This is a genomic window from Pseudomonas sp. FSL R10-0399 (assembly GCF_009600165.1).
GTDB lineage: Bacteria > Pseudomonadota > Gammaproteobacteria > Pseudomonadales > Pseudomonadaceae > Aquipseudomonas > Aquipseudomonas helleri.
The window spans coordinates 1-40806 of record NZ_WIWK01000048.1 but is presented as its reverse complement, the minus strand read 5'-3'; the positions used below and the strand labels follow the sequence as shown (position 1 = coordinate 40806).

Genomic DNA, 40806 nt, shown 5'->3' with positions numbered 1-40806 from the left:
GCCGTGACCAGGCCATCGCGCTCGGCCAGCCACAGCGCACGGTTTTGCAGGCGTGTGCTCAGATCACCGGCGCTGCTGCGGGCGCGGCGGTTGGCTTCCAGATCGTCCAGCGGGCCAGCGTGCTTTTCGCGCAGGCGCACGGTTTCGGTCAGCCAAAGACGTTGCAACGGGGAAAGTTCAGTCACGCGGCATTCCATTCAAGTGAATCATGAGCATAACCGCTGTATGCCGGTTAGTCAGGCGGGGTACTGACAGCGCGGGCGGCTCTGGTATCCTCTGCGGCATGAAAAAATCACTTCCCCTCAGCCTGATCGCGGCCCTCGGTGAAAACCGCGTGATCGGCGTCGACAACAGCATGCCGTGGCATTTGCCGGCGGATTTCAAATATTTCAAGGCCACCACCTTGGGCAAGCCGATCATCATGGGTCGCAAGACCTGGGATTCGCTGGGCCGCCCGCTGCCGGGGCGCTTGAACCTGGTGGTAAGTCGTCAGACCGGCTTGCAGCTCGAAGGTGCCGAAGTGTTTGCTTCGCTTGAGGCCGCCGTCGAGCGCGCCGAAGCCTGGGCCATTGAGCACGAAGTGAACGAGCTGATGCTGATTGGCGGCGCGCAGTTGTACACCCAAGGGCTGGCGGATGCCGACCGGCTGTACCTGACGCGTGTGGATCTGAGCCCGCAAGGGGATGCGTGGTTTCCTGAGTTCGATCAGGCGCAGTGGACGTTGGTGTCAGAAGACAAGCATGACGCCGCAGAGGGCAAACCGGCGTTCAGCTTTGAGGTGTGGGAGCGGCTGTAAGGCTGACACATCCCCTGTAGGAGCGAGCTTGCCTCGCGATCTTTTGATCTTCTAAAAGATCGCGAGGCAAGCTCGCTCCTACAAGGGATTGAGGGTTAGGCGTGCGCCAGATCACCATGATCGTCTTCGGCCAGAATGGCCTTGTCGGTCTGGTGCAACGCCTGGCTGGTGACTGTACCGGCGACCATTGAGCCGCTGACGTTCAGCGCCGTGCGGCCCATGTCGATCAACGGCTCGACCGAGATCAGCAACGCCACCAATGACACCGGCAAGCCCATGGCCGGGAGCACGATCAGGGCCGCGAAGGTTGCACCGCCGCCCACGCCCGCAACGCCCACCGAACTGATGGTCACAATGGCCACCAACGAAGCGATCCACACCGGGTCCAGCGGGTTGATGCCGACCGTTGGGGCAACCATCACCGCCAACATGGCCGGGTACAGACCGGCACAGCCGTTTTGCCCGATGGTCGCGCCAAACGAGGCAGCAAAGCTGGCAATCGAAGCCGGAATGCCCAAGCGGCGGGTTTGCGCTTCGATGCTCAGCGGGATGCTCGCCGCGCTCGAACGGCTGGTGAAGGCGAAGGTCAGCACCGGCCAGACTTTGCGGAAGAAGCGCAGCGGGTTAACCCCCGACATCGACAAAATCACCCCGTGAATCACGAACATCAGCGCCAGGCCGATGTACGACACCACCACAAAGCTGCCCAGCTTGAGGATGTCTTGCAGGTTGGAGGTGGCGACCACTTTGGTCATCAGCGCCAACACGCCGTACGGGGTCAGTTTCATCACCAGACGCACCAGACGCATCACCCAGGCTTGCAGGGTGTCGATGGCGTTGAGCACTTTGCTGCCTTTTTCCGGCTCGTCCTTGAACAGTTGCAGGGCGGCAATGCCAAGGAAGGCGGCGAAGATCACCACGCTGATGATCGACGTCGGCTTGGCGCGGGCCAGGTCAGCGAACGGGTTCTGCGGGATAAACGACAGCAGCAACTGCGGCACGTTAAGGTCTGAGACCTTGCCGGCGTAGTCGCTCTGGATCACGTGCAGGCGGCTGATTTCGGCAGCGCCCGCGACCAGGCCATCGGCGGTGAGGCCGAACAGGTTGGTCAGGCCGATGCCCACCAGCGCCGCGATCATGGTGGTAAACAGCAACGTGCCGATGGTCAGGAAACTGATCTTGCCCAGCGACGAGGCGTTATGCAGGCGCGCCACGGCGCTCAGGATCGAGGCAAAGACCAGCGGGATGACGATCATCTGCAGCAGTTGCACGTAGCCACTGCCGACCAGTTCGAACCAGCCGATGGAGGTTTTAAGGGTTTGGCTGTCCGTGCCGTAGACCAGGTGCAAGCCCAAGCCAAAGAGCACGCCGATAACCAGCGCCAGCAGGACTTTTTTTGCCAGGCTCCACGCGGTGTGGCGGGTCAGCGACAAGCCGAACAGCAACGCGAGGAACACCAGCAGATTGAGAATCAGCGGGACATTCATGAGGGCTCCGGGGGAGAGGGGGACGACGCAGGTGACGTCTTCAAGCGATAAAATTTTCGAACCGGAAATGCTAACAGGTTGATATAGCTCGAAATATATCGTTCTGGAATGACTACCTTCACTTTTGGAATAAGCGCATGGCGTTATCAAGACGGTCGAGGTCGCATCCACGCTAAAACTGTCACAGAGGTTTGCTAGCGTCGTCGCCTTTCTTAAGGAGCATAGTCGATGAGGCTGACGGCGAAGTTGATAGCTGCAACCCTGTGTTTGGGCTTGGCCGGGCAGGTGTTGGCAACCGAATTGGAACACTGGCCGGCCGATCAGGCGAAGCAACTGAACGCCATGATTGCGGCCAACGCGAACAAAGGAAACTTCGCGGTCTTTGACATGGACAACACCAGCTACCGCAACGACCTTGAAGAAGCGTTGCTGCCGTACATGGAAAACCTCGGCCTGATCACCCGTGACAGCCTGGACCCGTCGCTCAAGCTGATCCCGTTCAAAGACACGGCTGAGCACCAGGAAAGCCTGTTCAGCTACTACTACCGTTTGTGCGAAATCGACGACATGGTCTGCTACCCGTGGGTGGCGCAGGTGTTTTCGGGCTTCACCCTGCAACAGCTCAAAGGCTATGTGGATGAGTTAATGGCGTCCGGCCAGCCGATCCCGGTGTCTTACTACGAGGGCGACACGGTCAAGACCGCTGAAATCCAGCCGCCCAAGGTGTTTGCCGGTCAGGTTGAACTGTTCAACAAGCTGATGGAAAACGGCATCGACGTTTACGTCATGACCGCCGCCTCGGAAGAGCTGGTGCGCATGGTCGCGGCCGATCCCAAGTACGGCTACAACGTCAAACCGCAGAACGTCATCGGTGTCAGCACCCTGCTGAAAAACCGCGACACCGGCGAGCTGACCACGGCGCGTAAACAGATCAGCGCGGGTACGTACAACGAAGAGGCCAACATGGGCCTGGAACTCACGCCTTACCTCTGGACCCCGGCCACCTGGATGGCAGGCAAACAGGCGGCGATCCTGACCTACATCGACCAATGGAAAAAACCGGTGCTGGTGGGCGGCGATACGCCATCGAGTGACGGCTACATGTTGTTCCACAGCGTTGACGTGGACAAAGGCGGGATCCACCTGTGGATAAACCGCAAAGACAAATACATGGCGCAGCTGCAAGGCATGATTGCCAAAAACGCCGCGGCCCAGGCCAAAGCCGGCTTGGCGGTGACGGCGGACAAAAACTGGGTGATCGTCAAACCAGACGAAATCCAGTAACTCTCTGTTGTAGGAGCGAGCTTGCCTCGCGATCTTTTGATCTTTTAAAAGCTCGCGAGCAAGCTCGCTCCTACAGGGGCGGTGTGGCACAAAAAATCCCGGCACATGGCCGGGATTTTTGTATAACGCGTTGGCTTATGGCACCAATTTGTCCAGCAGCGCCTTATCACGCACCGCGCCCTTGTCGGCGCTGGTGGCCAGCAAGGCGTAGGCCTTGAGGGCGGTGGTGACTTTGCGTGGGCGGACTTCAACCGGCTTCCAGCCCTTTTTATCCTGCGCAACACGGCGTGCCGCCAGTTCTTCGTCGCTGACCAACAGGTTGATCGAGCGGTTCGGAATGTCGATCAGCACTTTGTCGCCATCTTGCACCAGACCAATCGCACCACCGGCAGCGGCTTCTGGCGAAGCGTGGCCGATGGACAGGCCCGAGGTGCCGCCCGAGAAACGGCCGTCGGTCAGCAAGGCGCAGGCTTTGCCCAGACCTTTGGATTTCAGGTACGACGTCGGGTACAGCATCTCTTGCATGCCCGGGCCGCCTTTAGGGCCTTCGTAACGGATGATCACGATGTCACCGGCCTTCACTTCGTCAGCCAGAATGCCGCGCACGGCGCTGTCCTGGCTTTCAAAGATCTTGGCGTTGCCTTCAAACACGTGGATCGACTCGTCAACTCCGGCGGTTTTCACCACGCAACCGTCCAGCGCGATGTTGCCGTACAGCACGGCCAGGCCGCCTTCTTGCGAGTAGGCGTGCTCGACACTGCGGATGCAGCCGTTTTCACGGTCGTCGTCCAGGGTGTCCCAGCGGGTCGACTGGCTGAACGCGGTTTGCGTCGGGATACCGGCAGGGCCTGCACGGAAGAACGTGTGCACGGCTTCGTCGTCGGTCTGGGTGATGTCCCACTTGGCGATCGCATCTGCCATGGTCGCGCTGTGCACGGTCGGTAAGTCGGTGTGCAGCAAGCCGCCACGGGCCAGCGAACCGAGGATGGAGAAAATGCCGCCAGCGCGGTGCACGTCTTCCATGTGGTACTTCTGGATGTTCGGCGCCACTTTGCACAGCTGCGGCACATGGCGCGACAGGCGGTCGATGTCTTTGAGGTCGAAGTCGATCTCGGCCTCTTGGGCAGCGGCCAGCAAGTGCAGGATGGTGTTGGTCGAGCCGCCCATGGCGATGTCCAGCGTCATGGCGTTTTCGAACGCCTTGAAGTTGGCAATGTTGCGCGGCAATACCGATTCGTCGTTTTCGACGTAGTACTGGCGGCACAGGTCGACGATGGTGCGGCCTGCCTGCAGGAACAGTTGCTCGCGGTCGCTGTGGGTCGCCAGGGTCGAACCGTTGCCCGGCAAGGCCAGGCCCAGGGCTTCGGTCAGGCAGTTCATGGAGTTGGCGGTGAACATGCCGGAGCACGAACCGCACGTTGGGCAGGCGCTACGCTCGTACTCGGCAACCTTCTCGTCAGAAGCGCTGGAGTCGGCGGCGATGACCATGGCATCGACCAGGTCGAGGCCGTGGCTGGCGAGCTTGGTTTTGCCCGCTTCCATCGGCCCGCCCGACACGAAAATCACCGGGATGTTGAGGCGCAGTGCGGCCATCAGCATGCCAGGGGTGATTTTGTCGCAGTTGGAAATACACACAATGGCGTCGGCGCAGTGGGCGTTGACCATGTACTCGACGGCGTCGGCAATGATCTCGCGGCTCGGCAGCGAATACAGCATGCCGTCGTGGCCCATGGCGATGCCGTCGTCTACGGCAATGGTGTTGAATTCTTTGGCAACGCCGCCAGCCCGTTCGATCTCGCGGGCCACCAGTTGGCCCATGTCCTTGAGGTGGACGTGGCCGGGTACGAACTGGGTAAAGGAGTTGGCAATGGCGATGATCGGCTTTTTGAAGTCGGCATCTTTCATCCCCGTGGCGCGCCACAATGCGCGGGCGCCGGCCATATTGCGGCCGTGGGTGGAGGTCTTGGAACGATAGTCAGGCATGGAACAGCTCCGGGCGGCTAATCAGGTAACAAACAGGGAAGTGAGCTTCTAATCGCTAGGGGATCACACAGAAAATGACCACGTATCCACTAGTTGCCGTGAACGCTGCGGGATCGCCGCACGCTTGGGCTTGAGCTCATAAACCCGCCGGGGATGATTGGCGATGAATGCGTCGATTCTACACGGCTGGCGGTGGGAGGGAATGGTCCAAACCGTGAAGATAGCGGCTACGGGACGAGCGCCCGCTCGCGGATCAGCCCATTCAAACCGAGCGCGATGGCGCTCAGGATCAAAAAGCACACGGCCAGGGTGCTGGTCAGGTGATCGTCGGCCAGGTTGATCACCAGGCTGATCAGGCCGCCGCACATGAAAATCAGCAGGCATCCAGCGGAGGTCGATGTGCCCGCGAGTTGCGGGTAGAGGCTCATGGCTTTGGAGTTGGCGATGGGCCTGCAAATGGTGGTGCCTGCTGTGCAGATGAGCATGGGGATCAGCACCGTGATGGCAGACACGCCAAATTGCCAGGTAAGCCCCAGCATCACCAGCCCGGAAGCGGCGATGAGGCACAGGCCAGCAGTGATTTGTGTCTCGCTGGCGAGCTTGCGGTGCAGCACGCTGGCCATCACGCCGCCGACCACATACGCAGCGCCATACAGCAGCAAGGCCCAGGCGAACTGGTAGGCCGAAAGCTGCAGGTGCTCCATGAAAATCAGCGGCGACAGGACGATAAACGAGAAGTGGCATGCAAAGGCCAGGGCCGAAATCAGCCAGTAACCGACGAAGCGGATATCAGAAAACAGCCGCCAATACCCGGCGAAAAACTGCCGTGCTGACGGCCTGTGGCGGCTGCGGGACTCGGGCAGCAGGTGCAGTGACCAGCACCAGACCACCACCGCCAGGGCGATGAACACATAAAAGCTGCCTTGCCAGCCCAGGTACAGTTGCAGCCAGGTGCCGACCAAGGGGGAGCAGGAAATGAAGATCCCGCCGCCGGTGGCCATCCAGATCCGGATGCGCTCCAGTTCGCGCCCTGTGAACACGTCCTGGATCAGCGCTTGTGACAGGGCAAATCCACCGCAGCCGACGGCCTGGACCACGCGGAAAAACATGAACCAGGCGAAATCCATGGCAAACAGGCAGCCCGTTGCGCCGATGGTCGCGAGGGCAATGCCGGTCAGCAGCAACTTTTTGCGCCCAAACATATCGGACAAAGGCCCGATCAGCAGCAGCGACACGGCCAGGCCGATGGCGAAAATACTCACCGACTGCGCGACGTCGGACGGTGTAGTGCGAAAGTGGCTGGACAGGGCCGGGAAGGAGGGCAGTACCACGTCCAGCGGGAAGACGGCGAGCAGGGTCATTGTCATCAGCAAGGCAATGGTTGCGCGGGGCTTTGCAGGGGTGTCCGTGGGCGGCTGCACTGATGTGTCCGGTGTTAATCAGGGCGGGCAGTGTTCTGCGCCGGTGCTGGTTTTACAACGATGTCCTGAGTAGGCCGGTACTTGTATTTCTGTAAGAAAAAACTTTTCTCTGCGTCGCCGCGCTCTAGGCCGGCCATGCCGGGTTTTACCCCCGTCTCTGGGCGTGACTACACTCAGGGGCTACAGTGGCGAACGCTTTCTAAGAATAAGGATGTTGAATGCTGACCCTTAATCGATCCGTTTATGGGTGTCTGGCCATTGGCCTGGTGCAAGGGCTTTTACTGTGGCTGGCCAGTGACATTGCCGAGCCGGGCATCAAATACGCGCTGGTGACCGCCGTGCTGGTGGGCGGGATCAACCTGTTGCTGCTGGGCGACAACGTGCGTCAGCGAGGCGCCGTCTGGCTGGTGCTGGGCCTTACCTGCGTGATGACGGCGATCAGCGCCTGGGTGTTCTGGAAGTACAGCGAAACCTGGCTTTACAGTCACTGGTTGAGCGGTAGCTGGACCTGCTTTGCCGTGGTCATCGCCTACATATGTACGGCGTTTATCTTGAGTTGGCCGACCCGTGAAGGGCGCATGCCGCGCTATGAAGATTTGTTCAGGCATGCCTGGGACACGGTGTTTATCGTGCTGCTGGGCTTGCTGCTGAATGCGGTGTTTTGGGCGTTGCTGCTGTTGTGGGGCAGCCTGTTCAAAATGCTCGGCATCGTGGCGCTGAACAAACTGTTTTTTACCGATGGTTTTGTCTGTGTCAGCTCGGCGGTGGTGTTTGCCCTGGGGCTGCAAATGGGCCGTGATAACGACCGGGTGATTGGTCTGTTGCGTGGCATTTTGCTCACGCTGTGCCGCTTTTTGCTGCCGCTCAGTTCAATGATCGCCATTGTGTTCACGTTTACCTTGCCGTTCAGCGGTCTGGCGCCCATTTGGGACACCGGTTATTCGACGCCGATCATGGTGTGCCTGGTGGCGGCCAACTTGTTCTTGCTCAACGGCGTGTTCCAGGACGGACATCAAAGCAGCGGCTACCCGCTGTGGCTCGTGCGCATGGTGGATCTGTGCCTGCTGTGTTTGCCGGTGCTGGTGGTGCTGGCCGGGTATTCGAGCTGGTTACGCATTGAACAATATGGCCTGACCCCAAGCCGTGTGCTGGCGATGTTGCTGGTGCTGGTGGTGTTTGCCCATTGTGTGGCGGCGGTGTGGGCCGTGTTTGCCTCGAAGTCGGGTTGGCTGGGCAGTTTGCGGGTCAGCAACCCGTGGATCGCGCTGGCGTGCGTGGTGCTGTTGCTGGGCATTCACACGCCGTGGTTCAGCCCGTTGAAGATCAGTGCGCAGAACCAGGTGCAGCGCCTGCTCAACGGTAAAACCCCGGTTGAGACCTTTGATGCCGACACCTTGCGCTATCGCTTGGGCGCGCCGGGCGTGCAGGCGTATGAAGGGTTATTGGCGCAAGTCGAGCGCGGCGAGGTACTCACCGAGCCTGCGCGGGCGGTGCTGCTTAAGCGGCTCAAGGACGTCGAAATCGGCCGCAGCGGGGCTGCGCAGAACGACCGGTTGCTGGAGTGGATCGGCCCTAGCGTGGAAGGCAGCGAGCAGTTCGATGCGCTGGGCATGGCTGGCCATCTGTGCCGGTATCCGGGGTGTGCGATGTGGGCTGTGGATCTGGATCAGGACGGGCAGCTTGAAGTGCTGCAGTTGCCCAAGCAGGAGTGGCCGGGCCCGCTGTACTTTTTCAAGCGCAATGCCCAAGGCAAGTGGCTACGCGCCGGGATGTATGAAATGGACGACAACCCGCTTGAATTGATCAAGAAGATTCGCGAAGGGGAAGTCCAACTGGTGAAACCGCGTTATCAGTCGTTGCAGATCGGCGGTTCGGTGCTGAGCCCGCGGGTGGATAAGCCCTGATGCTAAACCTGTGGGAGCGGGCTTGCTCGCGATGCAGGCGATGCGGTTTTCAGTAAAACCGTGTCGTGCCAATCGCGAGCAAGCCCGCTCCCACAAGGGGGTTTAGGTGTTAGGCAGCAAACGGCAGGTGATGCTCTTGATGTAGCGGGTTTCGACAATCGCCGGGTGCACCGGGTGATCCGGGCCCTGGCCACCGCGTTCGAGCATCTGGATGTTGCGGTCCAGATGGCGGGCGCTGGTCAGCAGGATGTTTTGCAGATCGTCTTCAGGCAAGTGCATCGAGCACGACGCGCTGACCAGAATCCCGTCTTTGTTGAGCAAACGCATGGATTGCTCGTTGAGACGGCGGTAAGCCGCTTCGCCGTTTTTCAGGTCTTTTTTGCGTTTGATGAAGGCCGGCGGGTCCGCCACGATCACGTCAAAGCGCTCTTCGTTGGCTTTGAGCTCGCGCAGGGCTTCGAACACGTCGCCTTCCATGCTGGTGACTTTGTCGGCCACGCCGTTCAGCGCGGCATTGCGATCAACGCCGTCCAGGGCGAACCCCGAGGCATCAACACAGATCACTTCGCTGGCGCCGAACGCCGCTGCCTGCACGCCCCAGCCACCGATGTAGCTGAACAGGTCGAGGACTTTCTTGCCTTTGACGTACGGAGCCAAGCGAGCGCGGTTCATGCGGTGGTCGTAGAACCAGCCGGTTTTCTGGCCTTCCATGACCGGTGCTTCGAACTTGACGCCGTTTTCTTCCAGGGCCACCCACTCCGGTACCAGACCGAAGACGGTTTCGACGTAACGCTCAAGGCCTTCTGCATCGCGGGCTGCCGAGTCGTTCTTGAACAGGATGCCGCGTGGCTTGAGCACTTGAACCAGCGCTGCAACCACGTCGTCTTTGTGGCGTTCCATGGTGGCAGAGGCCAACTGCACCACCAGAATGTCACCGAAACGGTCAACCACCAGGCCTGGCAGCATGTCGGAATCGCCGTACACCAGACGGTAGTAAGGCTTGTCGAACAGACGGTCACGCAGGGACAGGGCCATGTTGAGGCGGTGAACCAGCAGCGACTTGTCCAAGGGCAGCTTGATGTCACGCGACAGCACGCGCGCGCAGATCAGGTTGTTCGGGCTCATGGCCACGATGCCCAGCGGCTTGCCACCTGCGGTTTCGAGCAGCGCTTGGTCACCGGCTTTAAAGCCGTTAAGCGGGGTGGTGGCTACATCAATTTCGTTGCTGTAGACCCACAAGTGGCCGGCGCGCAGGCGTCGATCGGCATTGGCTTTAAGGCGCAGGCTTGGCAGGGACATGAAGTCGCTCCGGGTATTGAAAAGGGCGCGATTATAGCCTTAGACGCCACCTGCAAGCTTGGCTGATTCGCGGTATTGCGTCGGATCGCGCGCCCATTCGCGCAGAAAATTCCGCTAGAATCGCCGCCTATTCCAGAGTGTGCAGACATGCCCCCAGAGCTTTCATCGCAACAGATCAGTCAGGCTTTGCAAGGCATCAGCGTGCCGCCTCAACCGCAAATCATGGTGGATTTGCAGATGGAGCAGTACATGCCGGACCCGGATCTTGAGGTGATTGCGCGCTTGATCGCTCAGGACCCTGGCTTGTCGGGCGCGCTGCTTAAAATCGTCAACTCGCCGTACTACGGTCTGACCAACAAAATCGCTTCGATTCGTCGCGCAGTGACGCTGCTGGGCAGCCGCACGGTGATCAACCTGATCAATGCCCAGTCGATCAAGGGCGAGATGGGTGACGACACCATCGTCACCCTCAATCGTTTCTGGGACACCGCCCAAGACGTTGCCATGACCAGCCTGAGCCTGGCCAAGCGCACCGGCATGTCGGCGCCCGATGAAGCCTATGCGCTGGGCTTGTTTCACGATTGCGGCGTCCCGCTGATGCTCAAGCGCTTCCCGGATTACATGCACGTGCTGGAACAGGGCTACGCCAATGCGGGACCTGGCCGTCGCGTGGTGGACACGGAAAACCGCCACTTCAACACCAACCATGCGGTGGTCGGCTACTACACGGCCAAATCATGGCGCTTGCCGGGGCACCTGACCGAGGCGATTGCCAACCACCACAATGCGCTGGCGATTTTCAGCGACGAGTCCTCGCGCAACGGCCCGCTGAAAAACCTGCTGGCGGTGCTGAAAATGGCCGAGCATATCTGTGCGTCGTCCAAAGTCCTTGGCAACCAGCGCGAAGACCATGAATGGAACAGCATCAGCCATCTGGTGCTGGACTACATTGGTTTGTCCGAGTATGACTTTGAGAACGTGAAAGAAAGTATCCGCGAGTTAGGGGCTGACTAGATGCCTGAATTACCAGAAGTCGAAACCACCCGCCGGGGCATTGCCCCGCACCTTGAAGGGCAGCGGGTCAGCCGGGTCATCGTGCGTGACCGGCGATTGCGCTGGCCGATCCCCGAAGACCTGGATGTGCGTTTGTCCGGGCAGAAAATCGTGCAGGTTGAGCGCCGCGCCAAGTATTTGCTGATCAACGCCGAAGTCGGGACGTTGATCAGCCACTTGGGTATGTCGGGCAATTTGCGTCTGGTCGAGGCGGGCCTGCCGGCGCTCAAGCATGAGCACGTCGACATCGAGCTGGAGTCGGGGCTGGCCTTGCGCTACACCGACCCGCGGCGCTTTGGCGCCATGCTCTGGAGCCTTGACCCGCTGAACCACGAACTGCTGATCAAGCTGGGGCCGGAGCCGTTGACCGACCTGTTTGATGGCGAGCGGTTGTTCCAGCTGTCGCGCAAGCGTTCGATGGCGGTCAAGCCCTTCATCATGGACAACGCGGTGGTGGTGGGCGTGGGCAATATCTATGCGACCGAAGCGCTGTTTGCCGCAGGCATTGACCCGCGCCGCGAGGCCGGGAGCATTTCGCGGGCGCGTTATTTAAAGCTGGCGATTGAGATCAAGCGGATTCTGGCGGCGGCGATAGAGCGGGGCGGTACCACGCTGCGTGACTTTATCGGCGGTGACGGCCAGCCGGGTTATTTCCAGCAGGAACTGTTCGTGTACGGCCGCGCTTACGAGGCGTGCAAGGTCTGCGGTACCGAACTGCGCGAGGTCAAACTGGGCCAGCGAGCCAGCGTGTTCTGCCCACGCTGCCAGAAGTAACCCCAAACCTGTAGGAGCGAGCTTGCCTCGCGATCTTTTGATCTTTAAAAGCGAAAGATCGCGAGGCAAGCTCGCTCCTACAGAGGTAACCCTTACGCCTTACCCGTGATCAGCCGGTATTTTTCCATCAGCTGTTCTTCGGTTTCCGGGTGGGCTTCATCCAGCGGGATGCAGTCAACCGGGCATACCTGCTGGCATTGCGGCTCGTCGTAGTGGCCTACGCACTGGGTGCACAGGTTCGGGTCGATCACGTAGATCTCTTCGCCCTGGGAAATAGCAGCGTTCGGACACTCGGGTTCGCAGACGTCGCAGTTAATGCAATCGTCGGTGATGATCAGGGACATGGGTACTCCGGCCGGGGCGGCTTGCCCGGGCAACTAAAATCGAATGCGGCAATTGTGCCGCATTGGCGCCCGCAGTGCACGCGGGCGCCGCTTCAGCGGTTACTTCTTGCGAAACCGCTCGGTCAGGGCGTCAGCCACAGCCGGGTGGACAAACTTGCTGATATCGCCGCCCAAAGCCGCGATTTCACGGACTAAGGTCGACGATATAAACGAATAGCGCTCGGACGGCGTCAGAAACAGGCTTTCGACGTCCGGTGCCAATTGGCGATTCATGTTCGCCAGCTGAAACTCGTACTCGAAGTCCGACACGGCACGCAGGCCACGCAGAAATACATTGGCGTTCTGTTCTTTGGCGAAGTGCGCAAGCAGCGTCGAGAAGCCGACTACCTCGACATTGGGCAGGTGCTTGGTGACCTCACGCGCCAGCTCAACGCGCTGTTCCAGAGGGAAGAGCGGGTTTTTTTTGGGGCTGGCCGCGACCGCAATGATCACGTGATCGAACAGGCGCGAGGCGCGCTCGACCAGATCGCCATGCCCCTTGGTAATGGGGTCAAATGTACCTGGGTACAACACTCGGTTCATCGCGTCGTCCTGGCGGGAATCCGTTGGGGAGTCGGATGGTATCGCAGCATTCCCGGTCGGCCAAGTCGCCAATTTAAGAAGAAAGCACTATAGACGCCGCCAGTTAACTCCTTTTTCACGGATTTTTAAGCCGTTGGGCCAGCTCTGTCGCGAGTTTTGCGGTGAGTGCATACACCGACAATTGTGGGTTGGCGCCGATGCTGGTGGGGAACAAAGAGCCATCATGGATCGACAGATTGCGTAACTGATGATGGCGCCCAAGGCTGTCGGTGACCGCCAGGTGCGGGTTTTCCCCCATGGCGCAGCCGCCCATCACATGGGCGCTGGCCAGGCGCGTTCGATACCGCTCAAGGCTCAAGTTGTTTATGTGTTCGCGGGTTTCGCCCAGGGTTTTCAGGTAGCGCGCATCGCTGTGCAATGGCATCACCGCGCTGGCCCCGGCGGCAAACTGGATCTCGGCCATGCTGTGGAACGCCCGCCTGAGCCCGTCCCAGCTATACGGCGTGACGCTGTAATCGAGTACGGGGCTGCCGTCTGCGCGTAGCTCGACGTTACCGCCGGGGCTGTCCGGGTGAAAACCGTCGCGCATCAGGGCCAGCATCATGTGGGTGTTGGGCAGTTGTGCCATGTGTTCGGCGTTGGTTTCGCCGTAACCGCCAAACAAGGTGGCGGCCAGCGCCGGGTGCAAGGGCGGGACTTCGAGTTTGTAGCCCATGGGGCCGGTTGCGCCGTCTTGCCACTGAAAATGGTCTGTATAAATCGACTGCGGGGCGCCGTAAAACGGATTGATCGCCGTCGCAAACTGCGCAGCCGAGAAGTTGACCAAGTGCAGAAACGTACGCTTGCCCACTCGCCTGTACGGGTCGGGCGCCTCTGAGCGCAACAGCAGGCCGGGGCTGTTGATGCCGCCGCCGGCCAGCACGTAATGCCGCGCCTTGACCGTAATGGTGCAGCCTGTGGGCGTCACGCTGCGCCTTGACCGTAATGGTGCAGCCTGTGGGCGTCACGCTGCGCCTGTCCATGGCTTGGCACTCCAGGCCGGTGACCTGATCACCTGCAATCAACAAACGCTGGGCGCGGGCCAGATACAGCAACTCGCCGCCGTTTTCGAGGGTCGCGGGGATCGTCGTCACCAGCATCGATTGCTTGGCATTGGTCGGGCAGCCCATACCGCAATAACCGAGGTTCCAGCAGCCGCGCACATTGCGCGGGATCACCTGCCAGCGGTAGCCGAGTTTTTCACAGCCGGTGCGGATCACCTCGTTGTTGGCGTTGGGCGGGATCAACCACGGGGCCACGCCGAGCCGTTGCTCCATCTGCGCAAACCAGGGCGCCATGGACTCTTCGCTGTGGCCGCTGACCGCATGCTCGCGGGCCCAGTGCTCCAGCGTCGGCGCCGGGGTGCGAAAGCTTGAGGTCCAGTTGACCAGGGTAGTCCCGCCCACCGCACGGCCTTGCAGGATGCTGATGGCGCCGTCTTTGCTCATGCGCCCGACGCCTTCCTGATACAGGCTGGTGTAGGCCTCGCCTTCGAGCAGCTTGAAATCGCTGCTGGTCTTGAGCGGTCCTTCTTCGATCAGCAGCACTTTGAAGCCCGCATTACTGAGGATTTCAGCCGTCGTGCCGCCCCCGGCGCCGCTGCCAATAATGGCAATGTCGGCTTCCAGCGTCAGGTCGTTGTCGAGGGTTGAGCCGTTATGGGTTTTCCATCCGCGTGCCAGGCCTTCGCGGAATAGATCGGGTACAGGCATAAGGACGTCTCATGAAAATTATTATTGTGTGAATCAAACCGTCGGCGGGCCGGGATACCCGCAATGGGGCCACAACTCGGGCTTTTCGTAGCCGCTCATCATCACCAGTTGCAGCAGCGAGGCATGGCCCATGCGCAACAGGCTCAAGCTGCTGTTTTGCCAGCGATGCAGGAAGTAGCGGATTTGATCGGGGGTGGTCTTATCCCAACTGCTCCAAAGCCCCGTGAGCGGGCCGCGAGTGACCGGCATGGCCAGCACGTCGAATAGCTGCAAGGTCAGCTTGAGCAGCTCTGGCGAGAGGTGAGCCAGGTTGTTGTCCAGCGTGTGCAAGGTGGCGTCTGTTGCTCCCGGCAGGGAGGTGTGCGAAATGCTGCCCGCCAGCATCACCGGCACCAGCGCCTGTAAAAACACCAGGTCTGTGCTGCGCAGCACCCTGAAACCCCGGGCGCTGAAAGTAGCCGAGCAGCCGCTGAGGCTGGCGCCCAGCCCGGCAGTGGCCAGAAAAGCTGAGGCGCAAAGGCCGACTTTTAAAACGCCACGGCGGGACAGTAGCGTCGGTTCTTCCAGAAATTCCGGCATGGCTTGGTCTCGCCGTTTGAGGCTATCGGATAAACAGCTTTTGAATCAGGCGTACCAGCGACCGGCCATACGGCGGGTAAATCGCCAGCGAACTGTTCCAGCGCTGTTTGCTCAACACCCCTTTGGCGTGGCTGAACGTCAGGAAACCTTCGTGCCCGTGGTAACGCCCCATCCCGCTCTGGCCGATGCCGCCAAACGGCAGGTCGTCGATGGCCACGTGCAGCAGCGTGTCGTTAATGCAGACGCCGCCCGAGTGGGTGTCTTCAATGACGCGCTGTTGTTCGGCCTTGTTGTACCCGAAGTAATAGAGCGCGAGTGGGCGAGGTCTTGAGTTGATGTAGGCAAGCGCTTCATCGAGCGTGCTGTACGAGACAACAGGCAGCAGCGGGCCGAAGATCTCGTCCTCCATGACCTGCATCTGGTCGTTCACATTCAGCAGCAACGCATGGGGCATGCGCCGCCCCTGGCCTTGGGCATAGAGCGGGATCAGCCGGGCGCCTTTTTCGCTGGCGTCTGTTTGCAGGTGTTCAAGCCGCGCCAATTGGCGCTCGCTGATGATGGCGGTGTAGTCCGGGTTGTCGGCCAGCGTTGGATAAAAATCGAGTACGGCCTGGCGGTAAGCCTCGATAAACCCGTCGACCCGCTCGTGCGGTACCAGCACATAGTCGGGCGCGATGCAGGTTTGCCCGGCGTTCAGGGTTTTGCCCCAGGCAATGCGCCGGGCGGCGTCATTGAGCGGCACCTCAGCCGAAACGATCGCAGGGGATTTGCCGCCCAGCTCCAGCGTCACCGGGGTCAGGTTATCGGCCGCGGCACGCATCACCTGCTTGCCGACATGGGTCGAACCCGTGAACAGCAGGTGGTCGAAGGGCAGGCTGGAAAACGCCACGGCAACCTCGGCGTCGCCCAATACCACAGCAACCATGTCCTCGGGGAAAATCCGCCCCATCAGGTCTTTGAGCAAACGGCCGGTGGCGGGCGTGTACTCACTGAGTTTGAGCATCACCCGATTGCCCGCCGCCAAAGCGCCGATCAAAGGCCCCATGGCCAAATACAGCGGGTAGTTCCACGGCACGATCACACCCACCACGCCCACGGGCTGATACACCACTTTGGCGCTGGCGGGCTGGAACATCACCCCCACGTGGCGCCGTGACGGCTTCATCCAGCGTTTGAGGTGTTTGAGGGTGTAGTCAATGCCCTGCAAGCTGGGCATCAGCTCGGCAAACAAGGTTTCGTCGGGGCTGCGGTGGCTGAAGTCCTGGCTGATGGCGTCAATCAACACTTCGCGCTCGCGGCTCAGCAATACTCGCAGGCTCTTCAACCATTGCTGGCGTTGTGCTATTGGTGGGAGCGGATGAGCTGTGTAGGCTTTTCGCTGCAGGGCGAAAAGGTTGTGGAGATCGTCCAAGGCGCTGGAGGAACTGTGGCGGTGGGCACTGTCGGTAGACATCGTTCGCTCCCTGCGGATGTTGGGGGTTCTCGTAAGAGCCAAGATGTTTTTAGAGCCTGCGCTCTATGTTGTCAATTGGGGGTCTGCCACTCGGGCTGTTTGAGCCACGGTGGTTAGGCTTTAAGATGTTTTTCGATATTCATCGAAGACCAATCCATGGCCGCACGATTAAAAACCAGCCAGCGCATCATCAATACCAGCCTGGAGTTGTTTAACCAGCTGGGTGAACGCAATGTCAGCACCAACCACATTGCGGCTCACATGGAGATTTCGCCGGGTAATCTGTATTACCACTTCCCCAACAAGCAGGCGATTATCTCGGTGCTGTTTAGCGAGTACGAGGTGCTGGTGCTGGACTTTCTGCGCCCGCCCGAAGGCCGCCTGCCTGACGTCAGCGACAAGCGCGACTACTTGAAGCACCTGCTCAATGCCATGTGGCGTTACCGCTTTTTGTACCGTGACATTGAACACCTGCTGCTCAGCGACTCTGAACTGGCCGTGCGTTATCGGTGCTTTTCCACGCAATGCCTGGCTCAGGGGCAAGCCATTTATTCGGGGTTTGTGAAGGCGGGCATTCTCGACATGACGCCCCAGCAAATCGAATCGCTGACGCTCAATGCCTGGATCATCCTGACGTCCTGGGTGGGTTTTTTGTGTACCACGCGTGAGAACGCCACCCACCTGTCCGAAGAGGCGCTGACCCGCGGAATCTACCAACTGCTGATACTGGAATCGGGCTATGTAACGCCGCCGTACCGTGCTGCGGTTGATGAGTTGCTCAAGGAATATTACGTTCCATTGCAAAAGACATTGGTCGTACAGTAGCGCTGTTCCCATCCCCCTCAGGAGTTCGCCATGCCCGTTGCGCAACTGATCAGCCCTCAAGCCCTGAACGAACGTCAGGCGCACCCCGGATTGGTCATTCTGGATTGCCGTTTTGCCCTGGAAGACCCGGAATACGGGCACAGCAGTTATGTTGAAGGCCATATTGCCGGTGCGCAATTTGCCGACCTTGAGCGTCACCTCAGCGGCCCGGTGATTAAAGGCGTCACGGGGCGCCATCCGTTGCCTGAACCGTCCGCCTTGCTTGAACAACTGCGGGCATGGGGCATCAATCAAGACAGCGATGTGGTGCTGTATGACGATGGTCCCGGTGCATTTGCGGCCCGTGCGTGGTGGTTGCTGGCGTGGCTGGGCAAGCGCGATGGCGTGTTTATTCTCGATGGCGGGTTAAAGGCTTGGCATGCGGCGGGTTTCAAACTGACCACGGACGAGCCCCATGTTGTGCCTGGCACCTTTGATGGTCAGCCGGATAGCCACTTGGTGCTGAGCGCTGAGCAATTGCAAGCGCGCTTGGGCCAGCCGGGGTTGACCCTGATCGACGCTCGCGCCAAGCCACGTTTTCGCGGCGAGGTTGAGCCGATTGACCCGATTGCCGGGCATATCCCTGGGGCGCAATGTGCGGCGTTCAATGAAAACCTCGACAGCAGCGGGCGCTTCTTGCCAGCCGAGCAACTTAAACAGCGATTTGCCGAACAACTGGCGGGCCGCTCGCCGGATGAACTGGTGGCGTATTGCGGCTCGGGCGTGACGGCGTGCCACAACCTGTTTGCATTGGGATTGGCGGGCTACCCGCTGGGCAAACTCTATGCGGGCTCATGGAGCGAATGGATCAACGACCCGGCACGAGGTGTCGCAACCGGGGACTGACCCCGTAGGAGCGAGCTTGCCTCGCGATCTTTTGATCTTTAAAAGCTCGCGAGGCAAGCTCGCTCCTACACGGTTTTGATGCAGCGATGCGGGCCGCCGACCGCCGCCAAACGTGCAGGCATAACTCCGTAGGAGCGAGCTTGCCTCGCGATCTTTTGATCTTTAAAAGCTCGCGAGACAAGCTCGCTCCTACACGGTTTTGTTGTAGCGATGCGGGCCGCAGACCGCCGCCAAACGTGCAGCCAACACTCCGTAGGAGCGAGCTTGCCTCGCGATCTTTTGATCTTTAAAAGAATCAAAAGCCCCCTCACCCTAGCCCTCTCCCGAAGGAGAGGGAACTGATTGGGGGATGCTGTCGATTGTCGGTGGCCTGTTTGCTACGCCAGCGCGGCGTAGAAGACGGGGCGACAGCTCCTGCACGGTTTTGCCTTCGCGTGAATTATTTTGGTTGCAAACGCCAGCCCAAAACATTGAGCAGATCGCAACCGTCACGCAGCAATATCATTGCGGTGGTGGCTAACTGTTTGAGATCAATGGCATCAGCGTCTTGAACTTCGCGACTGGAGAAGGTTTCCATCATTTGGGTCACAGCCAGTACGCGGGCGGTGGCATTGGCGTGCAATACGTCGAGAGGGGCGTTGCGATCGATGAGCAAGGCGGGGGTAAGGCAGTCGATGGCGGTAAGCGGGATGTATGTCAATTCGTTCATAAGTGCTTCTCCTAAACTCTTCATTCAGGCCACTCACTTTTCGTCGCCAAACAAAAAATGGGTGGCTACCGTGCGCGGGTTGGCGAACCGGGAGAATTTAGGAAACAACCGGCAGACCCGAAGATCTCCCACGCACAGTAGCCATAAAGCATTGCGAGCAAAATACACGCTTAGCCCAATACAACAACCATTAGGTTTCCAAAATTCCATCTCCAGGTCGCCAAACCCGGTCGCCCTTTTAGGCTAACGCTGACTATAGGCGCCACGGCGCAATGGCAGCAATTGGCAAAGCTGTGCGAATAATCCGGCAATTTTGTGGGCACCAAAAATCTGCAACACCGCCGTCTACAGGCTTTGGATGTGCTGTGCACTGGCCGCACGGTAGGCCGCCGGGCCGACGCCGTAGACTTTTTTGAACTGGCGGCTCAAATGGCTTTGGTCGGCAAAACCAAGTTGTGTAGCGACTTGCAGCGGTAAGCAGCCTTGTTGCAACAAGCCGCGGGCATGGGCGATGCGTTGTTGCATCAGCCAGGTGTGCGGCGGCATGCCCGTGGCGCGCTGGAACACGCGGGCAAAGTGGAACGGCGACAAGTTAACCGCCGCCGCCAGTTCTTCCAGCGAGGGCGGTTCGGCCAGTCGCGATTGCAGCAGCTCTTTGGCCTGGCGCACCGCCCGGTGTTCCACCCCCGGCTTGGCCGGCATCGGCAGGCGGGCATGGCGGTTGAGCAGGGCGAGCATCATTTGCCGCCAGAGCGTTTGCTGATGCAGCGCCGACTCCGGGCCTTCGAGCAAATGATGCAGTTGCTGCAACCCGTGAAACAGCTCCGGGTCGTGCAGCAGGGTGTCGTTGAAAGTGGGCAGGTGGGTGCCAGGCAGGTTCAGCTCTTCCAGCAGGCTTTGGATTTGCTCGTTGTCCGGGTAGAACGCACGGTAGCGCCACCCGGCATCGTGGCCTTTGTGGCCGTTATGCACTTCGTCCGGATTGATCAACACCAGTGTGCCGGTGCCAGCCAGGTGCTCTGCGCCGCGATAGCGATAACGCTGGGCGCCGTCCATGATCATGCCGATCACAAAACCATCATGCACATGGGGCACAAAGCGGTGTTCGATGTAGCGCGCGGTGAGCAATTCGACGCCGTTCAACGGCGCCGTTTGCCAAAAGTGGATGGACTCACCTTGCTCCACATTCATTACGCAGACTCAGGCTTGAGGCTGGCCAACCACTGTGGAATGCGCCGCTCCAGGTAGTACCTGGGCGTTCTCGGCGAGCCCTCAACGAAACCCACATGGCCGCCCTTGGAGTGCAGCTCAAGTTCGGTGCAGGCGGACAGTTCGCTGGCTTCGGGAATGCTGTGTTTGAACACAAACGGATCATCCTCGGACTGGATGATCAGTGTGGGCGTTTCAATGGCGCCCAGGAAGTAGCGGCTGGAGGCGCGGCGGTAATAGTCGTCGACGCTCTGATAACCGTTGAGCGGCGCGGTGACCCGGTCGTCGAACTCCCAAAAGGTGCGCAGTTTGCTCAGCGATTTGAGGGTGCCCAGCTTGGCCAGTGTGGCCAGCGCTTCGTGCTTGGCGTCCTGTTGGAACTGACGCTGTTTGATTTTGACGTAGGCCACCATTTCACGCATGAAGTGCGCCTGGTACACCTTGGAGAAGCCCATGCCGATACGGTCGGCGCACTGGTCGAGGCGAAACGGTACCGAGACCGCGACGCCACCTTGCAGGCCGCTGGCGCTGCCCGATTCGCCCAGGTATTTAAGCAGCACGTTGCCGCCCAGTGAGTAACCCACGGCATAGATCGGCGCCAGCGGGTAGCGCGCCCGCAAATGCGCAACGGTCGCGGCCAAGTCTTCACTGGCGCCGGAGTGGTAGCTGCGTGCCAGCAGGTTGGGCTCCCCCGAACACCCGCGCCAGTTCAGGGCTACGCTGGCCCAGCCCTGTTTTGCCAGGGCGCTCTGCTGGCCTGCAATGTAGTGCGAAGCCGAGGAGCCGGTCAGGCCATGCAGCACCAGCACCAGCGGTTCATGGGCTGACGGCGTGCCGTGCCAGTCGAGGTCGAGAAAGTCGCCATCTTCGAGCCACAGGCGCTCGCGTTGATGTTCAACAACAGGTTTGGTGCGCCACAGCGGCCCCCACAGCGTTTGCAAATGAGGGTTGCCGAGGCCAGAAGCTGGTGTGAACAGTTCCACGGATAACGCAGGGGAAGCGAGGGCGCGCACTTAAGTTCTCAGTCGGTGACAGGTATCGGAAAGTGCTTAAGTTGCCACAACGCGGCCTGCGGCCCAAGCAATGTGTGTTGTGCGGTGCTCATCCAATTGGTCGAATTGCACAGCGGCTGGCCGTTGTTTTCACTCATGCTGACCTCGGGCAGAGCTTGCTGGGCAACGCTGGGGCCGAGTGTGAGGGTGACCCAGGCATCGGCGTTCATGTGCCGGTTCATGGCGGCTTTTATCTGTCCGGCGGTCATTTTCTGGATCTCGGTTATTTTGTGAGTGAAGTCCAGGGTCTGGTCGAAACGGTTGATGTCCTCCAGTTCCTTGAGCAGGTTCCTGTTGGTCGCGAGCAGTTGTGGCAGCGCCTGACGCAGGTATTTCTTGATGCTGTCCAGCTGCTCTTGCGTGGGCCCATCCTTGAGGAACTGCTCAAACAACGTTTTGGCATGGGCCAAGGCCTGCTCACTGTAGTGGGGCGGCGTATTGAACTGGGTGATCCAGGCCGTGGCGCCTCGGGCGTGCTCGATATCGGACTGCACCCCGTAGGTGACGCTGTGTTTCTCGCGTAGTTGATTATTTAAAACGCCATTGAACATCACATTGGCTACCTGCAAGGCCAGTGCGTCCGGGTGCTGATTGGGCACAACATTGTGTGCCATGACCAGCAAGGTCTGGCTCGTGCTGTCTTCAATGTGCAGGGTTCTGCCAGCGTTGGCCTGTGTGACAAACCTTTGCGGCGCGGGCAGCGCCGGTCCTTGCGGCAGCGCGTCGGCCAAGGTTCGGCTGAGTAATTTGGCCTGCTCGGGCGTGAGGTCGCCGACGATCACCATCTGCGCGTTGGCTGCGGTATAGGCCCGCTGAAAAAAACTGCGAACCTGTGCGGCTTGCATGTGTTGAAGGCTGTCGTGGGTGCCGTTGACTGAGCGCGATAACGGCTGACCGGGGTACAGCTCTGCGCGAATGCTGGACAGCGCTCGCGCCTGGGCAAAAACTTGCTCAAGCTTGAGGTCTGCCTGCAAGGATTGCCTTATTCGCGACAGGTTCTCCTCGCTGAAAGAGCGCTGTGTCAGGGTTTCGGTAAACAGGCTCAGCACCGGGGCAAGCACCTCGGGTGCGCTCAGGCTTCTGAGGGTCAGGTAGCTTTGCTCGGCATTAATGCCGTGGGTTATTTGCGCGCCGTAACGGTTAAATCCGCGGGCGATCTCGTCGGCGGGTTTGCGCGCCGAATCGACGCTGAACAGGGCCTGGGTCATGGCCGCCAGCCCCGGTGTTTCGCCATCGTAGTAGCTGCCTGCGGCAAAGCTGATTTCCAGGTCGACCATGGGCAAATGATGATTTTCCACAAACAGCACGCGGCTGCCTTGCTTGAGTGTCCACGACTGGATTTGGGGCGTGTGGGGCACGCCTGCGGGTTCTGTGAGTTCGCGCAGAGATTGCAACGGCAATGTGGGGTCGGGGGTTTCTGCTGCACGCACGTAACAGCTCGCCGCTAAAAAAATGCCCGCCAGTGCGAACAGGCAGACGAGGGTACCGCGTGCGATGCGTCGGGCATTATTCATGAGCTGACTCCTCAGGCAGCGCGTAGCTGGTGATTAACCGGTCTGCGACCAGAAAGGTCTGCGCTGTGCGTTGAATGTCTTGCGGGGTGATGGCGTTCAAGGCATCGAGCCGTGCCTGTTCGGTGCGCCAGGACAGCCCGGCCATTTCCAGCATGCCAATCTGCAGGGCGCGGTTTTGCGGCTCATCCTGCTCGAACACGCGCCGTGCCGTGATCTGAGTCCGCGCGCGTTCGAGGTCTTCAAGGCTGGGCGGGGCGGTTTTCAATGAGTCGATAATGGCCAGAATCCGCGTCTGGAGCGCCTTGAGCGTTTCAAGCGAAGCGGCTGTTTCGAGGTTGGGCAGCGCGCTGATGTTGAACAGCTCATCGCCGAGGCTGACCGCCTGGTAATGAACGGTGGTGGTGTCTGCCAAGCCTTCCTTGCGCACCAATAACGACTCGAACAGCGAGCTGTTTGCGCCGCCCAGCATTTCGGAAATCAGCTCCAGTGCCGGTGCTGTTCGCGGGTCTGTTTGAGTGGCGAGGCTCGGCACATTGAAGGCCATGTACAGCACGGGTATTTGCTGGGGGATGTAGTGCGTGATGCTGCGCTCGCCGGGCATCGCCAGGTCGATGGGGGTTGAGCTGTACGGCAGCGCCCGGCGGGCAATAGGGCCGAAATACCGTTCGGCCAGTTGTTTGACCTGCTGGGGGGTGATGTCACCGACGACCACCAGCACCGCGTTGTTGGGGGCATACCAGCGTTGATACCAGCGCTTTACCTCTTCGGTTTGCAGGCGGTCCAGATCATGTCGCCAGCCAATGATCGGGTTGCCTGCGGCGCTGGCCGGCAGGGCCAGGCGCCGCGGGACTTCGATGGCGCGCTTGATGGGGTGGTGATCAGAGGCTTCGGTGCGCTCGTTTTTGATGATTTCACGTTCGCCGCTCCAAACCGTCGCAGACAGGTGAGCCGTGCTCATTTGGTCCGCCAGCATTTCAAAGCTGACACCCAGCGCATGCGGGGGCACGGTATGGAAAAACAGCGTGGCGTCATTCAGGGTCATAGCATTTTGGCTGCCGCCCAGATTCTGCAAAATATGGCCTGACTCGCCTGTGCAGAGCTTGCTGCTGCCATTGAACAGCATGTGTTCCACCGCATGGGACACGCCGGTTTGGCCCGGCTCTTCCTGATTTGACCCGATGCGATACCACAAGTGGGTCAGCACCAGGCTGGCGTTGTGGTCTTCGTAAACAATGATTTTGAGCCCGTTATCGAGTGTGAACTCATGAATGGGCGGTGGGCTGCTGGCCGATGCCAGCAGGGGATGGAGCATGACGCCGAGCAGCAGCCCGGCGATGAGTCTTTTCATGGTGGGTGTCCTGACGAGGGTTCGTCAGGACAGGTTGCGATAAACCCGGGCGGCAGGTGCGTTACATAAGTACGCAATACGCTCAGGGTTGAACGGCTGGCAAGGGGCGTTGTTCGACCGTTGGGCCGAGGCTTGCGACCTTCCATTTATCGGCCCTGGTATAACGATTCATGGCGTCTTTGATGTCTTGTCGCGACAGCTTTTGGGCGTGCATGACCAGCGCGTCGAAATTTCGGGGCAGGTCGTGGGCCCCCATAAGCAGCCATTGTTGAACCATTTGTGCATTGCTGGCGCTGGTCAGCGGCAAGTTGCCTGCCAACCGTCGTTTGACGGCGACCAGTTCCTCTTCGGTGGGACCGTCGCGCAGCCACTCGGCAAACAGCGTTTTGACCAGTGCGAGGGTGGCATCCTGCTGATCGGGGGCGGTTTGCAGGCTGATAGTCCAGGGCCCGCCCGCTTGCCAGAGCGGTATAAAGGCCGAGGCGGCGTAGCTCAGCCCGCGCTTGTGGCGCAGCTCATTGATCAGACGGCTGCTGTTGGAACCGCCGAATATCAGGCTGGCCACTTGTAACGCCACGTAATCCGGGTGGTTCGCCGGTACGCTCGGCTGCGCCAGCATGATCAAGGTCTGGCTGTAGGGGGCTTCGAGGTGTGTATGGCCGGGCGGTGATGTCAGGTCCATGGCCAGTTCAACAGGCGCCAGTGCGGGGCCTTGGGGCAGGGCCTGGCTGATCGCGATGCTCAGGTCTGTGGCTTCATCATTTGAAATGTCCCCCACGATGACCAGCAGCGCGTTGGCCGCGGTGTAGGCGTTTTGATGAAAGCCCCGGACTTTCTCGGCGTCTATCAAGGCCAGGCTCTGGGCGTTACCTTCGACGGGGCGGGCGTAAGGGTGATTGCCATACACCTGTGCATGCAGCGTCTGTTGCAGGCGCGCTGTCGGATTTTGCTGCACCAGTCCGATGGCATTGAGCGCCGACGCTTTGGCGCGCTCGACGGCTGCCGGGGCAAAAGCGGGCTGTGCGATCAGCCGCGTGAACAGGTCAATCGCCGCCTTGCGTGTCTCGCCGTCACTCAGTGTGCGCAGGGTTAACCGCGCTTCATCCTTGTCTACTGACGCCGTCAGTTGTGCGCCCAATTGATCAAACGCCTCGGCGATAGCCTTGGCGTCCATGCCTTCAACGCCCTGGTTCAAGAGCTTCAAGGTCAGGTTCGCCAGCCCTGGTAAATCGCCATCACGGCTGCTGCCCGCCGAGAAACGCACGCTGATATCGACGATGGGCAGCGCGTGGGTCTCAATAAAAAGCACGCGGGTGCGTTCGTGGGTCGCATAGGCACGAATGCTCAGCGGGCGAGCAGCAATTTGACTGTCATCCAGGGTTTGCAAACTCTGCAAGGCCGTTGTTGGGCCTTCTGTTGCCTGTGCCTGAGCGCTCAGGCACAGGTTCAGGAGCAGGGTGGTCATAAACGCTAATCGCGCCAAAGGGTGGCGCGTCGATGTGAAGGCATTAGTCATGTTTTTTCTCCGGCCTTGGCATGTAGGCGGCGCTGAAGCGGTTTTCGGTGAGGTAGGCCGTGGCCAGTTGCTGGATGTCAGCAGGCGTCAGGGTTTGCAGGGCTTGTTCCTGTGCGTCGAGGGTCGACCAGGGCAGCCCGATGCTTTCCAGTTCACCTATTTCGCTGGCCTGTTTCTCGACCTGATCGTGGGCGTACAGGCGTTTGGTGATGATCCTGCGCTTGGCGCGTTCCAGCGTTTGCGCACTGACCGGGGCGGCTTTGAGCGCTTTGAGCTGTGTCCAGATCAAGGCTTCAACCGCCTCCGGTGATTCGGTGCGTGACGGACTGATTTCGGCCCAGATCCTGAGCAGGCCATCGCCCCGGTTCAGCAGGTCGTAATGGGAGTACGTTCCGGCCAGCACGCCTTGTTGATGCATCAGGCTGGCTTTGATGAGCGAACTGTCGCTGCTGGCCAGCAGTTCGTTGAGCAGCAACAGGCCAAAGGCGGTTTGCGGGTCTTGTGCGGTGTTCAAACTGGGCACATTGAAGGCCATCACCAGCTTTGCGTTGGGGCTTGGCAAGCGAAGGTGCAGCCCGCGTCGGCCCAGATGGGTCAGTTCAATCGGGCGCTTGACCGTGGGCAAGGGGCGCGCAGCGATTGCGCCGAACTGCTGGGTCACCTGTGCTTTGGCCTGATCCAGCGTCACATCGCCGACGATGACCAGCACGGCATTGTTGGGCGCATACCAGTCTTGATACCACTGCATGAGCAGCGGGTTGTTCAGCCGGTTGATGTCATGCATCCAGCCCAGTACGGGGTTCTTGTAGGTACTGGCCACATGGCCAATGGTTTTGACCCGCTCATTGAGCAAGTTCCACAGGTTGCTGTCGACTGTCGAACGGCGTTCTCGCTGGATGATCAGCCGTTCGATGTTTAACTGGGCGTCACTCCAGCGTGCGCTGACCATTTGGTCTGCAAGGATTTCGAGTGACACCGCAAGGCGGTTGGTGGCCTGCAACTGTGTGTAAAGCGTTGCATCGGGGCGTGTGATTGCGTTGGCGCTGACGCCCAGCGATTCAAGCACTTTTAACGCTTCGCCCTGGGGCAGTTTGCTGCTGCCTTTGAACACCATGTGTTCCAGAGCATGGGACAAGCCGGTTTGCCCTTCCTGCTCATAACTGGCGCCGACTTTGTACCAAAGCTGCGAGGCCACCACGGGAGCGCGGTGGTCCTCGCGAACAATGACCTTAAGGCCGTTGTCGAGGGTAAACGTGTGGGTAACCGGTGCCGCGTGGGCGCAGGCGGTCGCTGGCAACCACAAGGTGATTAGCCAGCGAAACAAAAGAGAGGATTTCATCCGCAAGGATCCTTGAGTGTTCTGTGAATAAGGTCAGAACAGGTTGGATCAAGGCGGGTACTGCTAGGCGGTATATACGTAGCGCGCCTGGGTCATTCGGGTATCAGTCTTCGCGCGGCAGGCTGTGTGCGACGCTCAGGCGCTCCGGGCTGAAGTAGCTGTTGGCCACGCGCTGGATGTCATCTGCCGTGACGTTGTGGATCTGCCCGGCTTCGCTGTCGATCAGCGTCCATGGCAGGTCGATGGCGGCCAGGTTGCCCAGGATCGAGGCTTGTATTTCGAGGGTGTCTTGTTCTTCCAGGCTTTCAAGGGCCTGCTGTTGGCCGTACTTCAAGGTCTCGGCATCCAGTGCATGGGTTTTGAGTGATTCCAGCAGTTGTTTGATTTCCAGCTCTACCTGTTGCACCGACAGCGAGGTGTCTACGCCCAGGGTAGCCGCCAGCAGGAAGAGGTCATCGTTGCGGCGATAGGCCGGAAGACGGCTGATCACGCTGGACAGCGTGTGCTTGTCTTCAGACAAACGCAGTGGCAGCCATGCCTGCGGGCCTCTGGTCAGCAGGGCGCTGATGACTTGCAGGGCGCGGATGTCGCCGATGGCGCCCGGGGTTGCGAGGCTTGGCGTGTTAAAGGCCATTTGCAACCGTGGCAGTGGCGTATCGAGGTGTTGCACCAGCCTGCGTTCGTCGCCCGAAAACGAATGTGCGGGCTGCTCTGCCGGGGCAAAACCTTCGAAAGGTGCGAGGTCGGCAAACAGGTGCTGGATCAGCGGCTGGACGTCATCGAGCGCTATATCGCCTGCAATGACCAGAATCGAGTTGTTGGGTGCATAGCCTTCTTCATGCCAACTCAGCACGTCGGCCACCGTGATGCGTGCAAGATCGTCGACATTGCCGAATTTGTACACGGTGCGTGCCTGGGGAAAAATCAGCTCCTCGAATGTCGAGGTAATCCAGTAATCGGAGCTGAAGTACGGTTCGCTTTCTTCGAGCTTGCAGGCGTGTTTAATGCCTTTATCGAGGCGCTCCTGGGACAGTGTTTGAGGCTCCATTCGGGCAGCGAGCAATTGCAGCACGGTGGCAAGCTCGGCACTGGGTGCTTCGAGGCTGTAGGCGCTGAGGTGGTAATCGATCCAGCCATTGGCAGTGGCGCCGATTTTTCGCTCAAGGTCTTTGTCCTTGAAGGTCGCGCCACCGGCCAGGTACGCCAGCCCGCGCTGGTTCGTGCGTTCATGGTCGGTGCCCGCCTTGTGGAACAGCGAGGCGCAGATGCTTGGTGTACGGTGGTCCTGGCGAAGGATCACCTGCAGGCCGTTATCCAGTGTGTAGGTGTGAGTGGGTTTTTCAGCAGTAATGGTCATGTTTTACATTCCGTTGTTTTTGAACACGCCAGCCGATGTGCGGAGGCACACGGGGCGAATGATCAGTGAGAACGGACAGAATGCGATGGCGCAGGGCGCGGGGTGCGGTACATAGATAGAGCAAGGGTGTGTGCAATCGTTGCCGTAATGCGCGGCAACGATTGCACAGATCAGCGGTTGTTACTGCGCTGCCGGTGCCTGAACCGCATCGCGCTGCCACAGGGCGTAGTTCACGCCCCCGGCTTTTTGCTCGCGGTGCAGACGCCAGTTGCCGGGCAATCCCAACTCGGACGGGCGCAGCTCGCTTTCGGTGTAGATCCAGGCGTCATCTGTCAGCCAGCCACGCTGCTCCAGCAGGTCGCAGGCAGGCTTGAGCAGCTCTTTGTTAAACGGTGGATCGAGGAACACCACGTCAAAGGTATCGCTCGGGGTCGCGTCCAGGTAACGCAGGGCGTCCGTTTGCTGCACCTGGCCGGTGGTGCAGCGCAAGATGCCCATGTTTTCGCGGATGTTGGAGATGGCCTCACGGTTGCTGTCCAGGGCCAGGCCCTTGGCCGCACCGCGTGACAGGGCCTCCAGAAACAGTGCGCCGCTGCCGGCGAACACGTCCAGTACCCTGGCGCCCTGAATGTACGGCGCGAGCCAGTTGAACAGCGTTTCACGAACACGGTCTGGCGTTGGGCGCAGACCTTCTACATGGGGGAAGTCGAGTTTGCGACTGCGCCATTCCCCGGCAATGATGCGCAATTGACCTGCACCTGAGTGCGATGTGTTTTTTGGCTTTGCCATTAATGCTCCGGAACCCCAAGAGGTTGCTCTGAAGGTTTGTCGGTAGGAGGTGGCAGTGGTTTTTGCGGCACGGTTGGGCCAGCGGTCACTACGACCATTTTGTCGGCGCTCAAGTGCTTGCTCATGGCGTTCTTGACTTGCTCGGTGGTCAGATTCTGGGACTGCTCGCGGAGTTTTTCCAGGTAATCCAACGGCAGGTCATAGAAGCCTATCGCGCCCAGTTGGCCGACGATGGCGGCGTTGCTGGCGGTCGACAGCGGGAAGCTGCCGGCAAACTCACGCTTGGCATCGTCGAGTTCTTTTTGTGTCGGGCCGTTTTTCAGGTAGTCAGCCAGGATGTCTTCGACCAGTTTGAGCGTGCCCTCGCTCAATTCGGCACGGGTTTGCAGATTGATCTGGAACGGGCCACGGGCCTCCATCGGGCTGAAGTTGGAGTACACGCCGTAGGTCAGGCCGCGTTTTTCACGCACTTCGGTCATCAGGCGCGTCCCGAAGCCACCGCCACCCAGAACCTTGTTGCCCAGCACCAGCGCCGGGTAGTCAGGGTCATCGCGGCCAACGCCCAGTTGGGCCAGCAGCAAGTGGGTCTGCTTGGACGGGAACTCGATGTGGTTGACGCCTGCTTTGGGCTCAACCGGCTCGGCGATCTTGGCCACGGCCGGGCCTTTTGGCAGGGCTGCTGACACTTGCGACGCCATGGCCTCGGCCTCGGCACGGGACAGGTCGCCCACAATCGCAATCACCGCGTTACCCGCGGTGTAGGTCTTGTTGTGGAAGGCCTTGATCTGGTCGAGGGTAATGGCCGAGATGCTTTGCGCAGAGCCATCTGTCGGGTGGGCGTACGGGTGGTTGCCGTACAGGCGGCTGAACAGCTCATTGCTGGCCAGTTTGCCGGGGTTTTGCTTCTGGACTTCAAAACCGGCCAGCAGCTGGTTTTTGATCCGCGCCAACGAGTCGGCCGGGAACGTCGGTTTGCCCACCACTTCAGCAAACAGATTGAGCGCCGGGGTGCGTTTGTCTTTATCGCTCAGGCTGCGCAACGAGGTGATGGCCATGTCGCGGTAGGCGCCATTACCAAACGCTGCACCGAGGCCTTCAAAGCCTTGGGCAATGGCGCTGACGTCTTTGCCGGCCACGCCTTCGTTAAGCATGGCGTTGGTCAGCACGGCGATGCCAGGCGTGTTGCCATCCTGGCTGCTGCCCGCCGCGAAGGTCAGGCTCAGGTCGAACATCGGCAGTTCCCGGGCTTCGACGAACAGCACTTTGGAGCCTTCGGCGGTTTGCCAGGTCTGGATGTTCAGCTTGCGATTGGTCGGCGCCTTGCTGTCGAGTTCTGCCAGAGACTCAAGCTTGCGCTCGGTTTTGGCTGAATCCAGGGTTGGGCCGGCAACCGACTCGCTCGGGCTGATGAAGGAATAGCCCAGTGCACCCACCAGAACCGCCGTGGTCAGGGCCAGCAGGGCGAAGCGTGGACCTTTACGCTCACTCATGGGTTTTCTCCTCGGGCAGTACGTGCGCAACGCTCAGACGGTCGCGAGTGAAATAGGTGCGTGCGGCCTGCTGAATATCGGCCGGGGTGACTTTTTGCAGGTCAGCCAGTTCGCTGTCCATCAGCTTCCACGACAGACCAACGGTTTCCAGTTGGCCAATCGAGGTGGCCTGATAGGTAATGGAGTCGCGCTCGTACACCAGGTTGGCAATCACTTGAGCGCGCACACGCTCCAGTTCTTCGGCTGACGGCGGGGTCTTTTTCAGGTCGTCCAGCAGGCGCCATACACCGGCTTCCGTCTGGGCCAGGGTGACTTTTTTCTGGCTGTTGGGCATGGCTGTAATCAGGAACAGGCTGTCGCCACGGGTGAAGGCGTTGTAGTTGGACGAGGCGCCCGACACCAACTCCTCTTTGCGCTCAAGCTGCGAGGACATGCGCGCGCTGTAGCCGCCGTCCAGCAGCGCCGCGATCAGGCGCAGCGCGTTGGCGCTGAGCGGGTCTTTGGCGGTTGCGATACTCGGCACGTTGAAAGCCATCATCAGGCTAGGCAGTTGGATCTGCACGTTGATCTTGAGCAGGCGCTCACCGGGCGTGGCCAGTTCAAGCGGCACTTTGGCAATCGGGATGTCACGTTTTGGCACCGGGCCAAAGTAGCGCTGAGCCAGGGCTTTGACTTCATCCGGGGTTACGTCGCCGACCACCACCAGGGTGGCGTTGTTGGGGGCGTACCACTCTTCGTACCAGGCGCGCAGTTCGGCAACGTTCATGCGCTCCAGGTCAACCATCCAGCCGATGGTAGGTGTGTGGTAGCCGCTGGACGGATAAGCCATGGCGCTGAAAATTTCGTACGCCTTGCTCATCGGCTGGTCGTCGGTGCGCAGGCGACGTTCTTCTTTAATCACCTCGATTTCGCGCTTGAACTCTTCGGGCGGCAGGCGAAGGCTGGCCATACGGTCGGCTTCGAGCTCAAAGGCAACGCCCAGGCGGTCGCGGGCCAACACCTGGTAATACGCGGTGTAGTCATCGCTGGTGAAGGCGTTTTCCTGGGCGCCGAGGTCGCGCAGGATCAACGAGGCTTCACCGGGGCCGACTTTATTGCTGCCTTTGAACATCATGTGCTCAAGGGCGTGGGACAGGCCGGTCTTGCCGGGCGTCTCATAGCTGGAACCGACTTTATACCAGACCTGCGAGACCACCACGGGTGCGCGGTGGTCTTCGCGCACGATGACCTTAAGGCCATTGTCCAGACGGAACTCATGGGTGGGTTGCGCATCGGCGGCAAAGGCCGATAGCGGGAGCAAAACGGTGCTGAGCAACAGGCCAGCAGCGCAGCGGGCGAGATGATTCATTCGTTTTTAAACCTGTTGGGCTGCCCGCTTGGCCTTAGCGTCTGCGGGGGAGGAGGTGCTAGGATACTGATCCGTTTTACTGGCGGCCACGCCTATCAAGCCCGCCACGATCAGACAACCTGTGATCGGGCAGTATAGGAGCCGACTTGGAAGTGTGGAGGTATCCCGGTAAATTTCCTTTTTTTGCCGTATTTCCCGTTCCATGTCCGAGATAAGACGAAGTTATAGAGGTGTTTCTTTACACCCTGAATAAGCTGTGTGCGAACGAGCTGACAAAAAAACAGTCTTTTTCACACCGAATATTATTTGCCGGGGCGCCACAGTGGCGCGTCGCTACGATGAGATAGCCGTCCTCCATGTTTGGTTCCAACGACGACAAGAAGAACCCAGCTGCGGCTGGCGAGAAGAAAGGCCTGTTCGGATGGCTGCGCAGAAAACCGCAGGAAACCGTCGTTGAACAGCCAGCGCCTGCGCCTGAAGTCACCCCCGAGCCGTTGATCGAAGCCACACCGGTGGTGGTCGAGCCCGTGCCAGAAGTGGTCGCTGCCCCTGTGGTTGAAGCGGCCAAACCTGAGCCATGGCCGCCGTTGCCGGTGCCCGAGGAGCCGGTTGCCCTGGTCGAAGACGTGGAAGCGCCGCACATCGTGCCGCCGATTCCAGAGCCAGAGCCTGTGGTTGCGGTGGTTGAAGTCGTTGAGCCGGTGCTTGAGGTGGTTGAGACCCTGCCTGAGCCTGAGCCGGTTGCTCCAGCTCCAGCTCCAGCACCTGTTGCCGCTCCGGTTGCCGTGGTGGCTGCACCTGCGCCCGTGGTCCAGCCGCCTGCACCTGCTCCTGTGGCAGAAGCCAAAGTTGGTTTCTTTGCCCGCCTCAAACAAGGTTTGTCCAAAACCAGCGCCAGCATTGGCGAAGGCATGGCCAGCCTGTTCCTCGGCAAAAAAGTCATTGATGACGACCTGCTGGACGAAATCGAAACCCGTTTGCTGACGGCCGACGTGGGCGTTGAAGCGACCTCGGTGATCATCAAAAACCTGACGCAGAAGGTCGCGCGCAAGCAACTGACCGACGCCGACGCGCTGTACAAGTCGTTGCAGGACGAGCTGGCCGCCATGCTCAAGCCGGTTGAGCAGCCACTGAAAATCGAAGCCCGCAACAAGCCGTTTGTAATTTTGGTGGTCGGCGTCAACGGTGCGGGTAAAACCACCACCATTGGCAAGCTGGCGAAAAAACTGCAACTGGAAGGCAAAAAAGTCATGCTGGCGGCCGGTGATACCTTCCGTGCCGCAGCGGTCGAGCAGTTGCAGGTCTGGGGCGAGCGTAACCACATCCCGGTGATCGCCCAGCACACGGGCGCCGACTCGGCCTCGGTGATCTTTGACGCGGTGCAAGCTGCCAAGGCGCGGGGCATCGACGTGTTGATCGCCGACACCGCCGGTCGTCTGCACACCAAAGACAACCTGATGGAAGAACTGAAAAAAGTCCGCCGGGTGATCGGCAAGCTCGACGAAGAGGCGCCGCACGAAGTGCTGCTGGTGCTCGACGCCGGCACCGGGCAAAACGCTATCAACCAGGCCAAGCAGTTTAACCAGACCGTAGCCTTGACCGGCCTGGCGCTGACCAAGCTCGACGGCACGGCCAAAGGCGGGGTGATCTTCGCCCTGGCCAAGCAGTTCAATATCCCGATCCGCTTTATCGGCGTCGGTGAAGGCATCGATGATTTGCGTACCTTTGAGTCCGAACCTTTTGTTCAGGCTCTGTTTGCGGAGCGGGAGCGTCCATGATTCGTTTCGAGCAGGTCGGTAAACGCTATCCAAATGGACACGTGGGCCTGCACGAGCTGAGCTTCCGGGTCCGGCGCGGCGAGTTTCTGTTTGTCACCGGCCACTCCGGCGCGGGCAAAAGCACGCTGCTGCGGCTGTTGCTGGCGATGGAACGCCCTACCAGCGGCAAATTGCTGCTGGCGGGCCAGGACCTGAGCCAGATCAGCAACGCGCAGATTCCTTTTTTGCGTCGCCAGATCGGCGTGGTCTTCCAGAACCACCAGTTGCTGTTTGATCGCACGGTGTTCAACAACGTCGCGCTGCCGTTGCAGATTCTGGGCTTGTCCAAGCCGGAAATCGCCAAGCGCGTCGACTCCGCGCTGGACCGCGTGTCGCTGTCGGACAAAGCCGAGCTGTACCCCGGCGACTTGTCCACCGGCCAACAACAACGCGTCGGCATTGCCCGAGCCATCGTCCATCGTCCAGCCTTGCTGCTGGCAGATGAACCTACCGGCAACCTCGACCCGCGTTTGGCGGCGGAAATTATGGGCGTATTTGAAGACATCAACCGTTTGGGCACCAGCGTACTGATCGCCAGCCACGACCTGGCGCTGATCGCGCGCATGCGCCACCGTATGCTGACCTTGCAGCGTGGCCGATTGATTGGCGACGGGGAGGCCGGGCAATGAGTGCCACTCGCAGTTCCAAGGTGTCCGAGCGTGTGGCACCCAAGGCGGCCGATCCACAGCCGCCGAAAAAGAAAAAACACGACGAAGACGACGGCCCCAGCTTTGGGATGTTGTTCCACGCCTGGGTCGAGTCGCACCGCGCCAGTCTGCTGGACAGCTTGCGCCGCTTGGGCAAGCAGCCGATTGGCAGCTTTTTTACCTGTTTGGTGATGGCCGTCGCGCTGAGCTTGCCGATGGGCTTGTCGCTGTTGCTGAACAACGTCGAGCGCCTGGGCGGTTCATGGCAGCGCGCTGCGCAAATTTCGCTGTACCTGCAAATGGATGCCAGCAACTCGCAGGGCGAACAATTAAGCAATCAGATAAAAGGTATGCCGGGGGTCGCGGACGCTGAATTCATCAGCCGCGAAAAGGCTCTGGATGAGTTCCAGCAGCAGTCTGGCTTGGGCGAAGCGCTCAAAGAGCTGCCGGACAACCCGTTGCCGGGCGTGGTGCTGGTGACCCCCAATGAGGTCGATAAAGCCACCCTTGAAGCCCTGCGCGAACGACTTTCCGAGTTGCCGAAAGTGCAACAGGCGCAACTTGATCTAGTCTGGGTCGAACGCTTGGCGGCGATCCTCAAGCTGGGTGACCGTTTTGTGTTCGGTTTGACCGTTTTGCTGGTCTCGGCGTTGCTGCTGGTGATCGGTAACACCATTCGTCTGCACATCGAGAACCGTCGGATCGAAATTGAAGTGATCAAGCTGGTCGGTGGTACAGACAGCTACGTGCGTAGGCCGTTTCTGTACATGGGCGCGCTTTACGGGTTTGGCGCCGGGATTCTTTCCTGGGGGGTGTTGGCATTCGGTTTGAACTGGCTCAACGACGCGGTTGTCGGGCTGGCGGGATTGTATGGCAGCGATTTTGCGCTGGCCGGAGTGCCGGTAGCCGATGGTCTGTCGCTATTGCTTGGCGCGGTGCTGTTAGGGTATATCGGTGCATGGATTGCAGTCGCACGTCACTTACGTGAGCTTTCGCCTAAGTAATTGCTTTATACATGTTGACCTTTTCAGCTTTTTTCGGAACTTTTTTAACAGTTTCCGGTCAACTTTCGCAGTGCTGAACTGCACGAGTTATGTGAGACGGAGGTTTATTCGTATGACCACTTCTTTGCAACCTGCGTATGCGTTGGTCCCCGGTGCGAACCTGGAGGCCTATGTCAACACGGTGAACAGCATTCCACTGCTGACACCTGAGCAGGAGCGTGAACTGGCCGAGAGTCTCTACTATGAGCAGGATTTGGGGGCGGCTCGGCAGATGGTGCTCGCCCACCTGCGTTTTGTTGTACACATTGCCCGTAGTTACTCGGGTTATGGCCTGGCTCAGGCAGACCTGATCCAGGAAGGTAACGTCGGCCTGATGAAGGCGGTCAAACGCTTTAACCCCGAAATGGGTGTGCGTCTGGTGTCGTTCGCCGTGCACTGGATCAAGGCAGAGATCCACGAGTTCATTCTGCGTAACTGGCGGATCGTGAAAGTCGCGACCACCAAGGCCCAGCGCAAACTGTTCTTCAACCTGCGCAGCCAGAAAAAACGTCTGGCCTGGCTGAACAACGAAGAAGTCCATCGCGTGGCTGAAAGCCTGGGCGTAGAGCCTCGCGAAGTGCGCGAAATGGAAAGCCGCCTGACCGGTCAGGACATGGCTTTTGATCCGGCAGCAGAAGCTGACGACGACAGTGCATTCCAGTCGCCAGCCAACTACCTGGAAGACCACCGGTACGACCCGGCGCGTCAACTGGAAGATGCTGACTGGACCGACAACTCCAACACCAACCTGCACGAAGCGCTGGAAGTGTTGGACGACCGTAGCCGTGACATTCTGTATCAGCGCTGGTTGGCTGAAGAGAAAGCCACGCTGCACGACCTGGCGCAAAAGTACAACGTGTCTGCAGAGCGTATTCGTCAGCTGGAAAAAAGCGCGATGAACAAGCTCAAACTCTCGATCGCCGCTTAACGCGACTGTCAAAAAAACGCCCCGATCTGATCGGGGCGTTTTTGTTTGTGGGCAAATACCCTGTGGTGGTTACTCTGCTCGTAGGAGCTGCCGCAGGCTGCGATCTTTTGATCTTCAACGTCAAAAGATCGCAGCCGTCGTTCCTCGGCAGCTCCTACAGTTGGTTTACTCCGCCCAGGGCTTGTCGCTGCGGGAGGTGTTCAGGGTGGTGAGGTAATTATCGCCGCCCAATTGGCGCATTTGCTGGCGAATCCAGGCAGCGCGGCTGGCCACGTAGGGGGTTGGGTGGCTAGCACTCCAGTTGCGCGGGTTGGGCAATACGGCGGCCAACTGGCTGGCCTGCTGGCGCGAGAGGTTTTTGGCGTCGACGCCAAAGTGATGCTGCGCCGCGGCCTGTGCGCCAAACACCCCTTCATCCCATTCGGCGCTATTGAGGTACACCTCAAGGATTCGCTGTTTGGGCCACAACAGCTCAATCAACCCGGTAAACCAGGCTTCGAGACCTTTGCGCAGCCAACTGCGGCCCGACCACAAAAACAGGTTTTTCGACACCTGCTGGCTCAGCGTGCTGGCGCCGCGCACGGTGCCGCCCTTTTCGTTATGCACGAACGCCGCCCTGATGGCGCTGAAGTCAAAGCCCCAGTGCTCGGCGAATTTCTGATCTTCGCCCGCAATCACCGCGACTTTCAGCTCGTTGGAGATGTCATCCCAGGGCCGCCAGCTGCGTTGCAGGTCAATGGGCTGGCCGTCGAACCACGATTCAACCTTGCGCTCGACCATCAGCGCGGTGCCCGGCGGCGGCACCCAGCGGAAAATCAGCACCAGCAACGCACTGCCCGCTGCAAACCACAGCAGGGCTTTAAGGACGCGATGTAGAAGATTACGCAGCATAGATGGCTTGGCCGAACCCGTTGAGCGGGCCATTATACAGACCCTGCGCTATTCGATGACCCTGAAGGGAGTGAACCATGTTGCGTGTTTTCCTGATGTTGGCCGCCTTCTTTGGCTTTACCGGCGTTGCCCTCGGCGCATTCGCGGCCCATGGCCTGAAAGGCCGCCTGAGTGAGCAATACCTGGCTATTTTTCATACCGGTGTGACCTATCAACTGGTCCACGCCCTGGCCTTGATCGGCGTCGCGCTGTTGGCAACGCAACTGCAAAGCCGCCTGGTGACCTGGGCCGGTATCTGTTTTGCCCTGGGCATTGTGCTGTTCTCCGGCAGTTTGTACGTGCTGACAATGACCGGCATCAGCAAGCTGGGGATGATCACCCCCATCGGTGGCCTCGGCTTTTTGGCGGGCTGGTTATGCCTGGGTCTGGCCGCCTGGCGCGTTAGTTAAGTCTGTAGGACGAATGGCTTGGGTCGCCCTGACTGATCGGGCTAGAATGCTGACCCCTAAAAATGATGGCAGCGTCGCGCATGCACATTCAGTTGAACGGTGAATCCTTTGAACTGCCGGACGGCGAGACCGTCGCTGGCTTGTTGGCCCTCCAGGAACTGACAGGCCGTCGTGTCGCCGTCGAGCTTAACCTGGACATCGTGCCGCGCAGCCTGCACGGCGAAACGGTGCTCAAAGAAGGCGATCAGGTCGAAGTGGTTCATGCCATCGGTGGCGGCTAGTCACCTGGCCCCGCTTCACACCTGTCCACAGTGCACACAATCAGAAGAGGATTCCCGATGAGCAATGTTCGCAGCGACAAGCCTTTCGTGTTGGCCGGCCGTACGTACCAGTCGCGTTTGCTGGTAGGCACCGGCAAATACCGTGACCTGGAAGAAACCCGTCTGGCCATCGAAGCCTCGGGCGCTGAAATCGTCACCGTCGCTGTGCGCCGCACCAACATCGGGCAAAACCCCGGCGAGCCGAACCTGCTCGACGTGTTGCCGCCAGATCGCTACACCATCCTGCCGAACACCGCCGGGTGCTACGACGCGGTTGAAGCCGTGCGTACCTGCCGACTGGCCCGTGAGCTGCTCGACGGCCACAACCTGGTCAAACTCGAAGTGCTGGCAGACCAGAAAACCCTGTTCCCGAACGTGATCGAAACCCTCAAGGCCGCCGAAGTGCTGGTCAAGGACGGTTTTGACGTGATGGTGTACACCAGCGATGACCCGATCATCGCCCGCGAGCTTGAAGCCATGGGCTGCATCGCGGTCATGCCGCTGGCGGGCCTGATCGGCACGGGGTTGGGCATCTGCAACCCGTACAACCTGCGGATCATTCTGGAAGAAGCAAAAATCCCGGTGCTGGTGGACGCGGGCGTAGGCACTGCCTCCGACGCCACCATCGCCATGGAAATGGGCTGCGAAGCCGTGCTGATGAACTCAGCCATCGCCAACGCCCAGCATCCAATCATCATGGCCGAAGCCATGAAGCACGCCATTGTGGCGGGCCGTCTGGCGTATCTGGCCGGGCGCATGCCGAAAAAACTCTATGCCAGCGCCTCCTCGCCGCTGGATGGTCTGATCAAGTAAGAGCCACTGATGACTGAATCACTCGACACCCCAACCCTGGAAGAAGGCGACGACCGCCAGCACCGCCGCATCAAGAGTTTTGTGATGCGTGCCGGGCGCATGACCGAAGGCCAGCAACGCGGCCTGGATCAAGGCGCGCCGCTGTACGTGCTGCCGCTGGCCGATGCGCCGGTCGATTACGACCAGGTGTTTGGTCGTTCGGCCCCGCGCACCCTGGAAATCGGCTTCGGCATGGGTCACTCCCTGCTGGAAATGGCGGCGGCTTCGCCTGAGCAAGACTTCATCGGCGTCGAGGTTCACCGCCCGGGTGTGGGCGCGCTGCTCAACGGCGTGCTGACCCAAGGCCTGACCAACCTGCGGGTATACGACTGCGACGCGATCGAAGTCCTGACCCGCTGCGTGGCTGACAACAGCCTCGACCGCCTGCTGCTGTTCTTCCCGGACCCATGGCACAAGAGCCGTCACCACAAGCGCCGCATCGTCCAGGCATCGTTTGCCGAACTGGTGCGTTCCAAGCTGAAAGTGGGTGGCGTGCTGCACATGGCGACCGACTGGGAACCGTATGCCGAATACATGCTGGAAGTCATGAACGTCGCGCCGGGTTACCGCAACCTGGCCGAAGACGGCCAGTGCGTCCCACGCCCGGCCGAACGCCCGGTGACCAAGTTCGAACGTCGTGGCGAACGTCTTGGGCATGGCGTGTGGGATTTGAAGTTCGAGAAGTTGGCGTAAGTACTTATTAAAGTGCCGGTCTCCCCCTGCTTGGAGGCCGGTTTCTAAGCCAGACGTAACGTGATTGCCCCGATTGCAATCACGCAAACGGACACGCAACGTACGACCGTGATGTGTTCTTTCAGAATCAGCCATGAGATGACGGCTGAGAACAAAATTGATGCTTCACGCAGCGCGGCCACGACGGCTACGGGGGCCTGAGTCATTGCATATAAGGCCAGCCCATAAGAAACCAGAGTGCCAAGACCTCCGACAGCACCCAAGTGCCAATTGAGCCGCAGATAGTGACGCGTCTGCGACCATTGATTGAGTGTTGCCCAGCAGCCAATAGATGCGCCAGTAATCAGAAATATCCAGAGCGTGTAAGACGCTGGTGCTGCGGATAACCGTACGCCAATACCATCGACTAATGTGTAGCCGCTAATAACCAAGGCGTTTAATAGCGCGAGTAATAAACCTTCCCGACTCTTTTGCCCCCCGCTCCAGAGCATTATTAAAATACCCGAACAGATAATACAAACACCCAGCCAAGCAGGGTTGGACAAGGTTTCGTCGAGGAAAAGGGTACCGGCGAGAGCAACAATAAGCGGTGCCGCACCGCGCATTATTGGATAAGTTTGGCTCATGTCTGCAATGCGATAGATCCTTGCGACCAGTGCAAAATAGACGATTTGCAGTGCTGCAGACAGCGCAATATAGGGCCAGCTTTCTGGGCTTGGGGAAGGAAGGACAGGCAGTAAAACAATAGCCCAAAGCGCCGCTGAAGCGGTCACCAGCACCATGGTTAATACCGTGTTTTTGCCAGCTTTAACAATGGCGTTCCATGACGCGTGTAGAACGGCGGCTACGAGGACTATTTCAAATACCGTTAGTGACATAACTAAAGCCCGTGACTGCGTAAATTACGGAAGTTTGTCTGTTTCAGTAGTGCTCTTTAACTTTGGCCATGGCGTGTGGGATTTGAAGTTCGAGAAGTTGGCGTAAAAAACGCAATCCTCTGTAGGAGGGGCCGCCCCGTCTTCGACGCCGCGCTGTCGCGCAGCAAACTGGGTCTAGAGTTGAAGAGCGCGCGCGG

The 40806-nt window shown here is 59.7% G+C and carries 36 protein-coding genes and 2 pseudogenes; 15 read left to right on the top strand and 23 right to left on the bottom strand.

Going from position 1 to position 40806, the window contains the following annotated elements:
- Positions 1-185: pseudogene (locus GHO41_RS15265) on the bottom strand (DUF2868 domain-containing protein); the annotation flags it as partial.
- A gap of 98 nt (positions 186-283) precedes the next feature.
- On the opposite strand from GHO41_RS15265, the gene GHO41_RS15260 reads away from it, so the two are divergent.
- Positions 284-796: a dihydrofolate reductase gene (locus GHO41_RS15260; RefSeq protein ID WP_153392582.1), complete on the top strand. Its 513-nt coding sequence runs from the start codon at positions 284-286 to the stop codon at positions 794-796.
- Positions 797-891: 95 nt separating this feature from the next.
- Here GHO41_RS15260 and GHO41_RS15255 read toward each other — a convergent pair whose 3' ends face one another.
- Positions 892-2283: an L-cystine transporter gene (locus tag GHO41_RS15255; protein ID WP_048385139.1), complete on the bottom strand. Its 1392-nt coding sequence runs from the start codon at positions 2281-2283 to the stop codon at positions 892-894.
- 228 nt (positions 2284-2511) lie between these two features.
- On the opposite strand from GHO41_RS15255, the gene GHO41_RS15250 reads away from it, so the two are divergent.
- The gene (locus tag GHO41_RS15250; protein WP_123750782.1) at positions 2512-3567 is read left to right on the top strand and encodes a haloacid dehalogenase-like hydrolase; all 1056 of its coding nucleotides are present in this window, start codon (positions 2512-2514) and stop codon (positions 3565-3567) included.
- A 135-nt stretch (positions 3568-3702) separates the two neighbouring features.
- Here GHO41_RS15250 and ilvD read toward each other — a convergent pair whose 3' ends face one another.
- Positions 3703-5550: a dihydroxy-acid dehydratase gene (gene ilvD / locus GHO41_RS15245; protein ID WP_048371027.1), complete on the bottom strand. Its 1848-nt coding sequence runs from the start codon at positions 5548-5550 to the stop codon at positions 3703-3705.
- A 227-nt stretch (positions 5551-5777) separates the two neighbouring features.
- Positions 5778-6917: an MFS transporter gene (locus tag GHO41_RS15240; RefSeq protein WP_153434041.1), complete on the bottom strand. Its 1140-nt coding sequence runs from the start codon at positions 6915-6917 to the stop codon at positions 5778-5780.
- A gap of 272 nt (positions 6918-7189) precedes the next feature.
- Between GHO41_RS15240 and GHO41_RS15235 the strand changes: the two genes are divergently transcribed.
- Entirely contained in the window at positions 7190-8875 is a 1686-nt protein-coding gene (locus GHO41_RS15235) for a DUF4153 domain-containing protein (RefSeq protein ID WP_153434039.1), read from the top strand.
- Positions 8876-8977: 102 nt separating this feature from the next.
- Here the strand turns inward: GHO41_RS15235 and GHO41_RS15230 are convergent, their stop codons facing one another.
- Complete coding sequence (locus GHO41_RS15230) at positions 8978-10174, bottom strand: class I SAM-dependent rRNA methyltransferase (RefSeq protein WP_153434038.1); 1197 nt, start codon at positions 10172-10174, stop codon at positions 8978-8980.
- 201 nt (positions 10175-10375) lie between these two features.
- Here GHO41_RS15230 and GHO41_RS15225 point away from each other — a divergent pair, with 201 nt between their 5' ends.
- Both GHO41_RS15225 and mutM read left to right on the top strand, forming a co-directional pair.
- Positions 10376-11188 (top strand): HDOD domain-containing protein, encoded by an 813-nt coding sequence (locus GHO41_RS15225; RefSeq protein ID WP_178110193.1) that lies wholly within the window; start codon positions 10376-10378, stop codon positions 11186-11188.
- Positions 11189-12001, top strand: a complete 813-nt coding sequence (mutM, locus tag GHO41_RS15220; protein WP_048385129.1) for a bifunctional DNA-formamidopyrimidine glycosylase/DNA-(apurinic or apyrimidinic site) lyase — start codon at positions 11189-11191, stop codon at positions 11999-12001.
- A 92-nt stretch (positions 12002-12093) separates the two neighbouring features.
- On the opposite strand, the gene GHO41_RS15215 is transcribed toward mutM, so the two are convergent.
- From GHO41_RS15215 to GHO41_RS15195, 5 genes and pseudogenes are all read right to left on the bottom strand, one after another.
- On the bottom strand, positions 12094-12345 hold the full coding sequence (locus GHO41_RS15215; RefSeq protein WP_003213796.1) for a YfhL family 4Fe-4S dicluster ferredoxin: 252 nt from the start codon (positions 12343-12345) through the stop codon (positions 12094-12096).
- 99 nt (positions 12346-12444) lie between these two features.
- Positions 12445-12927, bottom strand: a complete 483-nt coding sequence (gene coaD / locus GHO41_RS15210) for a pantetheine-phosphate adenylyltransferase (RefSeq protein WP_047278434.1) — start codon at positions 12925-12927, stop codon at positions 12445-12447.
- Between the two features lie 115 nt (positions 12928-13042).
- Positions 13043-14678, bottom strand: a pseudogene (locus tag GHO41_RS15205) (GMC family oxidoreductase N-terminal domain-containing protein).
- 33 nt (positions 14679-14711) lie between these two features.
- Positions 14712-15257 carry a twin-arginine translocation pathway signal protein gene (locus GHO41_RS15200; RefSeq protein ID WP_153434037.1) on the bottom strand — a complete coding sequence of 182 codons (546 nt, stop codon included), beginning with the start codon at positions 15255-15257 and terminating at the stop codon, positions 14712-14714.
- A gap of 22 nt (positions 15258-15279) precedes the next feature.
- The gene (locus GHO41_RS15195; RefSeq protein WP_153434036.1) at positions 15280-16710 is read right to left on the bottom strand and encodes a coniferyl aldehyde dehydrogenase; all 1431 of its coding nucleotides are present in this window, start codon (positions 16708-16710) and stop codon (positions 15280-15282) included.
- A 156-nt stretch (positions 16711-16866) separates the two neighbouring features.
- Here GHO41_RS15195 and GHO41_RS15190 point away from each other — a divergent pair, with 156 nt between their 5' ends.
- Positions 16867-17535, top strand: coding sequence for a TetR/AcrR family transcriptional regulator (locus GHO41_RS15190; RefSeq protein WP_153327139.1), 669 nt, complete (start codon positions 16867-16869; stop codon positions 17533-17535).
- A gap of 30 nt (positions 17536-17565) precedes the next feature.
- Positions 17566-18420, top strand: coding sequence for a sulfurtransferase (locus tag GHO41_RS15185; protein WP_153327141.1), 855 nt, complete (start codon positions 17566-17568; stop codon positions 18418-18420).
- Positions 18421-18859: 439 nt separating this feature from the next.
- Here the strand turns inward: GHO41_RS15185 and GHO41_RS15180 are convergent, their stop codons facing one another.
- The 11 genes from GHO41_RS15180 to GHO41_RS15130 all read right to left on the bottom strand — a co-directional run bounded on the left by GHO41_RS15180 (position 18860) and on the right by GHO41_RS15130 (position 32091).
- Positions 18860-19129, bottom strand: a complete 270-nt coding sequence (locus GHO41_RS15180; RefSeq protein WP_048371007.1) for a hypothetical protein — start codon at positions 19127-19129, stop codon at positions 18860-18862.
- 345 nt (positions 19130-19474) lie between these two features.
- Positions 19475-20320, bottom strand: coding sequence for an AraC family transcriptional regulator (locus tag GHO41_RS15175; RefSeq protein WP_153434035.1), 846 nt, complete (start codon positions 20318-20320; stop codon positions 19475-19477).
- Positions 20320-21315 carry a hydrolase gene (locus tag GHO41_RS15170; RefSeq protein WP_153434040.1) on the bottom strand — a complete coding sequence of 332 codons (996 nt, stop codon included), beginning with the start codon at positions 21313-21315 and terminating at the stop codon, positions 20320-20322. The genes GHO41_RS15175 and GHO41_RS15170 overlap by 1 nt, the downstream gene beginning before the upstream one ends.
- A gap of 44 nt (positions 21316-21359) precedes the next feature.
- Complete coding sequence (locus GHO41_RS15165; RefSeq protein WP_153434034.1) at positions 21360-22904, bottom strand: pitrilysin family protein; 1545 nt, start codon at positions 22902-22904, stop codon at positions 21360-21362.
- Positions 22897-24252 (bottom strand): pitrilysin family protein, encoded by a 1356-nt coding sequence (locus tag GHO41_RS15160; RefSeq protein WP_153434033.1) that lies wholly within the window; start codon positions 24250-24252, stop codon positions 22897-22899. Before GHO41_RS15160 ends, GHO41_RS15165 begins: the two co-directional genes overlap by 8 nt.
- A gap of 82 nt (positions 24253-24334) precedes the next feature.
- A complete protein-coding gene (locus GHO41_RS15155) occupies positions 24335-25768 on the bottom strand; it encodes a pitrilysin family protein (protein ID WP_153434032.1) in 1434 nt (477 codons plus the stop codon).
- Positions 25761-27107: a pitrilysin family protein gene (locus tag GHO41_RS15150; RefSeq protein ID WP_153434031.1), complete on the bottom strand. Its 1347-nt coding sequence runs from the start codon at positions 27105-27107 to the stop codon at positions 25761-25763. Before GHO41_RS15150 ends, GHO41_RS15155 begins: the two co-directional genes overlap by 8 nt.
- Positions 27108-27210: 103 nt before the next feature.
- Positions 27211-28464 carry a pitrilysin family protein gene (locus GHO41_RS15145; protein ID WP_153434030.1) on the bottom strand — a complete coding sequence of 418 codons (1254 nt, stop codon included), beginning with the start codon at positions 28462-28464 and terminating at the stop codon, positions 27211-27213.
- 180 nt (positions 28465-28644) lie between these two features.
- Complete coding sequence (rsmD, locus tag GHO41_RS15140; RefSeq protein ID WP_048385106.1) at positions 28645-29253, bottom strand: 16S rRNA (guanine(966)-N(2))-methyltransferase RsmD; 609 nt, start codon at positions 29251-29253, stop codon at positions 28645-28647.
- Entirely contained in the window at positions 29253-30743 is a 1491-nt protein-coding gene (locus tag GHO41_RS15135; RefSeq protein ID WP_153434029.1) for a pitrilysin family protein, read from the bottom strand. The genes rsmD and GHO41_RS15135 overlap by 1 nt, the downstream gene beginning before the upstream one ends.
- Positions 30736-32091, bottom strand: a complete 1356-nt coding sequence (locus tag GHO41_RS15130) for a pitrilysin family protein (RefSeq protein WP_153434028.1) — start codon at positions 32089-32091, stop codon at positions 30736-30738. The genes GHO41_RS15135 and GHO41_RS15130 overlap by 8 nt, the downstream gene beginning before the upstream one ends.
- 356 nt (positions 32092-32447) lie before the next feature.
- On the opposite strand from GHO41_RS15130, the gene ftsY reads away from it, so the two are divergent.
- The 4 genes from ftsY to rpoH all read left to right on the top strand — a co-directional run bounded on the left by ftsY (position 32448) and on the right by rpoH (position 36526).
- On the top strand, positions 32448-33869 hold the full coding sequence (gene ftsY / locus GHO41_RS15125) for a signal recognition particle-docking protein FtsY (RefSeq protein WP_048370990.1): 1422 nt from the start codon (positions 32448-32450) through the stop codon (positions 33867-33869).
- Positions 33866-34537, top strand: coding sequence for a cell division ATP-binding protein FtsE (gene ftsE, locus GHO41_RS15120; RefSeq protein ID WP_048370989.1), 672 nt, complete (start codon positions 33866-33868; stop codon positions 34535-34537). The genes ftsY and ftsE overlap by 4 nt, the downstream gene beginning before the upstream one ends.
- Positions 34534-35559 carry a permease-like cell division protein FtsX gene (gene ftsX, locus GHO41_RS15115; protein ID WP_048370988.1) on the top strand — a complete coding sequence of 342 codons (1026 nt, stop codon included), beginning with the start codon at positions 34534-34536 and terminating at the stop codon, positions 35557-35559. Before ftsE ends, ftsX begins: the two co-directional genes overlap by 4 nt.
- Before the next feature lie 112 nt (positions 35560-35671).
- Positions 35672-36526, top strand: coding sequence for an RNA polymerase sigma factor RpoH (gene rpoH / locus GHO41_RS15110; protein ID WP_048370987.1), 855 nt, complete (start codon positions 35672-35674; stop codon positions 36524-36526).
- 165 nt (positions 36527-36691) lie between these two features.
- Here rpoH and mtgA read toward each other — a convergent pair whose 3' ends face one another.
- Complete coding sequence (mtgA, locus tag GHO41_RS15105) at positions 36692-37450, bottom strand: monofunctional biosynthetic peptidoglycan transglycosylase (protein ID WP_082148745.1); 759 nt, start codon at positions 37448-37450, stop codon at positions 36692-36694.
- Positions 37451-37494: 44 nt separating this feature from the next.
- Here mtgA and GHO41_RS15100 point away from each other — a divergent pair, with 44 nt between their 5' ends.
- The 4 genes from GHO41_RS15100 to trmB all read left to right on the top strand — a co-directional run bounded on the left by GHO41_RS15100 (position 37495) and on the right by trmB (position 39731).
- Positions 37495-37866, top strand: a complete 372-nt coding sequence (locus GHO41_RS15100; protein WP_048370985.1) for a DUF423 domain-containing protein — start codon at positions 37495-37497, stop codon at positions 37864-37866.
- Positions 37867-37946: 80 nt separating this feature from the next.
- Complete coding sequence (gene thiS / locus GHO41_RS15095; RefSeq protein ID WP_153434027.1) at positions 37947-38147, top strand: sulfur carrier protein ThiS; 201 nt, start codon at positions 37947-37949, stop codon at positions 38145-38147.
- 57 nt (positions 38148-38204) lie between these two features.
- Positions 38205-38999, top strand: a complete 795-nt coding sequence (locus tag GHO41_RS15090) for a thiazole synthase (protein WP_048370981.1) — start codon at positions 38205-38207, stop codon at positions 38997-38999.
- Between the two features lie 9 nt (positions 39000-39008).
- On the top strand, positions 39009-39731 hold the full coding sequence (gene trmB / locus GHO41_RS15085) for a tRNA (guanosine(46)-N7)-methyltransferase TrmB (protein ID WP_048370979.1): 723 nt from the start codon (positions 39009-39011) through the stop codon (positions 39729-39731).
- Between the two features lie 44 nt (positions 39732-39775).
- Here trmB and GHO41_RS15080 read toward each other — a convergent pair whose 3' ends face one another.
- Positions 39776-40609, bottom strand: coding sequence for a DMT family transporter (locus GHO41_RS15080; protein WP_153434026.1), 834 nt, complete (start codon positions 40607-40609; stop codon positions 39776-39778).
- Between the last annotated feature and the right edge of the window lie 197 nt (positions 40610-40806).

Coding starts and splice junctions, on each gene's coding strand:
- GHO41_RS15260 (WP_153392582.1), top strand. CDS start 284: ATGAAAAAATCACTTCCCCTCAGCCTGATCGCGGCCCTCGGTGAAAAC.
- GHO41_RS15255 (WP_048385139.1), bottom strand. CDS start 2,283: ATGAATGTCCCGCTGATTCTCAATCTGCTGGTGTTCCTCGCGTTGCTG.
- GHO41_RS15250 (WP_123750782.1), top strand. CDS start 2,512: ATGAGGCTGACGGCGAAGTTGATAGCTGCAACCCTGTGTTTGGGCTTG.
- ilvD (WP_048371027.1), bottom strand. CDS start 5,550: ATGCCTGACTATCGTTCCAAGACCTCCACCCACGGCCGCAATATGGCC.
- GHO41_RS15240 (WP_153434041.1), bottom strand. CDS start 6,917: ATGACAATGACCCTGCTCGCCGTCTTCCCGCTGGACGTGGTACTGCCC.
- GHO41_RS15235 (WP_153434039.1), top strand. CDS start 7,190: ATGCTGACCCTTAATCGATCCGTTTATGGGTGTCTGGCCATTGGCCTG.
- GHO41_RS15230 (WP_153434038.1), bottom strand. CDS start 10,174: ATGTCCCTGCCAAGCCTGCGCCTTAAAGCCAATGCCGATCGACGCCTG.
- mutM (WP_048385129.1), top strand. CDS start 11,189: ATGCCTGAATTACCAGAAGTCGAAACCACCCGCCGGGGCATTGCCCCG.
- GHO41_RS15215 (WP_003213796.1), bottom strand. CDS start 12,345: ATGTCCCTGATCATCACCGACGATTGCATTAACTGCGACGTCTGCGAA.
- coaD (WP_047278434.1), bottom strand. CDS start 12,927: ATGAACCGAGTGTTGTACCCAGGTACATTTGACCCCATTACCAAGGGG.
- GHO41_RS15200 (WP_153434037.1), bottom strand. CDS start 15,257: ATGCCGGAATTTCTGGAAGAACCGACGCTACTGTCCCGCCGTGGCGTT.
- GHO41_RS15195 (WP_153434036.1), bottom strand. CDS start 16,710: ATGTCTACCGACAGTGCCCACCGCCACAGTTCCTCCAGCGCCTTGGAC.
- GHO41_RS15190 (WP_153327139.1), top strand. CDS start 16,867: ATGGCCGCACGATTAAAAACCAGCCAGCGCATCATCAATACCAGCCTG.
- GHO41_RS15185 (WP_153327141.1), top strand. CDS start 17,566: ATGCCCGTTGCGCAACTGATCAGCCCTCAAGCCCTGAACGAACGTCAG.
- GHO41_RS15180 (WP_048371007.1), bottom strand. CDS start 19,129: ATGAACGAATTGACATACATCCCGCTTACCGCCATCGACTGCCTTACC.
- GHO41_RS15175 (WP_153434035.1), bottom strand. CDS start 20,320: ATGAATGTGGAGCAAGGTGAGTCCATCCACTTTTGGCAAACGGCGCCG.
- GHO41_RS15165 (WP_153434034.1), bottom strand. CDS start 22,904: ATGAATAATGCCCGACGCATCGCACGCGGTACCCTCGTCTGCCTGTTC.
- GHO41_RS15160 (WP_153434033.1), bottom strand. CDS start 24,252: ATGAAAAGACTCATCGCCGGGCTGCTGCTCGGCGTCATGCTCCATCCC.
- GHO41_RS15155 (WP_153434032.1), bottom strand. CDS start 25,768: ATGACTAATGCCTTCACATCGACGCGCCACCCTTTGGCGCGATTAGCG.
- GHO41_RS15150 (WP_153434031.1), bottom strand. CDS start 27,107: ATGAAATCCTCTCTTTTGTTTCGCTGGCTAATCACCTTGTGGTTGCCA.
- GHO41_RS15145 (WP_153434030.1), bottom strand. CDS start 28,464: ATGACCATTACTGCTGAAAAACCCACTCACACCTACACACTGGATAAC.
- rsmD (WP_048385106.1), bottom strand. CDS start 29,253: ATGGCAAAGCCAAAAAACACATCGCACTCAGGTGCAGGTCAATTGCGC.
- GHO41_RS15135 (WP_153434029.1), bottom strand. CDS start 30,743: ATGAGTGAGCGTAAAGGTCCACGCTTCGCCCTGCTGGCCCTGACCACG.
- GHO41_RS15130 (WP_153434028.1), bottom strand. CDS start 32,091: ATGAATCATCTCGCCCGCTGCGCTGCTGGCCTGTTGCTCAGCACCGTT.
- ftsY (WP_048370990.1), top strand. CDS start 32,448: ATGTTTGGTTCCAACGACGACAAGAAGAACCCAGCTGCGGCTGGCGAG.
- ftsE (WP_048370989.1), top strand. CDS start 33,866: ATGATTCGTTTCGAGCAGGTCGGTAAACGCTATCCAAATGGACACGTG.
- ftsX (WP_048370988.1), top strand. CDS start 34,534: ATGAGTGCCACTCGCAGTTCCAAGGTGTCCGAGCGTGTGGCACCCAAG.
- rpoH (WP_048370987.1), top strand. CDS start 35,672: ATGACCACTTCTTTGCAACCTGCGTATGCGTTGGTCCCCGGTGCGAAC.
- mtgA (WP_082148745.1), bottom strand. CDS start 37,450: ATGGCCCGCTCAACGGGTTCGGCCAAGCCATCTATGCTGCGTAATCTT.
- GHO41_RS15100 (WP_048370985.1), top strand. CDS start 37,495: ATGTTGCGTGTTTTCCTGATGTTGGCCGCCTTCTTTGGCTTTACCGGC.
- thiS (WP_153434027.1), top strand. CDS start 37,947: ATGCACATTCAGTTGAACGGTGAATCCTTTGAACTGCCGGACGGCGAG.
- GHO41_RS15090 (WP_048370981.1), top strand. CDS start 38,205: ATGAGCAATGTTCGCAGCGACAAGCCTTTCGTGTTGGCCGGCCGTACG.
- trmB (WP_048370979.1), top strand. CDS start 39,009: ATGACTGAATCACTCGACACCCCAACCCTGGAAGAAGGCGACGACCGC.
- GHO41_RS15080 (WP_153434026.1), bottom strand. CDS start 40,609: ATGTCACTAACGGTATTTGAAATAGTCCTCGTAGCCGCCGTTCTACAC.